The following is a 57671-nucleotide window of genomic DNA, read 5'->3' as shown; positions in this document are numbered from 1 at the left end:
TAGGCTCGCCGCGGCGTGCCTCGGCCCCGTACGTCGCTCCCCAGGATCCGGCTCTCGATGTCGCGGCTCGTCCGCCTCGTCGCGGGGCGCAGGCGCTCGATCGACGAGCTTGCGCGGTGCGCGCTGTCGGGCATCGCGGTCGGGCTCGGCGCCGTGGCGGCCGACACCGCCGCGCGACATGACGTCGCCGGCCTCGCGCTGGCGGGGCACCTCAGGGCCGCGGTGGGCCTCTATGTCGCCGTCGGCGCGGGCGTCGGGCTGGCCGCCTTCGCGCTCGTCGCGCTCGTGCGCCTCCTGGCGAGGCCCCTCGCGCGGCGGTCCCCTCGCGCCGCCGAGGCCGCGCAGGCCGCGACCTACGGGTTGCTCGCGGTCGCGGCGCTCTCGAGCACCGCCTTCTGGGCGTTCTCCGGGCGGGGCGCGAAGGCCGGCGCGCTGGGCACCCTCGGCCCCTACCTCGCGCTGGCCGCGGCCGGCCTGGCGGCGTCCGCGGTCGCGTTCCTCCACGGCCGCGCCGTGCGGGCGGCGGACGCCGGGCGCGCGGGCGGCCCCGCGATCGCGGCGGCGCTCGCGGTCCTCGGGGTCGCGCTCGTGATCGTGGACCTCACCGTGCTCGTGGCCGTCTACAGGCGGCTGCACACGGCGCTGGAGCTCAGCGGGGCGGCGCTGCTGGGCTGCGCCTGCTTCTCCGCGCTGACGTTCGCCGCGCGGCGCGCGGCCTCGGCGCCGGCCGCGATCCGGGCGCTCGCCGCGGCGGCCGCGGCGTGGGCGCTGTGCCTCGCGGCGTCGCCCGGGTTGCGCGACTGGCACGAGGAGGCGCTCGCGCACACGGGCCGGGACCCCGTCTACATCGGCAGGCTGCTGCGCCGCATCGAGCTGGCGCAGGCCGTCGTGCGCGGCGAGGACGCCGTCGAGATGCGCTCCAGCCGCCTCGACGACCTCCGCGAGCGGTACGACGTCGAGCAGACGACGCGCGATCCCCGCTGGGACGCGGGCTTTCGCGCGCCGCCGGCCGCGGGCGCGGCCGGCCCGGGGGAGCGCGGCTTCGCGGCCGATCTCAACGTCCTCGTCTATTACGTGGACAGCCTCCGTCGCGACGTCGCCTACGACGACGAGGTGATGCCGAACGCCGCCGCGCTCTCGCGGCAGGCGATCCGGTTCGATCGCGCGTATTCCACGGGCTCCGACACGCTGCGCGCGCTGCCCGGGCTGCTCGGCGGCAGCTACGACGGCCTCTCGCGCAGCCCGGGCAGCCTCCTCGACCTGGCCAGGCGCCGCGGGATCCCGACCACCCTGTTCATCCCCGAGTCGGCGGCGAGCTTCCTCTCCCAGCTCCTGCCGGCGTTCGCGTTCGACGAGACGCACCGGCTGCCCGACCACGCCCGCGGGGGCGTCTGGGGCTACGGCGCCGACCAGCCGACGGCGGGGCCGATGGTGGACCACGCGCTGTCGTGGCTCGCCCAGCGCGGCTCGCAGCGGTTCTTCGCGTGGCTCTTCAACTTCGACGTCCACAACTGGCACGAGCTCGATCGCACGTACGTCGACGGCGCCGCCGAGCGCTACCACGTGCCCGACGAGGGCCGCTGGAACTGGCGCTACCGGGTGGTGGCGCGGAGCCTGGACGAGCACTTCGGGCGGCTGCTCCGCGGCCTTGAGGAGCTCGATCTCGCCGATCGCACCGTCGTGCTCTTCGTGTCGGATCACGGCGAGGCGCTCGGTTACCGCGGGTTCTGGCCGCACTCGACGTTCCTGTGGGAGTCGCTCGTGCGGGTGCCGCTCGTCCTGCGCGTCCCCGGCGTCCCGCCGATGGTCGTGGAGGAGAACGTCTCGCTCATCGACGTGGCGCCGACGATGGCCCGCCTGCTCGACCCCGATCCGCCCATGAACGGCTACCACGGCGAGGATCTGCTCGGCTACCTCGATCCCGAGCCGCCCCCGCGCCGGCTGCCCCTGCTCGCGGCGGCGGTCTCCGACCAGCAGATCGCGCGCGTGGGCATCCTCGACGGGCGCTACAAGCTGGTCTTGCCGCTCGAGTGGGGCGCCCCCGAGCTGTACGATCTGACCGCGCCGGATCCGGACGAGGCGGACCTCTCCGCGGCGCGCGCGAGGGAGACGCTGCGGCTGATGAGCGCGCTGCTGCGATCCCCCGTGTTCCTGGCCGCGGAGGCCGAGCTGGAGCGGAAGAGGCGATGAGCGGCCGGCCGGCGAGCGCCGGCTCCCGCCCTGTCCACGCATCGAGGGGGCCGCATTCCCTCACGAGCTCGTATCGTCCATCGACGCGTCTCAGCCGAGCCCCGTGCTGAATCGTTCGGTCGTGAGAGCGACGAACCCGGCGTAGCTCGGAGTTGCTGGCCGGTGCCCGCGCGTGATGCCGGCGTTTCACGCTGCGCATGACGTGCTTCGCGCTTGACGATCGATCGCCGGACCAGCGATCTTCATGCGATCTTCGCTACAGGAGCCATCATGCGCAACCGCTTTTCCATCATCGCCACGTTGACGGCTGTTTCGCTCTTGGTCTGCGCGAGCGCCCGCGCCGACGACGGCGAGGACGAGGTCACGCTCAAGAACGGCGGCACGATCCGGGGCACCGTCGTCTCGTCCGAGCCTGGCGTGAGCGTGAAGATCATCGAGCTGGGCGAGAAGCAGGTGCGCGTCATCCCGTGGGCCCAGGTGTCGGACGTGGAGCGCGGGAAGTTCGCGCCCAGGAGCGACACGCAGCCCGGGCCCGCGGGGCCGGGGTACGGCGGCGCGCCGCCGCCGCAGCCGATCCCGGCCCCGGAGCCGGCGCTCGGCAAGCCCGGCGTGGTGCGGCTGCATGTCGAGAGCCCGAAGCCCGTGCGGGTGGTCGAGGAAGGCTCCACGACATACGGCGCCGTCGGGCGCTACGGCTTTGCCATCCAGGAGGTCCGGCACGTCTGCGCCTCGCCGTGCGACAAGGTGATCGACGGCAGCGACGGGCGCCGGTTCTCGCTCTCGCCGGAGGACATGCCGCCGCCGGATCCGTTCACGTTCACGCAGATGACGGGCGACGTCACGCTCCAGGTCGAGCCCGGCAGTTACGGGCGACGCACCGGCGGGTTCTGGCTGACCACCCTGGGCGGCGCCGCGGTGCTCCTGGGAGGCACCTTCCTGCTGGTGGATGCCGCGGTCTCCAGCGACGCGATCTCGGGTGACCCTCTGGACGAGGGCGGCGGGGGCCAGGACAAGGACACCGGGGGCATGGGGACCGTGGGCCTCGTCTCGCTCATCGGCGGCGGCGCGGCGCTCGTCGGCGGCATCGTGCTGCTCGCGACGTCGGGCACGTCGGTCACGCTCGAGCAGCGCGACGCAAAGGCGGCTGGCAAGGTGGCAGAGGTCAAGCCGCGCTACTGGCTGGGCGAGTTCTGATGCTCCCGCGCCGGCCTCGCGGGCTGCTCGCGCTCGCGCTCTGCGCGGGCTGCGGCCACGGCGCGACCCCCGCTGGCCCCCCGCGCGGCCCCGAGCAGCCCGCGGCGCCGGCGCCGCAGGAGACGCTCACGCTCGGCGATGACGCCATCGAAGAGGTCGTGCGCGCGGTGAGCGTCGCGCGGCAGCTGTCGCCGAAGAGGCCGGTCGGCGTCGTGCGGCTCGATCACGAGCGCTTCGTGGAGCGCCTGCTCGCCCGCCGGGACGCGGAGCCTTCGCCGCGCGGCGCGCTCAGCGCCGAGGCCGCGTTCCTGCTCGGGTTCAATTTCCTCCCGCAGCCCGGGCAGCGCGGCGGGATCTCCACCGTCGACGACGTGCTGAAGGAGCAGGTCGTCGGCTTCTACAGCCGCACGGCCGACAAAGTCTTCCTCCCCGACGTGGCCCTCGCGTCCGAGGACGAGCTGCTCGAGCAGCGCGCGGTGCTCGCGCACGAGGTGCAGCACGCGCTGCAGGCACAGCATTTCCCTGACATGCCCGAGGCGAAGAGCTCGGACGAGGCCATCGCGCAGCTCGCGCTCATCGAGGGCGACGCGATGGTGGCCATGGGCGCGTGGCTCGGCGCCGAGGCCGGCGCGCCGGTGGGGCGCACGCTGCGGCGGATCGTGGAGGTGACGAGGCGCATCCCGCTCGCGAGCGTCACGCGCGGCGAGGCGAGCACCAAGCTCGACAGGGCGCTCGATCTGACGAAGAAGCGCCTCGAGTTCCCCTACCGCGACGGGATGCTGCTGGTCGCCGACGTGTACCGCGCCGGCGGCTTCCCGCTCGTCGACAGGATGTACACGCACCTCCCGCGCAGCACCGAGCAGGTGCTGCACCCCGAGAAGTACCTCGCGGGCGAGCTCCCGCGACCTTTCGCCGATCCTCGGCCGCCTCCGGGCTACGCGCTGTCCGCCGCCGGCACGCTCGGCGAGCTCGACACGCGCATCCTCCTCGAGCGCTGCGTCGACGCGGAGGTCGCCGAGCGCGCGGCCGCCGGCTGGGCGGGCGATCGCTTCGGCGTCTTCGCCGGGCCCGATCGGCGCCTCGCGGCGGCGTGGATCAGCGCGTGGGACACCGAGGACGACGCGGAGGAGCTCGAGGCGACGCTCGGCCGGAGCGCGGCGTGCTGGCACAGGAACGCGCTCGGGCTCGAGCGAGGCGACTACACGATCGGCGCCAACATCGCCGTCCGCCGGGAGGGCAAGCTCGTCGCGTTCGTGCGCGGCTTTCCCGAGGGCGCCGAGGCTGCGCTCGCGTCGCACCTCTTCACGCTCGCCGGACCGGAGCCGAAGCCCGCGCCGCTCACGGATCTCCCGATCCCACCGCGCGTCCGCCTCCCCGAGCCGACCCCGGGTCGCCTCGAGGGCGACGTGTACCGCAACGACTGGCTCGACCTCGTCGGCCGCGTGCCGCAGGGCATGCTCGGCCACGTGGGCGGCAACGTCGAGCTCGTGGTCGAGCGGCCCGGCACGCTCGTGCGCGGCGGCCTGTCCGTGTCCACGCGCATCACCAGCGACGCCGAGAACGAGAAGACGTTCGGCGAGGTGCAGGCGGCGTTCGTCCGCGATGCCGCCGCGCTCTCCATGCGCGTCGAGGCGCTCGGCGGCGGCCCGGTGACGACGGCGCTCGGCGCGGGCGTCGAGCGGAGGTGGCGGGTCATCGGCACCCCGGTGGAGCTCCGGCTCGTGCTCGTCCCGATCTGCGCCGGTACGGGCTCGATCGTGTTCGTCCTGGCCCATGGCGACCCCTATGCGCGCGGCGTGCTCGAAGGATGGATGGGCAGCTTCCGCTGGACGCACGGGCGCAACCTCACCGCATGCGATTTTCTCGATCCGAAGTAGGCGATCGAGACCCGAGCTTCGCCTCGCCGATGCCCGCGCTCAGCCGCGCGCCATCGCGAACGCGATGCCGCTCTGCAGGGTGCCGCGCACGACGAGCCGCTCGAAGGCCACGCCCAGACCGACGAGGGTCCGCGCCACGTCGGGCCGGATGCCGGTGAGCACCGCCTGCGCGCCGAGGAGGCTGACCGCCTGCGCTGCCTGGACGAGCGCGTTGCCCACCGCGGTGTCGACGACCGTGACCCCGGTCACGTCGAGGATGGCGAACTGGGCTCTCCGCTGCGTGATGCCGTCGAGGAGGGTCTCCAGGACCCGCTTCGATCCCGATGAAGTCGGAGCTGCAATCGACCAGGCGGAGCAACGCCTGCCACGGGACGGCGCTGTTGCCGCTCCACGCGCTCGCCTGGCGCAAGGCGTCGATCGTGTGTTGCTGCTCGGCGACGCGCTGCTCGAGCGCCTCGATGGGCTGTCGCAGCGGGGCACTCCCGGACTCGCGTGCGCCATCAGAGCGGCTGTCGGACGTTGCCACATATCCCAGGTACCTGAAGCCCCGTCCGGGGGCAACGTCATCATGGCCGGGGATCTCCGTGATGCGCGGTGGTCCTCGAGCGCGCACGAGAGTCTGCGAGATCGTGTAGCCCATCTCCGCATTTCGGTCGACGCCCGCGCCGAGTCATTCGGTCGTGAGGGCGGAGAGCCTGGCGCAACCTGGACTCCTGTGGTGCGGCGCCCTCCCCGGCGAGCGACACACGCGCTCGTGGGGTCACGCCGCGGGGCCGGCCGGCGCAGGCTCCGGAGCGACGACTCGCGGCCGCACAGCAGCCCGCGGAGGGTGAAGCGGAGGAACCGGCGCTCGCCGCTCACGCGCCCGGAGTACGCGGAGTACGCGGCGCGCCGGGGCGTGCCGGACGCGCAGCGGGGCCAGGTGAGGACGCGGGGCGGGGACGTCGACCTCGAGGTCGATCGCCTCTGCTCCAACGCTACTGCGGGAAATCGGGCCGAGAGGCGGACCGCCATGACGCCAAGGGTGCCAAGGAAGTAGCAGGGGAAAATGGAGGGACAGCCCTCCCCCTCTCCTTGGCGTCGTCGGCGCCATGGCGGTTCTTCTGCTGATCCGGGGCAACTTCCCGCAGCAGTGCTGGCTCTCGGTTGATGAAACGAGAGGTGTCACGCTACCAGGAGAGAGGTTATGGTCAAAGTGCAAGTCAGGCTCAGGGTCGATTCGGTGAGAGATGCGGAGCGGTATTATTGTGATGAGCTGGGGCTGTTCGACTCTTGTTACGACTATGGAATGGGGACGGTGTCCCTGGTCTCCAGGGACAACCCCACCTTCTTCTTGGTCCTCTCGACTGGGTCTGGCGCCGCGTCTGATGATTATCTGTTCGGCCTCGAGACGAAAGACTGCGATCTGCTCTTCGAGCGGTTGAGATCGGTGAGGTTCGAGACGGGCGGGCGGCTGCTGAGCAGCGAGGTGTTTGAGTATCCTCTGGGTAAGAACATCCTGCTGAAGGATCCTTCGGGGAATAAGTTTTTGATCTTTGAAGAGCGTATTTGAAGAGCGCCCCCTCGCCGCGGGCTCGGGCGCGCCGGCGGGTGGTGGCCTCGTTTGGGGGCTCACCTCCGGGGCTTGCGTTCCGGCGGGCCTATCTTGTGGCCCGCCTGCACGGAAGCCCCGGAGGTGAGCCCCCAAACGAGGCCACCACCCAGCAGCTCGTCGTCGCGGCCGGCGCCGGCTTCGTCCGCACCGCGGACGGCCTCGCGCCGGATCGCCTCGCGTCGCGCCGGACAGAGGAATCCTGGGGCGGCGCGGCGGAGATCGTGGGCACCGCGGTCGCGTACGCGCGCGGCGGCGGCGCTGCGGTCACCGTTGCGGGGCCGGGCCGGAGCTGAATAGAGTGGCCGCGTGAACCCCGCTCGGCAGAAGGCTGTTTCGCTCCACCGTGGCCGCGCCCGCACGCTCGCTGTGCGTCGCGCTATCCTCTCATCCTCCCTGTCTGCGCTCCTCGCCTGCGTGGCGGCCTGCGGCCCTGCCGCGCCGGCCAAGGAGCCGGCCCCGCCGTCCGCAGATCCCACCTCCGCCGCGCCCCGCGCGCCGGCGGCGCCCGCCATCGACACCGCGCTCGGCGGCCGGCTCTTCGACAAGTTTTACGGGAAAGAACCCCCATTCTCGGCCTTCGTCCCCGACAGCTCGAAGACCCAAGGGGTCCTGGATGGTCAAGGCGGTCCCTCGGGCAACGGGACGCTGAGGCTCGGATCCGGGGAGGCGATGAGCAACGACGCCGGGCATGACTACCGGCTCAAGAGCTTCTTCGGCTGGGATCTCAAGGGGCGCGAGGGCATCTATGGGCCGAGCGCGATGGCGAAGGGGTACGCCGTCTCAAGGAACCTCCTCGGGGGGCGCGAGACACGCGAGGAGCTCGTCCTCCTGTTCACGAAGGGAGATCACGAGATCCCCGCGTACGGCGACGTGCTCACGCCCCCTCAGATCGAGGCCATGGCCGCGTACGTGATCGGCGTCCGCGACGGCGCGCTCCCGCACCCCGACCAGATCTTCACGATCAAGCCGCCGGCGCAAGGGTATTACGCGCTCCTGCCGGGCGGCGACGCGGCCCGGGGGAAGGCGTACATCGAGGAGCGCTGCTCGTCGTGCCACGGCGACGACGGGACCGAGGTGCTCTTCGACGACGGCGCCTACTCGCTCGGCGCGCACGCGCGGCAGAAGGCGTACGAGGACTGGCACAAGATCCTGAACGGGCAGCCGGGATCTCCCATGGGCCGTCAGGTCCGTGGGAGCACCGGCAAGGAGATGGCGCAGGAGATCCTCGATATCCTGGCGGCCCTCTGCGATCGCGCGGCGTTCCCTCCAGGGAAGGCGACGGCGAAAGACGTCGAGGACGGCGACGGGCGCTGCGGTCCTTATCTGAAATAAGCGCACCGAGCAGAACCGGACCGGGCCAGGCGGCCGAGGGGGGGCAGTGCTAGCCTTTCACCCGCGCTGCTAACCTTTCACGCTCGCAAGGACACCACCGTGGAACGAACGCTCGTCCTCATGGATCACGACGGCGGCGTCGACGACTACCTCGCGGCGATCCTCCTGATGACGATGGACCACGTCGACGTCCTCGGCGTCGTCGTCACGCCGGCCGATTGCTACATCCGGCCCGCCGTCAGCGCCACGCGGAAGATCCTCGACCTCGCGGGCCGCCACGACGTGCCCGTCGCCGAGAGCACGGTCCGCGGGCTCAACCCCTTTCCGCCCATGTTCCGGCGCGACGCCTTCTGCGTCGACAACCTCCCCATCCTGAACGAGCGCGACGAGATCCTCACCCGGCGCGTGCCCGAGGCCGGGCAGGCGTTCATGGCCAGCGCCCTGCGCGCCGCCCCGGCGCCCGTGACGCTCCTCGTGACCGGGCCGCTCACCACCGTCGCCGCGGCGCTCGACATCGATCCTCGCGTCGAGGGGAAGATCCGCGAGATCCTCTGGATGGGCGGCGCGCTCCACGTGCGCGGCAACGTGGAGCGGGTCATCGAGAGCGGACAGGACGGCTCCGCCGAGTGGAACGTCTACTGGGACCCGATCGCCGCCGACCGCATCTGGCAGACCACGATCCCGATCACCCTCTGCCCGCTGGACATCACGAACCTCGTCCCCATCACCCAGGCGTTCCTCCGCCGCCTGTGCCGCCAGCGCCGCCATCCGCTCTCCGACCTCGCGGGCACCTGCTACGCGCTCGTGGCCCAGCAGGACTACTTCGCCTGGGACGTGCTGACGACCTCGTACCTCGGCAAACCCGAGATGTTCACCCTGCGCGCCTGGGAGACCGAGATCGTCACCGAGGGCCCCTCGCAGGGCCGCACCCGGGTCGTCCCCGGCGGGCGCCCGATCCAGGCGCTCGACCAGGTGGATCTCGAGCGCTTCTATGCCTATCTCCTCGCCCAGTGGTCGAGGTGATCGCCGCTCGCCGAGATCGGCTGTCGGGGGGCACCGGATCTCCCCCGTATCCCGTGGACCCGCGCCGCCGTGCGCTCGAGGCGATCTGCGGGCTCGTCGGCGCCCACGTGGGCACGTGTGCGAGATCGCAGGGGTTCGTGCGCGTCAAGGCTCACGCCCCTGGGGGCGAGCAGGTTTGAGTCATTTGACTTATTGAGTCGTTTGCCTTAAACCCCCCCGCGGAGGTCTTGATGAGCACCGACACGAGCGAGCAGGTCCTGGAATATCCGTTCCGTGCCCCCTCAGCCGTGGAGCCGCCGGAGGAGTGGGCGAAGCTCCGCCAGGGTTGCCCGGTCGCCCACATCCGGCTGCCGAGCGGGGACAAGGCGATGCTGGTCACGCGTTACGACGACGTGCGCCAGGTGCTCTCGGATCCGCGGTTCACCCGCAACCTCGCGCAGGACGGCGCGGCGAGGATCACGGCCAACGAGGGCGGCAGCGCCTTCGAGAACAAGGACGCGGCCGATCTCGCGGGCGGCGAGGCGCACGAGCGATGGCGGAGGCTCATCAGCCGGTGGTTCACGGTCAAGCGGATCTCCGCCATGCAGCAGCGCATCGAGGCGATGACGCACCAGCTCGTCGACAAGATGGTCGCGAAGGGCCCGCCCGCCGACCTCGTGAGCGAGCTCGCCTTCCCCTTGCCCGTCTGGGTGATCGCCGAGATCCTGGGCATCTCCGTGGACGATCGCGACCGGCTCGCCCACTGGTCCAACGCGATGCTCACCATGACGCAGTTCACCCAGGAGGAGGTCGACGAGGCCCAGGCGGAGTTCGTCCAGTACCTCACGGGCCACATCGCGAAGAAGCGCGCGGAGCTCGGGGACGATCTGCTCAGCGATCTGATCCGGGCCGCCGACGAGGGAGAGCACATCAACGAGAGGCTCCTCCTGATGACGGCGCAGGGCATCCTGGTGGCCGGGCACGAGACCACCTCGAACATGATCGGCAAGATGATCGCCATGCTGCTCTCGGATCGGAGGCGCTGGGAGCAGCTCCTGGCGGAGCCCTCCCTCGTCCGCAGCGCGGTGGAAGAGGCGTTGCGCTTCGACGCCAACGCGGGCTTCGGGCTGCCGCGCTTCGTCACCGAGGAGATCGAGCTCTCGGGCACGAGGGTGCCCGGCCGCACGACGCTCGTCTGCAACATGGCCGCGGCGAACCGGGACGAGGGGGCCTTCGAGCGGGCCGATGAGATGGTGCTGAACCGCTCGCCGAACCCGCACCTCACGTTCGGCGCGGGGGCCCACTCCTGCGTGGGTCAGGCGCTGGCGCGCACCGAGCTCCAGACCGTGCTGTCGGTGCTCCTGCGCCGGCTGCCCACGCTCGAGCTCGCCGTCTCGCCCGCGGAGCTCCCCCGCCGCGAGGGGCTGCTCGTCGGCGGGATCGAGCGCGTCCTCCTGCGCTGGTGACGAGGGGCATCATGGCGAGCCCGAGGGGCAGGCAAGCGCACGGCAACGAGACGCGGGAGGTCATCCTCGCGGCGGCGGAGCGGCTCTTCGCCGAGCACGGGGTGGCGGCGGTCTCGAACCGTCAGGTGAGCGAGGCGGCAGGGCAGGCGAACAACTTCGCCGTCGGCTACCACTTCGGCACCAAGGCCGATCTCGTGCTCGCCATCGTGCGCCGGCACGCCCCATCCATCGAGCGGCGGCGGGCCGAGATGCTCGCGGCCATCAAGGGCTCGTCCGACCTGCGCGACTGGATCGGCTGCCTGGTGCGGCCGAGCACCGAGCACCTCGCCTCGCTGGGCAGCCCGAGCTGGTATGCGCGCTTCATCGCCCAGGCGACGACCGACCCCGCGCTGCGGCAGATCGTGACCGACGAGGCGGTCGCCTCGGCGTCGATGCGAGGGGTCATCGAGGGGCTGAACCGGCTCATGCCGATCCTCCCGGAGGAGGTGCGCGAGGAGCGGAGCGACATGAGCCGGCAGCTCATCGTGCACACGTGCGCCGAGCGCGAGCGCGCGCTGCACGCGGGCACGCCCACGCCGCGCGCGACGTGGGAGGCCGCCGCGGTCGGGCTGGTGGACGCCCTGGTCGGGCTGTGGCGGGCCCCCTTCACCCCCACGAAGTGACTGCTGGACGAGCAAGAAGAGAGAGAGGTCATTCATGCGCGTGATCGTGGATTTCGAGAAGTGCTGCGGAGCAGGCCAGTGCGTGATGCTCGCGCCCAGGGTGTTCGACCAGCGGGACGACGGCATCGTGATCCTGCTCGACGAGGCGCCGCCGGAGGAGCAACACGCCGCGGTCCGAGAGGCCGCCACCGTCTGTCCGGGCGCGGCGATAAGGCTCGACGAGAGCGCATGAAGGCCCCGTCGAGCGTGCTCGTCGTCGGCGCCTCCGCGGGCGGCCTCGCCGTCGCGGAGGCGCTGCGGCGCGAAGGGGACGCGGCGAACGGGATGACCTGCTGTCCGCGGTGATCGATGACGAGGGGAACCTCACGACCGGCGCGGCGTGCGCGCGAACCGAGCAGAGGGTGAGCGTCAGCGGAGCAGCCAGGCGATCTCGAGGAGCCACTGGGCCACCTCGGCCGACTGGTCGAGGCGATTGACCAGGGGGGCGTCCGGGAGCCAGCCGCCGTCTGCGGCCTGCGCGGCGAGGAGGTTCGTCGCGACGGCCGCGGCGAGGCGGCGGGCGCCCGGGCTGCCGCTCGCGCGCGCGAAGAGCGCGGAGCCCCAGCCGACCTTGTGGCCGAAATGCTCGGACGGCAGCGCGCCGCACCGGCGGGCGAACTTCACGTAGCGGCGCGCCCCCCGGAGGTATCGCCTGCGCCCGGTGGCTCTGTAGAGCTGGGTGAGGAAGGCGATCGGATACCCCACGAAGAACCATGCCTGCCCCGGCCGCCTGGCCTCGACCACGTGCAGCGCGGCCTGCTCCGGCGGGTAGGAGGTGACGAGATCGCCGCCCTTGCTCCGGCGGAGGTACAGGCGCTCCTCCACGTCCGGCTGGAGGTCGTGAAAATCGAGCAGCGCCTTGCCGGCCGCCCTGGCCGCGCGCAGATCGCCGAGGTGAAGGGCGGCGAGCCCGAGGTGGGCCGTCATCAACATCTCGACTTGCCCCTGCTTGCCGCCGGATCCGGGGCCATCGAGCAGGGCGGCGCCGAGGCGCGGGTGCTGGAAGCCGCGCAGGTACTTCCAGGCCCGGAGGCTCACGTCGAAGCGCCCGGCGCGGTGCGCCCCGAGGAGGATCCACCCGTTCAGATAGCCCGGGTACTGGGAGAGCACCGGGTCGGCCGTCTTCACGCCTGGGGCGGTGTTGAAATCGCCGCTCGGGTCGCCGAACGCGGCCGCGATGTGGTCGAGCAAACGATGCGCCGCGCGGGGCCTGCCGATGAGGTGCATCAGCGAAGGGGCCTTGTAATAGGCAGCGAGATCCGTGATGTCCGGCCCGAAGCTGCCGTCGGGCTGGAGCTGCCCCTCGATCCAGTCGGCCGCCCGGAGGGCCGCCGCGTGGCACCTGTCGGCGAGCTGGGCGACGTCGTCGGCCCCGGGCGCAGAGGAAGTGGACGGGCGCGGCTCGCTCGCCGGCGCCGCGGGATCGCGGGCAGGGGGTGCATCCACGGCCCCGGTGCCATTGCCTGAGGGGAGAGGGGGATGGGAGATGTCGGACATGACGTTCCTCCTTCGGGCTTTCGAGCTCACCGCGATGATCCGGTCAGCGTCCGGCGGGCGCGCGGGCGGTCCGGATGCCGCTGCGGGGGCACTGCGAGCCACGGCACATTAGAGAGGGGTTTGCCGGGAGGGGCAAGGGCCCGTGATGCGCGATGGCGTGGGCCGCCGCGAGGTCGCGCGCGTCCCTCATGGTCAATCGACCGACGCGCGGGCACCCTCGATCCCGGGGCGTGCTGGCCTGATCATGCCCGCCCGGGCGAGGAGAGGGCGCGTGCTACACACCCGGGGTGCCAGCGCTCCTGATTCTGACGTACGTGGGGTTCGTGAGCCTCGGCCTCCCCGACGCGGTGCTCGGCGTCGCGTGGCCGTCGCTCCGCGACGCGTTCGGGCTGCCGCAGAGCGCGCTCGGCGCGATCCTGGTCGGGACGGGGGTGGGGTACTTCTCGTCCGGGCTCGCGGCGGGGAGGCTGGTGCAGCGGCTCGGGGTGGGCAAGCTGCTCACGCTCAGCAGCGGCCTCATCACGGTCGCCATGGTCGGCTATGCGACGGCGCCGGTCTGGCCGCTGCTGATCCTGTGCGCGCTGGTCGCCGGGCTGGGCTCGGGCGCGATCGACGCGGGGCTCAACGCCTATGCGGCGAGCAACTTCTCCGCGCGCCACGTGAACTGGCTGCACGCGTGCTACTGCCTCGGCGCGGCGCTGGGGCCGCTCATCGCGACGGCGGCGCTCGCGGCCAGCGGCTCGTTCCGCTGGGGGTACGCCGCCATCGGCGCGATCATGCTGCTGCTCACCACGTCGTTCGCCCTGACCAAGGCGTCGTTTCGCGCGCCGGTGGCGGGCGGCGCGGGCGCGCCGGAGGCGCCGGGGGCCTCGGCCGTCGCGGCGCTGCGGCGCGGGCGCGTGTGGCTCCAGATCGCGGTGTTCTTCGTTTACTCGGGGCTCGAGGTGACGCTCGGGCAGTGGTGCTTCACGATCAACACCGAGGCGCGCGGCGTCGCGGAGGAGGCGGCCGGGCTCTGGGCGGGCGCCTACTGGGGCAGCCTCGGCGTCGGCCGCGTGCTGCTCGGCGTGGCGGTGGAGCGCGTGGGCGCGGACCGGCTCCTCCGGATGGCCACGCTGGCGGCGCTGCTCGGCAGCGTGCTGTTCGCGGTCGGCCCGGCGTGGCCGGGCGCCGTGGGGCTCCTGGTGGCGGGGCTCGGGCTCGCGCCGATCTACCCCACGCTGATGTCCCGCACGCCGGCCCGTCTCGGCGCGTCCACGGCGCACGCGATCGGGTTCCAGGTGAGCGCGGCCATGCTCGGCGGCGTGATCTTGCCGAGCGTCGGCGGGGTGCTCGCCGCGCGGCTGGGGCTCCCTTCGATCGGGACGCTCGCGGTGATCGCGGCGGCGGGCCTGTGGCTCCTGCACGAGGCGCTGATCCGGGTGACGCGCGAGCCGCAGCCGGAGGCGGCGTCGGCCGCTGGCTAGAGCGGGATTCGGTCGCGAGACACCTTCCGTCTCCCGTCTCCCGTCTCCCGTCTTCCGTCTCCCGTCTCCCGTCTCCCGTCTCCCGTCTTCCGTCTCCCGTCTCCCGTCTTCCGTCTCCCGTCCTCGTCTGGCCTCTTCGTGCGCGTGCGCGCTCATTCCCTCCTCGTCTCTCATCATCCGCTTCTGGCTCCATCCGCGAATTCGTGGTCGTGCGGGTGCTCAACACGCACGATCGTGCAGGAGGACGAGCACGGGATGAGCGCGCACGCGCACGAAGAGGGAGAGGGAAGACGGGAGAGGGAAGACGGAAGACGGGAGAGGGCAGAGGGCAGTGGCCCCCTCAGCCGATCGCCTCGGCCGTGAGCAGGCGCGTCCTCCGGCCCGACGCGAGCGTGAGGTGCTGCCCCCAGCTCGTCTGGTGCGGAATATCCCCCTCCACGAGCGCGCTCTCCCGGATCGCGAACCCCGCCGCGCGGTACGCCGGCCGCAGCACCTCCTCGACCCGCGCTTCCGTCAGCTCGGGGAGCCCGAGCCGCGCCGCGTACGGCCGGTCGTCGAAGACGCTCTGGTTGAGCAGCGCGATGAGCTCGCCGCCCGGCCGCACGAGCCGCCGCAGCGCCTCGAGCACCGGCGCCTCCGGCAGTACGAGCGCCGAGAGCAGCGACGCCCAGGGGAAGTTCACCGTGAGCGTGTGGGCGAGCCCGGTCAGCTCCTCGGGCAGCGCCTGCACGGACGCCACCACGAAGAGCGCGTTCGGCCGGCCTCCCCGCGCGACCTTGCGGCTGGCGCGCCACGACACCTCGCGCATCCGCTCGCCCGCAGGGTCGACGCCGATGCAGTACGTGTCGGCGTGCGCGCCGGCCGAGCGGTACACGAACCGGCCGTCGCCCGTGCCGACGTCGATGAGGACGCGCGCGTACCCGGCGAGCTTCGCCTCGAGGTCCGCGCGCGTCCACGCGTGGGACTCCTTGCCGACCTGCACGATCATCGTCGCCTCGATCGCCTCGATCGCCTCGAGCGCCGCCGCGCCCCCCGGCCGGCGCCGGCCGGGGCGCGGCCTGCGCGTCAGCCGCCCCCGCGCCCGCCCTCGGCCTCGACGAGCTCCCGGCAGGCGATGGCCCGCACGAGATCGTCGCTCGCCTCGCGCAGCATCCGGACCAGCATCGGCAGCCGCGGCGCCGCCGCCGGCGCGCCCTCCGGCGCCGCCTGGAGCGCCGCGATCCGCGACTCGGCGCGGCCGAGGACCTCCCGGTCGACGCGGTACGACGGGAACAGGTGGGTGAAGTACGCGGACGCGAGCTCGTGCGTCCGCGCCTCGAACACCCTCTGCACCTGCTCGAAGAACGCCGCCACGTACGGCTCCAGCAGCGCGCGCTGGAACGACCAGTTGAAGCCCGACATCGCCGCGCCCGTGAGGTGCAGCGAGCCGTACCCGTCCCCGTGGAAGCGCTCCCACGCCGCCGCCTTCGCCGCCGGATCCGGGCGCGCCGTCTCCGCGCGCAGCGCGGCGCGCTGGCCGCGATCGGACGGATCGCGCCGCTTCTCGGCCTCGAGCCGCTCGGCCGCGCCCTCCATGCCCCGCGCCACCCACTTCACGGCGACCGTCCAGCGCATCTCCTGGTCGATCTCGAGCCCGTCCACCCCCAGCTCGCCGTCGACGAGGCGCGCGGCCAGGGCCAGATCGGGCGCGGAGTAGGCCACGCTGAGCAGCGTCCGCGCCCACACGATCTGCGCGTCGCCGCGCGCCGCCCGGAGCGCCGAGAGCGCCAGGCCCGTGAACGCGCTCGCCTCCGCGTCGCGCAGGGCGTCCGGTACGTAGCGCGCGAGCGCCATCACCGCGTTGCCCAGCACCGGCTCGACGATCGTGAGGTCCGGCTCGGCGGGCAGCTTGTCGCGGACGAGCGCGAGGTACGCCGGGGAGGCGAGCTTCTGGTCGCGCACCATGTTCCAGAGCGACGCCCAGAGGAGCTGGCGCAGGAGCGGATCCTCCACGCGGCCGAGGTGCTCGCGCACGAACGCGAGCGAGCCCGGGTCGAGCGCGATCTTCGCGAACGTGAGGTCGTTGTGGTTCGGGAACACGAGGCGCGGCGCCCTCCGCCCCCGCGCCGCCGCGACCTCGGTCACGGCGCCGTCGATCTCGGCGGCCACCGCGTCGATCACGAGCGCGCCGCCCTCCTCGCGCGCGAGCGCCACGTCGATGCGGTGCGGCCGCAGGGTCGGGTAGTCGACCGGCGCCGTCTGCAGCACGCGGAGCCGGCCGATGCGGTCGCCCTCGGCCTCCCACTCCGCCGTCAGCGTGTTGAGCGACGCCTGCTCCAGCCAGGCGCGCGACCAGGCGCCGAGGTCGCGGCCCGAGCCCTCCTCCAGGGCGGACAGGAACTCGCGCAGCGTCGCGTTGCCGTACTGGTAGCGCTTGAAGTACCGGCGCATCCCGTCGCGGAAGGCGGGCAGGCCGATCGCCGCCACGAGCTGCTTCATCGCGGCCGCCCCCTTGCCGTACGTGATGCCGTCGAAGTTCAGGAAGGTGTGCTCCGTGTCCGCGAGCTCGCCGGCGATGGGGTGGGTCGTCACGAGCTGGTCCTGGCGGTAGGCCCAGCTCTTGATGACGTTGAACGCCTGCCACGCGGCCGGCCGGAACCGGGTCGCCCGCTCCATGGCGAGGAAGGCCATGTACGTGGCGAAGCTCTCGTTCAGCCAGAGATCGTTCCACCACCGCATGGTCACGAGGTTGCCGAACCACATGTGCGCCATCTCGTGGAGGAGCACCTCGGCGCGCGTGAGGCGCTGGTGGTCCGTCGGCGGGTCGCGGAAGATCATCCGCTCGCTGTGGGTCACGGCGCCGACGTTCTCCATGGCGCCGGCGTTGAACTCCGGGACGAAGATCTGGTCGTACTTGGTGAACGGGTAGGGGTAGTCGAAGAAGTCGGGGTAGAAGTCGAAGCCCTGCTTCGTGATCGTGAAGAGCTCCTCGGCGTCGAGGTGCTTGGCGAGCGATCTCCGGCAGTAGAGCCCGAGCGGGATGCCGCGGTGCTCGTCGCGCACCCCGCTGTACGGGCCGGCGACCAGGGCGAAGATGTAGGTGCTGAACCGGGTCGTCTCCTCGAAGATCCGGGTCGAGCGCCCCGCGCCCGCGGCCATCGTGCGGGTGATGCGGGCGTTGCCGATGACCTCCCAGTCGTCGGGCGCGGTCACGGAGAGGCGGTAGCTCGCCTTGATGTCGGGCTGGTCGAAGCAGGGGAAGAGCCGGTGCGCGCTGAACGGCTCGAAGTCCGAGTAGAGGTACTCCTCGCCGTCCTCCGGGTCGCGGAAGTGGTGGAAGCCGTCGCCGGTATGGTCGTAGTCGTTCTCGTAGACGACGCGCACGCGCGTCTCCGGGTCGAGCAGCTTGCCCGGGAGCAGGATGCGGCAGTCGGCCCACGCGGGGTCGACCGCGACGCCGTTGATCTCGAGCCGCTCGATGCGCCGGCCGCGGAAGTCGATGAAGGTGTCGCCGCGGCCGCGGACGTCGAAGTAGGCGATCGCCTCGCCGCGGTAGCCGCTCCTGCCGCGCGAGAGGTCGAGCGAGAGCTCGTAACGCACGTTGCCGATGCGCGCGGCGCGCTCCTCGGCCTCCTTCTGGGTGAGCACGTCCCGTCCGGGGCCGCCGGTCTTCTCCGTCATGGCCTGCACCCTAGGACGAACCCCCGGAGGGGAGCCAGCGCATCTGGCACGGCCGCGATCGCCCTGCCGCCCGCGGGCCTGGGGGGTGGGGGGCCTGGGGGCCTCCCCCCGGGGCTTGCGTTCCGGCGAGCCCCTGTCGTGGCTCGCCTGCACGAAAGCCCTCCGGTGAGCCCCCAGGCCCCCCACCCCCCCAGGCCCACGGGCGGCCGGCCTGGAGAAAAGGGACCGGGTTGTGCCAGGGCGGCGCTGATATGTGCAGTGGAGGGGGGTCTGGCACTGGCTCAAACGCAATGCATTGCGACACACCGCGTGCCAGACCCCTCGAGAACGCTCGGGGGAGCGATCTTCTGGGCAAGATTGTGCCAAAAATGCGGTTTCTGGCGAAATTTTGTACAAACGACCCCGCGCACACCCTCCTCGTTGTGCCAGAAGGGGGGGCCGGACCCCTCCGGACCGCAATGCAGGGCGCTCGCGGGGGTGCCGGACCCGTCCCGGGGCGCAGCGCAGAGCGCTTGCCGGGGAGGCGGACCCCTCCGGACCGCAGCGCCGGGGGCGTGCCGTCGGGCGCGCGCCGTGGTCGCGCCCGCGCGGGCCGGCTATGCTCGGACCATGCAGCGCGCGCCGGTAACCTGGGTGATCGATCCCGACGATCCGCGGGCCCCACCGCAGGAGATCTGGGACCGGATGACGCCGGAGGAGCGGCAGCGCGTCCTCGATGCGCTCCCGTCGGAGCTCGAGATCTCCGAGCCGCGCCCGCCCGAGGGCGACTTCCACTTCAACGCCAAGGTGGCGGCCCGGGACACGCTGGGCGGGTACTTCCAGAGCATCGGCAAGCGCGTGTACGTCGCGTGCGAGCTGCCGATCTACACCCCGGACGGGCGCATGGTCGCGCCGGACCTCATCGCGGTGCGCGACGTCGAGGTGAAGGAACGCGCCTGCTGGTCCGTGAGCGCGGAGGGCAAGGGGGTCGATCTGGCGCTGGACATCCTCTGGAACGAGAGGAGCCAGGAGGAGCTCGAGGTCGACATCGCCCGCTGCGCGTCGCTCGGGATCCCCGAGTACTTCGTCTTCGACCGGCGCAACCGCCGGCTTCGTGGCTACCGGCTCGCCCAGGACGGCGCGGGCTACCAGCCGATCGCCCGGCACGCGGGCCGGCTCACGAGCGCGGTGCTCGACCTGGACCTGGGCGTGGAGGGGGACCGGCTGTGCTTCTACTATGCGCTGGCCCGGCTGCCGGAGCCGCGCGAGGTGCTCGCCAGGTTCCGCGCGATGGTGAACGACCTCATGGCGCTCCGTGAAGAGGCCGAGCAGCGCCTCGACGAGGCCGAGGAGCGCCTGGAGGAAGCGCAGCAGCGCGCCGACGAGGCCGAGCGAAGGCTGGCCGAGGCCCTGGCCGAGCTGGAGTGCCTCAGGCGCGAGCGCGGCTGAGGGCGCGCGGAGCGCCTGGAGCGCCTGGAGCGCGGCGCGGCCGGGCGCCTGGCTGGTCGTGTCTGCGCGGGCCCGCTATGCTCGCATCATGCAGCGCGCGCCGACGTACTGGGTGATCGACCCCGACGATCCGCGGGCACCGCCGCAGGAGCTCTGGGATCGCATGACGCCGGAAGAGCGGCAGCGCGTCCTCGACACGCTCCCATCGGAGTTCGAGGTGTCGGAGGCGAGCCCTCCCGAGGGCGATTTCCACTTCAACCCGAAGATGGCGGCCCGGGACGCGCTGGGTGGGTTCTTCGAGCGCATCGGGCGGCGCGTGTACCTCGCGTGCGAGCTGCCGGTCTACTACCCGGCAGAGCGGATGTTCGCGCCCGATCTCATCGCGGTGCTCGACGTGGAGGTGAAGGAGCGGGCCCACTGGTCCGTGAGCGCCGAGGGCAAGGGGGTGGACCTGGCGCTGGAGATCCTCTGGAGCGGGAGGACCAAGAAGGATCTCGAAGACAACGTCACCCGCCACGCGTCGCTCGGCATCTCCGAGTACTTCGTCTTCGACCGGCGCCGTCGCCGGCTTCGTGGCTACCGGCTCGCCCAGGACGGCGCGCGCTACCTGCCGATCGTCCCGCAGGAGGGTCGGCTCACGAGCGCGGTGCTCGACCTGGACCTGGCCCTGGAGGAGGACCGGCTGCGCTTCTTCCACGGGCAGACCGCGGTGCTGGAGACGCGCGAGCTGCTCGCCAGGCTCGGCACGATGATGGGGGACCTCGAGGCGCGCATCGAGCGGACCGAGCTGCGCCTCAATGAGGAGAGGCAGCGCGCCGACGAGGAGCGGCGCCGCGTCGACGAGGCCGAGCGGCGCGCCGACGAGGAGCGGCGCCGCGTCGACGAGGCCGAGCGGCGCGCCGACGAGGAGCGGCGCCGCGTCGACGAGGCCGAGCGGCGCGCCGACGAGGAGCGGCGCCGCCTCGACAGGGAGAGGCAGCGCGCCGACGAGGCCGAGCGGCGGCTGGCCGAGGCCCTCGCGGAGCTCGCGCGCCTCAAGCGCGAGCGCGGCTGAGCGCGCGCCGGAGGTCGGCTCAGGTCGCGGGAGCGGCGCGTCGCCACGCGAGCGTGATCGCGATCCCCGTGAGCGCGCCGACGGCCTGGAGGAGGTGGGCGAGCACCGAGACGGCGATGGCCGAGCTCACGGTGAGCCCGAGCAGCGGGGCGGCGAGCGTGAAGGCGCCGTCCGTGGCGCCGATCTGCGCGGGGATGAGGTCGCCGGCGGCTGTGCCGATCGCGCCCACGCCGTACGCGGCGAGCGCGCGGAGCGGGCCGCTGTCGGCGCCGACGGCGGCGAGGAGCACGGCGTACTGCACGGCCTGGAGCGCGCGACCCGCGCAGAAGGCGGCGAACGGCCGGCCCGGGACGGGCGGGTGCGCGCGGACGGCCTCCTGGAAGGCGGCGGTGGCGTGGCCGGCGCGGGCGAAGCGCCGGGTGATCCACGCGAAGGCGGCGCGCTGCCGCGCCGCGAAGGCGACGCAGAGGCCGCTCGCGACCGAGAGGGCGACGTGCACGAGCAGGCCGGCGGCGAGCGGCGAGGCGCCGTTCGTCCACCCGACGGCGAGGGCCGCGAGGAGCGACAGCGGGGCCGCGGACAGCAGCGCGAGCGACTGGTTCGCCGTGCCGATGGCGGCCGCGCGCGGGGCGCCGACGTGGGGGGAGAGCATCGCGGCCTTGACCGCCTCGGCCGTGGCGCGGCCGGCCGGCATGAGCGACGCGACGGGGTAGGCGACGACGTGGATGCGGGCGAGCTCCGCGAGCGGGACGCTCCCCGGCGGGCAGAGCGCGCGGGTCGCGAGCAGCTCGCAGCCGAGGCGCGCCGCCTCCAGCGCCACGAGGAGGGGCAGGAGCGGCGCGGCGCGGCTCACCGTGGCGAGCAGCGCCGCGGCGCCGACGTGCCGGATGAGCGCGATCAGGGCGACGAGGCCGAAGGCGCCGAGGGCCGCGTGGAGCAGCGCCCGGCGCCGCGCGCGGCGGGCGGCGGACGCGCTCCTGAGGGCGCGCGGGGCAGGCGGGGCGGCGGAGCGCGGCGCGTCGGCGCCGGCCCGAGCGCGCTCGTCGGCGCCGGCCCGAGCGCGCTCGTCGGCCGACGCGCGCTCCTCGCGCCGCGCGTCCTCGTCGCGCCGCGTGCCCACATCGCCCCGCGCCGCCCCGGCGTGGCTGCCAGGGCATTCCTCTGCCGCTCGGGCCGGAGTCGTCATGAGAACGGATTGCGCTGCGAGGCGCGTGCCGGCGCCGCGTGCGCACGCCCTGCGCATGCGGCGTCCGGCCACGCTGCGGGGCGTCGACGCCCCGGGCGCGCCGCGCGGCGTGCTCGACGCAATCGATCGAGGCCGGGCGAAGCCCTCGGCGCGATTTCCCGCGGTGCCGTGGTCCAGAAGGACCCCGCGAGACCGGAAGTCCGCCAGGGGCACGGAATTTACAGTGTAATGAATGTTGCATATGAAAGTGTGCTCTCCCCGCCGCTGCGGTGGCGCGCAGTCGGCCGGCGCGACTCCAGCGCTTGCCGAGCACCGTCAGGACGCCGAACGGGTCGAGACGCGTCCCGACTCAACGGGTCGTCCAGCCGATGAATTCGCCGGTGAGCGGGCCGAGGGCGCGCGGATCTCACCCGCGGCGCGCGCGCAGGGCGGCGTCCGCGCTGAAGACCGCGAGCGCGGCCCAGATGCACGCGAAGCTCACGGCCTGCGTGGTCGTGAACGGCTCGCCATAGACCAGGACCGCCAGCAGGAACTGGCCGCTCGGCGCGAGGTACTGCAGGAAGCCCAGGGTGGTCAGCGACAGGCGCCTTGCCGCGTTCGTGAACCAGATGAGCGGAAGGGCCGTGACGATGCCCGTGGCGGCGAGGAGGACATGGGTCCTCACGTCGGCGTGACCCAGGGCGCCGTCGCCCTGGACATGGAGGCTCACGAGGTAGGCGACGCCGATGGGCGCGATGAACGAGGTCTCCAGGGTGGAGCCAGGCAGCGAGTCGACCCGCGCGACCTTGCGCAGCAGGCCGTACACACCGAACGTCCCGGCCAGGGCGAGCGCGATCCAGGGGACCGTGCCCGCGCGCACGGCGAGGTGCACCACGCCCGCGGACGCGAGGCCGAGCGCGAGCCACTGGGCCGGGCGCAGCCGCTCGCGCAGAAAGAGCATGCCGAGCAGCACGCTGAGCAGCGGGTTGATGAAATACCCGAGGCTCGCGTCGAGCAGGCGGTCCACCGCGACGGCGTAGATGAAGAGCACCCAGTTCGCCGAGACGAGCGCCCCGGTCGCCGCCATCGCCAGGAGGACCCGGCGGTCGCGGAGCGCCGCGGCGAGCGCGCGGCGCTGCCCCGTGGCCAGCGTGAGCGCCGCGAACGCCAGGAGGCTCCACACGGTGCGGTGGGCCAGGATCTCGACCGCGCCCACGTGCCGGAGCTGCTTCCAGAAGACGGGCACGATCCCCCAGGCGCTGTAGGCCGCGACGCCGTACAGCACCCCCCACGAGCCCTGCCGGCGGCCGTCGCGGGCCTCGTCGGGCGCGCGCATCGGCGATCGGGCCTGTTCTGGTGCGGTGCTCGCCATTCAACGCTCGACGCCACGAGGCGCCGCTCGCTCGACCGGAGCGGCACGATGTCGAAGCTCCTCCTGAATTTCAAGCAACTTCTGGCGCCGCCCCGCGCCTCACGTGCCGCGCACGCCGAGCGACCCCGCGCGCGCCCCGCGCCTCCCGTGCCGCGAACGCCGAGCGACCCCGCGCGCCGCCGCGGCCTCTGCGGCGCGCTCCGCGGGGCCGGCGACCTCGACGGTCTGGTCGCGTCCGCGCCCCGGGTCGCAGGCCCCGCGGAGCCCGCCTGTCGCGGATGAGCCGACTCGCGCGCTCGAGAGCGCGCCACCGTGCTCGCTCCCGCCACCGCGCAGCGCGTGCGCGTCGCCCGTAACCCGCGCTCGCCGGCCCGGCGGTCCCCGGAACACCGGGCGCCGATGCGCCAGATCGTCAAAAATATCGGACACTTCGCGCCCATGTCGCGCCCTCGCGGAGCGCGCGCCGAGCGCGCTTTCACGTCGCGGGGACACCGTGGCACCCGGGTTGCTGCGCGCGGAGCGCGGCGCCGGACAATGCGCCGAGCACAGCGAGGTAGGAATGCGAAGCATCTATTATCTGGCAGGAGCGTGCGCGGTGATGGCCGTCGCGTGCATGGGCAAGGGGGACGAGCCGGAAGAGCCTGGAGAACCAGCGCCCGAAGAGATGGGCTTCGTCACGGTCCAGTGGGCGATCGAGGACGAGACCAGCGCCGAGCGATGCAGGGCGTACGGCGCGAGCGCGGTCGAGCTGCTCCTCATCAGCACGGACGACAACAAGGTCACGAAGCAGGTGGTCCCGTGCGAGCGGTTCGACACGAGCGTGCACGTCATGGCCGACGACTACGTCGGTACGATCACGCTCGTGGACGAGGACGGGAAGTCGGTCAGCGAGCCCCTCCCGGTGGGGCCCTTCGAGGTCTCCGGCGAGGAGCAGACGACGCGCAGGGTCAGCTTCCCCGCGGCCGGCGCGGCGGGCGACAGGCAGGGGGAGCGCACGCAGGGGGAGCGCGACGGGCGAGAGCGGCGGCGGGACACGCACCGGAACTAGGGCCCGCGCACCGGAGGTCCTGACGGATCTCTGCCCCTCGCTTCGCGATCGGACGCGCATGCCTGCCGCCGCGTCCGCGCGTCCCCATCCGAGCTCCCGGGCCTGGCGCGTCGTCGCCCGGCGAACCCCCTCTCCCTGGGCCGGACAGCCCGGAAGACCCCCCGCGCAACCAGGGACCCGCCCGAGCGACGCGCGCGCCGTCGCGCCCCCTCACGGCGCCGGCGGTGTCTCCTGGCGCGCGCCCCCGCGGACCTCCCGCCCCTCGACCAGCTTGAGGAGCTTCTCCTTCGTGGTCAGCCCCACGTGGCGCGCCACCTCCTTGCCCCCGGCGAACGCGATCACCGTCGGGAACGCGCGGATGCCGAAGCGGCGGGCCAGCGAGGGGTACCGGTCGCCGTCGACCGTCATCACCTCCAGGTGCCCCGCGCTCTCCGCCGCCAGCCGGTGCAGGATGGGCGTGAGGGCGCGGCACGGCGGGCACCACTGCGCGGTGAAATCGACCAGCACGGGCACCTGGGCTTCCAGCACCTCGGCGTCGAAGCGGAGATCGTCGATCTCGTGGACGGGGTTCATGGTCATGGCCTCCATGTCCGGCCAGGTCTCGAGATCGGCATCCATTACACCGCTCGCTCGCTGTAATGTCGCGGCGGCTCGAGACCTGACCCCGTAGACCATGGAATCCACCAACGACCCGGACGACATCCTGGGCCGGGTGTCGCACCTCGTGCGCGCGGAGCGCGCGGCGCTCGCGTCGCTGGCGCGGGCGGAGGGGGTGACGCCCGAGGACGCGGTCGACTGCGTGCAGGAGGGGCTCTGCACGCTGCTCACCCTCGCGCAGGGCGGGGCGCTCCCGGAGGACGTCGGCGCGTGGGGGGGCGTGCTCGCCGGGATCGTGCGCAACGCCGCGCGCAACCGGCGTCGCCGTCACTTCCGTGCCCGGCCGCACGTGGACCTCGACGCGCACCCGGAGGCCGCGACGGACACCCCGGCGACCGACGACGCGATCGCGCGCGCCGAGGAGCACGTCCGCCTGCGCGCGTGCGTCGAGGAGCTCTGCGAGATCCAGAAGGCGGTGGTGACGCTGCGGATGCTCGAGGAGCAGCCGGGCGAGGACGTCGCGCGCGCGCTCGGCATCTCCGCCGGGCACGTCGCGGTCCTCCTGCACCGCGCCAAGGCCGCGCTGCGCGCCTGCATGACGACGCCCCCCTGAGCGCGCGGCCGGGGCGGCGCGGGCAGCCGGGGCGCCCGCGGGGCGGCCGGCGGGGCGGCGCCTGGCGGGCGGCCGGGGCGCCCGCGGGGCGGCCGGCGGAGCGACGCCTGGCGGACGGGCGGCGCCTGGTTCTGCTATGTCTGCGCGGCACGCCATGAGCTCCCTTCCGCCTGCCGTGAGCCTCCTTGAGCCCGACGAGCCGCCTGCGTTCGAGGTCGTGAACCCCGAGGGGCGCTCCAGCGCGGTCCTGCTCTGCGACCACGCGTCGAACCTGGTCCCGCGGCGCCTCGCCCGGCTGGGCCTGTACGGCGAGGAGCTCTCCGAGCACATCGGCTGGGACCTCGGCGCGGCGCGCCTCTCGCGTCGCCTGTCCGCGCTGCTCGACGCCCCGCTCGTGCTCTCGGGCTACTCCCGCCTGGTCATCGACTGCAACCGGCCGCTCGGCTCGCCGACGTCCATCCCGCAGATCAGCGGCGGCGTGCCCATCCCCGGCAACGCCATCGACGCCGCCGAGGCCGAGGCGCGGGCCGAGGCCTGCTTCTGGCCCTACCACCGCGCCATCCGCGCGCTGCTCGACGCGCGGCGGGACGCCGGCGAGCGCACCGCGGTGCTCTGCGTCCACAGCTTCACGCCCTCGCTGCTCGGCGAGGACCGGCCCTGGCACGCGGCCGTCCTCTACGGGCGCGACCGGCGGCTCGCCGCGCGGTTCCTCGAGGCGCTGCGGCGCGATCCCGCGCTCTGCGTCGGGGACAACGAGCCCTACCGCGTCACCGAGGGCGGGGATTACTCGATCCCCGCGCACGGCGAGGCCCGTGGCCTCCCGCACCTGCTCCTGGAGATCCGCCAGGACGGCCTGGCCAGCGACGAGCAGGTCGAGGCCTGGGCGCAGCGCCTGGCCGCGATCTACCGGGAGATCGACCTCTCGCAGCTCGAAGCGCAGGCGTGACGGCCCGGGCGGGCGGCGCCGCCCCGCGTGGGCACGCGCTCGTCGCACGTCAGGATGTGATACGGAGTCTCCATGTCCCGAGACGTCGAGCTCCAGTGTCGTTGCGGAGAGGTCCACGGATGGCTGCGCGACGCGTCGCCGAGCGCGGTGAACCGCGTCGTCTGCTACTGTGACGACTGTCAGGCATTCTTGCACCACCTCGGCCGCGCGGACCTGCTCGACGCGCACGGCGGCTCCGACATCGTGCAGGTCGCGCCCTCGACGCTCTCGTTCGACCGCGGCGGCGAGCTCATCGCCGCCGTGCGCCTCACGCCCGGGGGCGCCTATCGGTGGTACGCGAGCTGCTGCAAGACGCCGCTCGGCAACACGGCGACGCCGCGGCTGCCGTTCGTCGGCATCTCCACCGAGCTGTTCCAGCAAGCGCCGGGCGCGCGCCCGTGCGACGAGGTCTTCGGCGCGCCGCGCGCCCGGATCCTGGGCAAGTTCGCGATCGGCGAGCCGCCGCCCGGGTCGGTGAGGCCGGACGTGCGCTTCCTCGCGCGCACGGTCCGGAAGCTGCTCGGCTGGAAGCTGCGCGGCAAGGCGTGGCCCAATCCGTTCTTCGACCGCGCGAGCGGCACTCCGAGCTACCCGGTCACGGTGCTGTCCAGGGCCGAGCGCGACGCGCTACGCCCGCTGTGCGGCCCGCGCTGAGTCGAGCGACACCAGGGCATCGAGGTCCGTGAGCCCCTGCGCCGTGGGCGGGGAGCACGGCGGGCTCCTCGAGCTGGCGGAGCGCGCCGGGAGCGCTTCGGTGGCCGCGGCGGGGGTTGCGCGGTCCTACATGGGGTGCGCAATCGGAGATTGAAGGTCCATTTCATACATCATCGATGCCGCATGCCGCCTCGGGGACCTCGGCCCCGCGCATGCCGCATGCTGCGGGGCCTCGCCGGCGCGCGAGCACATCGAATGGATCGGCCGGCCTCCGTGATGAAATCCGGGTCACGTTGCGCTCGACATCGATTCCGCCCATTGGTATGTTCGGGACGAATGCATTGCTTTGGTCATTCCCGCGCGGGGATCCCGCGGGAATAGAAAAGAACAGGCCACGCGGGCGCTGCGCCGGCGACGCTGCGCCCGCTCGGAGTACCCATGGGCTTCGACTTGCTCTTGCTTCACGCGCCGAGCGTCTACGACTTTCGCGAGCGTGACGACATCCTGTTCGCCTACCTGAGCAACTCGGACAGCGTCCATGTGAGCCCCATCTTCGAGATGCCGCCGGTCGGCATGCTCGCCATCAAGCAGCACATGAATCGCTGCGGGCTCACCTCCGAGTTCTTCAACGTGGCCTCGCAGATGCGGAGAGACCCTTCCTTCGACGTGGAGGAGTTCTTCCGTCGCGCGCCCCCCGCGCGCTGCGTCGGCATCGATCTCCACTGGCTCGCGCACGCGCACGGCGCGCTCGAGCTCGCCAGGATCTACAAGGAAATACACCCCTCCGCGAAGGTCGTCCTCGGCGGCATCGCGTCCACGTACTACCACGAGCAGCTCATCCAGTACCCTCAGGTCGACCTCGTGATGCGCGGCTATGACACGCTCGCGCCGCTCGAGGCGATGCTGAGGGCCGGCGACGACGAGGACGCGCTCTCCCGCGTGCCGAACCTGACCTGGAAGCGCCGAGGCGAGGCGCGCGTGAACGAGATGACGCACGTGCCCGCGACCTACTCGGCCGCGGTGGACTGGAGGGACGTCTTCGCGGGGCGGCGCGACGGGATCGTGCCCTATAACCTCGTCATCCCCCAGGCAGGATGCGAGTACAGCTGCACGTGGTGCGGCGGGAGCCGCTACTTCTTCCGGAAGTACATGGGGCTCAAGCGGCGCGTCCAGAAGACCCCGGAGCTCCTCAAGCTCGAGCTCGAGAGCATCGCCGCGTCGCGGACGCGCGCGCACACTCCTGATCGGCCTCCCCCGGCAGACCGTCGCGAGCGTGTGGGGGACCGTCGACTACTGCGAGCACCTCCTCAGGAAGTACCAGGGTCGAAGGGTGACGCCCTACATCTGCCCGATGCTGCCCTTCCTCGATCCCGGCAGCGAGATCTACGACGACCCGGAGAGGTTCGGTTATCGCATCTTCCACCGGACCATCGAGGAGCACCGCCGCGCGCTCCTCAGCATCAACTGGAAGCACCGGCTCAACGTCGAGACGGAGCACATGAGCCGGGACGACCTCGTGGACGTCTCGTACGGGGCCGTCCGGGCGCTCACGCTGCTGAAGAAGAAATACAAGGCGCTGCCGGGCGGCGTCGCGCGGTGGATCGTCGAGCGCATCGATCACACGCGGGAGCTGCTCGGGGCGATCGACGCCTTTCAGGCCATGGCCGAGGGCGCGCCGAAGGAGGCGATGGGGCGCGAGGTCAGGCGGAGGGTGCTGCAGTACAACCGGGAGCAGCTCCGCAGCGTGAGCAGCCAGCAGCGCCCGGTCGATTTCGGCTTCGCGGACCGCCAGTGGTTCGACACGGACGAGGCCTTCGAGCGCGTGATGCGCAGGGGACGGTGACATGAGCACACCCGAGATCAAGCAGGCACGGAGCGCAGGGATCACCGCCCTCGTGGCCGTTCTGCCGAAGTGGATCAGGACCAACGAGTACTGGCGCAAGAGGTATCCGGAGCGCTACGCCCGGGCGCCGGGGGCGAGGCCGCGGGCGGCGGCGCCGGTGCCGGGCGTCGCGCGGAGCGCGTACGACATCGAGATGGATCGCTACCTCGACGATCCGTTCCTCGGCGCGGTGGAGCGGCGCGTGGTCGGGCCGGGCGAGTCGTCCGTGACGCTCGCCGTGGCCGCGGCGCGGCAGGCGCTCGAGACGGCCGGCCTCACGCCCGGCGACATCGACCAGCTCGTCTCGAGCTCGATCTTCCCGGACCGCGTCGGGATCGGCGACGCGGGCTTCATCTCGAAGCAGCTGAAGCAGCGGGGCGGCTGCTTCCACGTCGAGGCGACGTGCAACGGCTCGCTGGTCTCCCTGCTGATCGCGAGCGCCTTCGTGCGCGCGGGCATGAAGCGCCGCGTGCTGGTCACGGCCGCCTGCAACTTCTCGAGGGCGATCGACGAGTCCTACCCGACCTCGCCGCTCACGGGCGACGGCGCCGGCGCGTTCGTGATCAGCGAGGTGGAGCCCGGCTACGGCCTGCTCGGGACCTACAGCCTCCAGACGGGGGAGTCCTGCGGCACGTGGATCCTCGACACCGCGCCTGACGAGACGGGGACCACGGAGGGCGGGCGCAAGATCCGGCTGCGCTCGGAGCCGACCATCCTGCACGTCTTCCGCAAAATTTACGAGCCCAGCCTCCATCAGGCCGTCAATGGAGCGCTCGAGGCCGCGAACGTGAGGCTCGAGGACATCGACTTCTTCATCTTCAGCGCCTCCGTCGCCTGGTTCTCCCCGTTCTGCGTCCGCGCGCTGGGGATCGATCCGGCGCGCACGCTCGACACCTATCCGCTCTACGCGAACATGGCGAACGCCATGCTGCCGGTGGGCCTGCACCGCGCCGCGCTGACCGGCCGCCTCCGCCGCGATGATCTCGTGTTGATCTACGGCTTCGGCGGCCAGTCGGAGAGCACCGCGGCGGTCCTCCGGTGGGGGGATGTCGCGCTCGGGCCCGAGCCGCCCGCGGGCGAGATCGTGCCGTGAACGCTGCGCGCCAGGAGGAGCTCATGGAAGACATCAAGGGCAAGGTGAAGGACTTCATTCTCACGCACGTTCTCCCGGGCGAGTCCCCCGCGAACCTCCGGGACGACACCCCGCTCCGGAGCAACGGCATCCTCGACTCCATCAGCACGTTGAGGTTGATCCAGTTCGTCGAGGCCCAGTTCGAGATCGAGGTCTCGATCGGCGACGCGAACTCGTCGAGCTTCAACAGCATCGACAGCATCGCCGCCTACGTCGCCGCGAAGAAGGCGGCCGGGTGAGCCGCGTGGAGCCCCCCCGTCGCCCGGACCACCTGGCCGCCTACCTCGAGGCCAGCGCCGCGCGCGTCCCCGACCGCGTCGCGGTGGTCGACGTCGACGGCGCGCCCCTCACGTTCGCGACGCTGGACGACCGCGCGGAGCGCGTCGCGGCCTTCCTGCGGTCGCGGGGCGTCGGGCCGGGCGATCGGGTCGGCTTCATCCTCTCGAAGGGCGCCGCGGCGCTCGCGGTCCTGTTCGGCGCCCTGAAGGCCGGCGCCGCCTACGTGCCGATCGACGCCGGCGCCCCCGCGGAGCGCAACCGCGCGATCCTCGCCGGCTGCGGCGTCCGGGCGCTGTTCGCGCTCCCGCGCAACCTCGAGGCGCTCGTGGCCATCGCGCCGCCGGCGCTGCCGGAGACGGTGGTCGTGGTTCCGCCCCCCGGCGGCGGCGCGGCCGACGACGGGGGCGCGCCCCGAGCGCTCGCCGGCGCGGCGATCCCCTTCTGCGACGTGCTCGCGCACGCGCGCGCCCCCCTGGAGGGGAGGGCGCGCCGCGCGTCCGATCTCGCCTGTATCCTGTACACCTCGGGCTCCACCGGCGTCCCCAAGGGGGTCATGATCACGCACGAGAGCGCCGTGAGCTTCGTGGAGTGGTGCTCCGAGGTCTTCGCGCTCACGCCGGAAGATCGCTTCTCCAGCCACGCCCCTCTTCATTTCGATCTCTCGGTCTTCGACATTCACGTCAGCCTGAAGCACGGCGCGCAGGTCCACCTGATCCCCGAGGACGTCGGCCAGGACCCGCGCGCGCTCGCGCGCTTCATCGCCGACCGGCGGCTCACCGTGTGGTACTCGGCGCCGTCCGTCCTCGCGCTCATGGCCCAGCTCGGCGGCCTCGAGCGCGTCGACGCGAGCGCGCTGCGCCTCGTGCTCTTCGCCGGCGAGGTGTTCCCCGTCAGGCACCTGCGGCGCCTCGTCGAGCTCTGGCCTGGCCCCGAGTACTACAACCTCTACGGTCCGACGGAGACCAACGTCTGCACGTTCGCGCGCGTCCCGACGCCCATACCCCAGGATCGGATCGAGCCTTATCCCATCGGCGACCCGTGCTCGCACTGCGCCGCCCTCGTGCTCGACCAGGAGGGGCGGCCGGTGGAGGCCGGCGGGTGCGGGCTCCTGTACATCAGCGGCCCCTCGGTCTTCGCGGGGTACTGGGGGGCGCCCGACGAGACCGCGGCGCGCTTCATCGAGCGGGACGGGCGGCGCTGGTTCAACACGGGCGACGTCGTCCGCGTCGAGCCCGGCGCCGGGTACGTCTATGTCGGGCGCCTCGATCGCATGGTGAAGCGCCGCGGTCACCGCATCGAGCTCGGCGAGGTGGAGAGCGGCCTGTACCGGCACGAGCAGACGCGCGAGGCCGCGGTCGTCGCCGTGAACGAGCCCGAGGGCGTGAGGATCGTGGCCTTCCTCGTCAGCCGGACCGGCGCGCGCCCGACCCTCGTCGAGCTCAAGCGGCACTGCGCCGCGGTGCTCCCCTCGACCATGAGCCCAGACGCCTTCCTCTTCCTCGACGCCCTGCCGCGGACGTCGACCGGGAAGGTGGACTATCAAGCGCTCGCCCGGCTCGTCCCCGCGGGCGCCGGCGAGCCTAACCCCCGGAGTCGATGAGCGCGCCATGGACTGGCTGCTTTCCGAAGAGCAGATGAACCTCCAGCGCGAGGCGATCAAGTTCGCCCGCTCGGCCCTCTCGGGCGACATGATCGAGCGCGATCGGCGCGACGGCTTCGACCGGGAAGGGTGGCAGAGGTGCGCCGAGTTCGGCCTGCTCAGGGCGCCGATCCCGAAGGAGCACGGGGGCATGGGGCTCGGCCTCTCCGGCACCATCGCGCTCATGGAGGGGCTCGGCTACGGCGCGCGGGACCTGGGGCTGCTGTTCTCGCTGAACGCGCACCTCTGGACCAACTCGATCCCCATCGTGCTCCACGGCACGGAGGAGCAGCGCCGCAAGTACCTGGAGCCGCTCTCGGACGGTACGCTGATCGGCGCGAACGGCGCCAGCGAGCCGGACGCCGGCTCCGACGTCTTCGCCATGAGGACCCGCGCGGAGCGCCGCGGGGACCACTATGTGCTGAACGGCGCGAAGACGTTCGTCACCAACGCCCCTGTCGCGGGCCTGTTCGTGGTCTATGCCACGCTCGACCCCTCGCTCGGCCCGATGGGGGTGACCGCCTTCCTCGTGGAGCGCGGCACGCCGGGGCTCCACGTCGGGAAGGAGCTCAAGAAGATGGGTCTCCGCACCTCGCCGATGGCGGAGGTCCACTTCGACGAGTGCAGGGTCCCGGCGGCGAACCGGCTCGGGCGAGAGGGCAGGGGGGTCGAGGTCTTCGAGTGCTCGATGGAGTGGGAGCGCGGGGCCATCCTCGCGAGCTGCCTCGGCGTCCTCCGCCGCCAGCTCGAGGCGTGCGTCGCGCACGCGCGCCAGCGCAAGCAGTTCGGTCAATCCATCGGCAAGTTCCAGTCCGTCGCCAACCTGATCGTGGACATGAAGGTCCGCATCGAGGCGTGCCGGCCGCTGGTGTACCGGATCGGCCAGCTCAAGGATCGGAATCAGCCGTCGTTCATGGAGTCGGCGATCGCCAAGCTGCACGTCTCCGAGAGCTACGTGCAGTCGAGCATCGACGCGGTCCGCGTCTTCGGCGGCTACGGATACATGGTCGAGCAGGAGGTCGAGCGGGATCTGCGCGACGCGATGGGCAGCCTCCTCTACTCGGGGACCTCCGAGATCCAGCGCGCGATCATCGCCCGGTGCCTGGGGCTCTGAGGGACGCGGGGCCTCGCAGCGCGTGAGAGCGCCTTGCAGGATCCGAACTTACCGAGCCCCGCGCGGTCGCGGTCACCCGCCCTGCGCGCGCCGGTGTCGCCCGCGGGGAGCTGTCCGCCCGAGCTTACGAAGGGCCGCAGCGGATCGTGCGCCATGCCTGAGGTGGGCGACCGGGAAGGCATCGGCGTCCTCTCGCCGGGGATGCTCGGGCGCGCGCTCCTCGGTGCCGCGGGGACGGCTCCAGTGCTAGATTCTTGGGTATGGTTCTACCTGCCCCCGGGACACCGCGACCGCCGGGATCCTCCCTGATCGCTCCGACCACGGAAGAATGGCGTGCGATGAGCCCGGCAGAGCGCGAGCGCCTGCTGGTCAGGGTCCTCGACGCCCTGTCGGACCCGCGGAGCGCGATGGCGGAAGGGCGGCCCCATCACAGGGCCAAGGGGCGGGCGATCGACATGCTCACCCTGCACTTCGGATCCACCGGGCGCGTCATCTACCTCGCCGAGGAGCTGGCGGTCCTCTACCCGGGTGAAGAGGTGTTCGTCCCGGATATCCTCGCGGTGCTGGACGTGCCCCAGCCCGAGGACGATCCGCGGATGGCGTGGGTGGTGGCCGAGGAGGGCAAGGGGCTGAGCCTGGTCCTGGAGGTCGTCCATCAGGGCGACCGGACCAAGGATCTCGTCGCCAACGTCGAGCGTTACGCGCGCCTGGGCATCCCGGAGTACTTCGTCTACGACCGGCTCCGGCAGCAGGTCCACGGCTACCGCCTGCCCGCGCCCGATGCCACGCGCTACCAGCGCATCGTGCCGCAGATGGGGCGCCACGCTTCGGCCGTGCTGGACCTCGACCTGGCGGTCGTCGGCGATCGGCTCCAATTATTCCATGGTATGGCCGAGCTGTTCGGCTCCGCGGACCTGATCGGTCGGCTGAAAGGGATGATGGAGAGCCTCGAAGCAAGGGCCGAGCAGGCCCAGGCCCAGGCCGAGCAGGCCATGAGGGGCTTGCGAGAGGCGATCCTGGCCGCGCTGGAGATGCGCCGGATGCCGTGTCCGGACGAAGCGCGCGCCCGCCTGCTGTCCTGTCAGGAACCAGCGACGCTGCAGCGCTGGCTCCTGCGGGCGATGAACGCTGGCACCCTCGATGACGTCTTCGCCGAATGAGACGTCGTGCGGTTCGCTCAGCGTCCACGCGCTCCGGTGCGCGTAACGCGCTGACGCGTGGAGTCTGGTGAGCGACCACGAGGACGCCGCGCCACCACGGCGTCCAGGCTCAGCAGCGCTCCGCTTCCCGGAGGCGACGCCGGTGGGCTCAGGCCCCGGCCCCGCCGCGAGCCGGCCTGGCACAGCGTTCGCCTGTGCTCCGCTCCCGGATGGGCCCATCCGCTCCCGGACGGGCGCACGGGGGGGCACCAAGGGAGAGCGCGCGATGAAGGTTCTGGTCACCGGCGGCACAGGCGTGGTGGGCCCGGAGGTGGTGTGGCGGCTGCTCCGGCGAGGGCACGGCGTGCGGCTCCTGTCGCGCCACGCGAGCGGGCATCGCAGGTCGTTCGAGGGCGACGTCGAGGCGTTCGACGCCGACATCGGCGACGCCTCGTCGGTGCGCGGCGCCGCCGAGGGGTGCGATGCGGTGATCCACCTCGCGGCGGTGGTCGCCGAGCGGCCGCCGGCGGTCACGTTCGAGCGCGTCAACGTCGAGGGTACCCGCAACGTCGTCGCCGAGGCCGAGCGGGCGCGCGTCCAGCGCCTCGTCCACGTCTCGTCGCTCGGCGCCGACCGGGGCGCGTCGGCCTACCGCCGAGCGGCTCATCGCGCTGGTGCGCGACCGGTTCCCGGCGCTCACGCCGCGCGCGACGCTCGTGGTCGGCGCCGAGCCCGAGGGCGCGACGCGCATCGAGTCCGGCGCGACCCTGACCATGGCCCTGCCGCTGCGCGGGCACGTCCAGGTGCGCGTCGAGGAGGTCGCGCCGCGCGCCATCACGCTCGCCACGCTCGAGGGCCACCCGCTCGCCGGCGCGGTGCGCTTCCTGGCCGAGCCCGCCGGCGACGGGGCGGTCGGCTTCGAGGTGCAGACAGGACCCCGACGAGCGCGAGGGCAACGCCTTCGAGCGCTGGCTGGAGGAGCTCATCCTCCGCCGCGTGCGGCGCGAAGGCGCCGCCGCGACGGCGGCCGGCTGAGGGCAGGGGAGGGCGGTGTCGCGTCATGCCCCGGCCGGGGGCGCGGCGCGGTGCAGCCCGCCATAGCCGCCGCGGCGCGGCGCGGTGCAGCCCGCCACAGCCGCCGCGGCGCAGCGCGGGGCAGCCCACCACAGCCGCCGCGGCCCTGCTGCGGCGAGCCCTCAGCGCCTGCGGCGAGGCCCCGCTACGACCTCGGCCGCGGTGGCGGCGGTGGCCGCGCGCTTGAGCCATCGCCGCAGCTTGCTCAGCTCGTGGCAGTCGGCGATCGCGCGCGCCACCTCGGCCGGCACCTGGACCCTGCGCGACCGCAGCACGGTGGTGATGGCCTCCTGGGCCATCCTGATCTCGCCGGTCGCCTCGCCGCGCGCCTCGCCGCGCGCCTCGCCGCGCGCCTCGCCGCGCGCCTCGCCCTCGGCGAGCGCCGCCTCGAGCGCGGGCACGCGCTTCTCGAGCAGCGCGCAGGCCGCGGCGTCGTCCGAGGCCGCGGCGTCGAGCAGCGCCTGGATGGGCAGCGGGCGCACGAAGCACGGATCCTCGATGGTCGCATCGTTCGGCAGCGGCCGCCACCCGTCGGTCTCGCGCGACCACTCCAGCACCCGGCGGTGCTTCACCAGGATGCAGAACACCCGCCGCACGCCCCGCTCGATGAGCCGGCGCGCCTTGATGGTCGGCACGGCGAGGGCCTGCTTGTCGCTGACCTCGAAGGCGAGCTCCTCCAGGCGCCGGCGGCCACCGCGGTCGGGCTTGAGCGCGAACACGCTGGCGTCCGGCGCGTAGTCGCTGCCCTCGTCGACCCGGGTGAGCATGTCGACCGCACCCCGGTAGCCCCTGGCGACGTGGGCGCCGAGGACGTAGGTCAGATCGAAGTGCTGGGTCGCATGGGGCGCGTCGGCCGGGGCGGCGAACATCTCGGCGCCGTCGAGGTACTCCACCCGCGTCTCCGGCGGGGCCAGCCGGTCATCGACGTGCGGGCGCGCCCGGGACGCGGGGGCATGGAGCCTGCGGCCGGGCGCGTCCACGCCGGGCGCGAGCAACCCGTGATCGCGCTTGCTCATCATGAGCGCAGCATAGCGCGGCCAGCGCTCGGCAGGGACCGGAACGCCGGCGGCGCTCGCCCTCAGACCCCCGGGCCCAGACAGCCGAGCTGGTACAGCCCCATCCATCCGACCTCCGGATCCGTGCACGCACCCTCCCTGAGCTGCGCGATGAAGTCCTCGATCGGCTTCTCGATCACGTCGATGAACTCGGTCTCGTCCAGCGATTGCGCCGCCCTTCGCGCGCAGTCCAGGGCCAGGAACGCGTGTCGCTCGATCGTCGAGTACGCGCACTCGAGCGGGCGCCCGAGCGGCACGAGCGCCCCGGCGACATACCCCGTCTCCTCGAGCAGCTCGCGCGCCGCCGCCTCCTCCGGGGTCTCGCCCGGCTCGACGCCGCCCCCGGGGAGCTCGTCGAGGATCCGGTCAGGCCCCGGCCTGTACTGGCGCGCCAGGATCACCTTTCCTTCCTGGGACATGGCGAGGACGCAGACGACGGGCCCCTCTTTCTTGAGCGAGAACGTCTGGACCGTCCCGTCCGGGAGCTCGAACCGGACGTCCTCGATCCGCCGCCACGGCGAGTGCTCGTGTACGCGTCGCTCCAGTGCCTTCCACCGCGTGACCGTCATGGGAGCCCTCTATAGGGGCGTCCGACCGCGCAGGGTACCGCGAACCGGACCGCCGCCGCGGCTCACCCGCCGAAGCCGCCGGCCGCCGTCCTGGAGAACGACGCGCCCCCCTGGCTGGCGCGCACCGCCGACCGGGAGAACAGCGCGAACGCCTTGCGGACGTCGGCCGCGTCGCTCTTCGGCGTCAGGATCCAGCGATCCTCGATCCCCATGTCGCGGAAGACGGCGCGGAAATCGGTGCTCCCGTCGTCGATGCCGATCGCCGCCACGATGTGGGCCTCGGAGCGGCGCATGTCGCGGACGAGCGCGCACACGTCCCTGGCCCTGGCCCACGTCGAGCCCGCGTCGGCGCCGTCGGAGATGATGAGCGTGACCGTGCGCGCCGGGACCCCGCTCTGCGCGAACTCCTGCGCCTTCGCGATCACCGTCCCGAGCAGCACCACCGCCTGGTCGTAGAGCGGCGTGCCGAGCGCGGGATTGTAGTTCTTCGCATCCATCTTCACCGCCTGAGCGATCGGGCAATACGGATAGAGCACCGAGCCGTTCAGATACCGGTTGTGGGCCAGGATGGAGTCGCGCTGCCCGGAGTCGGCGAGGGCGTCGATCACCAGGTTGTGCCCGTCCCGCACCGCCCCCGCGTTGCCGGCGAACTTGATGGAGCCCGAGTCGTCGGGCATCACCGTGACCAGCACGACCTCCGACGACGCCACGTCGTCCACGTGCACCCCGAACCCGGCCTGGATCTGGGCGCCGAGATCCGTGATGTGCAGCGCCTGCATCGCCTCGGGCGAGAGCGCCCCCTCGTCCCGCGCCGCCTCGAACAGCCGCTCGACGTCGAGCGAGCCACCGCGATTCATCGTGTTGCCGTCGTCCTTGCTCATGTTCATCGGAACCTCCACGGTGATACGTTCAAGGGCGCTGGCGCCGTTCCTCAACGCGCCAGGCCTCGCGGCGCTACGCGAGCCAGCGCGAGATCGGGTCGGTGCTCTTCACGAGGTTCATCCCGGCGGCGGCGAAGCGGCCGAGCGCCCTGTCCGCCTCGGCGGTGAAGTCGGCGAGGAAGCCGCCCTTCCCGTCAGGCACGGTGACCGACGACATGCAGTCGGTCATCACGTGGATCTTCTTCGCGAGCGCGCGATCGGTGAGCGCGATCTCGGTCAGGATGTCCTCGATCGAGCTGCGCACGCAGTGGCTCGCGGCCTGGCCGGCGATGATCACCGCGTCCGCGTGGAGCAGGGTCCTCAGGAACTGGGTGCTCCGCTGCGCGAGCGGCTGGCCGTCGTGCCGCGTGAGCACCTCGGGCTGCATCACCGAGTAGTTCTCGGTGAGCGGGTTGCCGCCCTTGACCTCCACCCACGACTGCGCCCCTCGCGCGAACGCGTGGAACATCCGCGCCTCGTGCACCACGCCCGCGAGCGCGTGCCCGTCGCTCCCGAGGATGCAGTGGGGCGGCCAGAGGTACAGCCTGTACTTGCCCGCCTTCTCGAGCTCCTCGCAGTAATACCGGACCTGCTTCATCAGCCACGGGTAGCTCCCGCCGCAGAGCCACCGCGCCACCGCCGGGTTGGGCCGCACCTCGCCCGCGTCGATCTGCGACGTCGTGATCTCGCGGTGCGCGGCGAGCGGCCGGTCGTCGCGGTCCACCCAGAAGGCCGGGAAGAAGATCTGGTAGGCGAAGTGGGTGTCCATCGTGGCGGTGATGTTCGTGATCGACGCGAGGTTCCTGTAGACGAACTCGGCGATGCGCCGGCTGTCGTCGACGGCGCCCGCGCCGCTCCTGCCGGCGACGTAGAGCGAGCCCTGCGGGAAGCAGAAGTCCTTCTGCACGTCGATGAGCAGGAGGTGGACGTTCCGCGCGTCGCTGGCCGACGGCTTGACGTCGTGCGCCTTGCGCCAGTCGGCGGCGGCGGCGTGGAGCGCCCCCTCGTCGGGGTGGTACCCCCACCGCGCGGCGTTCTTCGGATCATAGAAGGCGGGAAGCGGGAGCTCTGTCGATTGCATGATCTCTTCTCCTCTCGACTCGATCGGCCCGCGCGCGCGGGCCGGGACCCACGATGAACTCACGAGATGCGAAGCAAGGTGATCGCCCGCGCGTCGACGACGAACAGCCCCTCGGGCCCGACGAGGAGCCGCGAGGCCTGGGTCACGAACGGCTCCGTGCCGGGGAAGCGCCGGGCCTCGACGAGGGCTCCGCCCCGGACCTCGACGCGGACGACGCCGGCGTCGGTCGCGGAGAGCAGGAACCCCGAGGCCGCGCACTTGCCGGTGAGCGCGCCGAGCCATGAGCCGCCCTCGGCCTCGCCGTCGGCCGTGGCCTCCACCGCGCCGTCCTCGCGCACGACCACGCAGCGGTGCACGACGCGCCCGGCCTGCTCCGCCGCGAGGAACAGCCACGCGCGCCCGCGGCCGCCCCGCGGCGGAGAGCCCGGGTCGGCGTCGAACACGCACGTGGCCGCGGTGAGCTTGCCGCCGGGGAAGGGCAGCTTGACCGTGTCCTTGAGCCCTGGCCGCTCGGCGTCGAAGACGAACGCGATCGACACGTCCCCGGCGCGGTAGAAGCCGAGCCCGAAGCGGGGCCCTGCCCAGAAGACCGTCTGTCCGGCGAGGACATCGCCGATCGGCACCTCGCCCGCCTCGCCCGACAGCACCCCGGCGCCCGGCGCGCCGCTGCGCAAGAGCTGCCCTCCGCGCGCGACGTAGCGGTGTCGCGCGTTGACATCGAACATCGGCCTCGCGCCCACGCAGTCCACCGGGAGCCGCTCCGGCGCCGCGCCCGGCGAGAGCACCACGAGCTCGCCGCCCCGGCCGATCAAGGTCGCGTCCCCCTGGACCGCGAACCGCATCGCGGGGTGAGGCGCGCCGGACATCACCACGGCGCCGTCTTCCCGCCGGAATCGCCCGTCCTCGTGCACCAGGTAGCGGAGCCCCGAGGCCCCGACCGACGCCGCCAGGACGGCGCCGCGCGTGCGGAGGACCTGCGTGACGAGGAGCTCGCCGTGGACGGCGACGGTCTCCCGCACGGCGGCGGGCGCCGCGCCCGCGCAGGTCGGGCACGCGGGCCGCGCGTGCTCCACGCCGCACGACGGGCACCGCGTGAAGGCGAGCTCCTGGAGAAGCCGGCGCGGGAACACGCCGCGCTGGTCCTCGACGAAGATCCGGTAGAGCGCCTGGAGCAGATCGTCCGGCAGGACACGGTAGGGGATCGCCGGCCTCGGATACCGCACCTCGGGATCGAACACCGTGATGCGGCGGAGCGGCCTCGCGCACTGCGGTACGCGCGCCGCCGCGGATCGCGGCCGGTGGACCCCGCCGTGGGGCCCCACGCAGAGCAGGCTCTGCATCACCATCACGGCGAACGCGTACCAGTCCGAGTCCTGCGAATACGGCCTCACGAGCGCCGGCCGGGGGAGGGAAGGATCGCAGAGCAGCGGATCGACGAAGCGCTCGGTGAACATCTGACAGAGGAACGGGCCGAACTGGAAGCTGTCGGCGTCGATGACGAACGCCTCCCCGGCGGCGACGAGCACGTTGAGATCGTTGAAGTCGCCGATCACCACGCCTCGCCGGTGGATCGCCTCCACGGTCCGGTGCAGCCCCGCGAGCACCGGGGCGATCGCGGCCGCCGAGAGCCCGCCGTGGCGCATCGCCGGCTCGCCGTACCGGAGCAGCGGCTCCGCGCCGCGCACGAGGCGCATGGCATACCCCACGACGCGCCGCCGCCGCCGGTCGGTGGCGAGCTCGAGCGGCGCGATCACGGCGTCGGGCAGCCCTCCCGGGAACGCGCGCAGCTTGTCCTGGTGCTGCTCGATGCGGCCCTCCGCGGCGCGCTGCTCGGCGTCCTGCCCCGCGTAATCCGGGTGATCGGGCGTCTTCCAGACCTTGAGCGCCCTGCCGTCGCCGAGGTCGAAGACGTCCGCCTCCCCGCCCTTGCCGAGCGAGGCGCGAGGGTCGAGCCGGATCCGCTTTCCACCGAGATAGACGTCCACCTTCGCCTCCTCCGGGCGTGAATCGAGCCCCGTTGTCCCCCCGCGCTCCCGTGTCAGGCGCGCTCTGGCCGCGCCCTGCGCACGACGACGAGCGTCGTGTCGTCGCGCAAGAGCCCGCTCTCCCGCACGAGCCGCTCTTCCTTCCACTCAGGCCGTGCTGTCGACCTGTTGATGAGCGCGAGTCGCCTCCTCACCGCGTCCGGATTCCGGAACATGCGATCGTCGTCCCAGAACCTGGAGAGCGGGCCAACCTCGCCGCCGCCCCCCGGCAGCGCGCGTGAGGACGACTCCAGGAGATCGTGCGCGCCATCGGTCGCGAGCAGCGCAGTCCGGATCGCGCTCGCCGGAACGGTGCGGTGCACGGTGAAGCGTGGCGCCTCGCCGCCCGGGGGCCGGTCGAGCAATCCGTAGGCGAGGTACGGGGGCTCGTTGCCCGGGAATGGCCCGAGCTGCAGGAGCTCGTCGCCGAGCGCGATGAGGCCATCGCCGAGGGAGAACGCGCACGCCGCCTCCCCGGCGACGGCGAGGCCGACCACGGTGAAGAGGAGATAGGTCGAGACGACCTCGGCGAGGCTCCCGCCCATGCCGCGCGCGAGCTCGCGGAGCGGCGCGAGCGCCCCGCGCCGCACCGCTTCCCAGGTGTCCGGCGACGCGAGCTCTCCGCCTCGCCGGAGCGCGGCGAGGACCTGCTCGGTCACGATCCGCGCGCCGAGCGCCGCGCCCACCTCGCTGCGCGCGCCGCTGCCGCAGCCGTCGCACACCACGGCGGCCAGACACCCGCCCTCGGCCCGGAAGGCATAGGCATCCTGGTTCGGTCGCCCCACCGCGAGGTGGTCGGTCCCGGCCACGGTGCCTCCGGCGATCTCGAAGCGCGATCCCCCTCCCAGATCCGCATGGAACGCGGCCTCGCGAGACATGCACATCCCTCCTGCGCCCGGCGAGGGCGCGCGGTGAGCCCGAGCGCGAGCCGCGCTTCCGGGCGCGCGGCCGGGAAGAGCTCCTCGCGAATGACGATGAGCGCCGGCGTGCCGCCCGCGGAGCCGCACGCGGCGCCGCCGGCAACGGCCGGGACGTCCGGTCCTCCGTGGGACCAGCACCTGAATCTTGGTGTACGTTCGACACTAAGTCAACCCCGCTCGTGCGCCAGGACGGCGTGGCGCGCGCTCGCTCGGGGGTTCGTGAGAGGAGGAACCACAGCGCCGGCGCCGAGGCCGGCGCGGTCACGGGATGAGCTTCACGACGATCATCGACTCCTCCGCCGCGGGGCTCGTGATCGGTCCGGCGCCGAAATCGATCGTGCCCTTGAGGATCCCGACGACGACCGGGGCTCCGGCGGGGTCGAGGGCGATCAGGGACAGGTCTCCGTACTCCGACGACTCGAAGGAGGCGCTGCAGAGGCCGCCTCCGCGCGGATCGAGCCCGGCGACGAAGAGCCTCTGGTAGCTCGTGGTCAGCGGACCGCAGCCGAAGTCCGTCCTCTCGACGATGAAGCCGGTCAGCCAGGTGTTGCCGGCGGCGTCGGCGGCGAGCGCTCGTGCACTCGAGAAGCTCCTGGCGAACGCCGGCGCGCCGCCGGCGGAGCGCTTGGCGACGAACACATCGTCCCCATCGCTCGTCAGCGTGTCGCCGCCGGACTGCAGCGTGCCCGCGAAGTGGCCGAGCGTGATCACGCTGCCCGCCCCGTCCACGACCGTGGCGAGGTGACTGTCTCCCAGGGGGCCGCCGAGCCGCAGGCTCCATCGATGCTCGCCGTCCGGATCGAGCGAGGCGACGAAGACGTCGGACGCATCGGAGATCCCCGAGCGCCCTCCGGCCCTGATCGGGCCGCCGCCGAGATCGATGACGTCGTGGAAGTCGCCTCCGAGCACGATGCTCCCCGTCGCGTCCAGGGCGAGCGTGGGCGCCTGCGCGCTGCCCGTCCGGCCGAAGCTCCTGCTCCAGACGTGATCGCCAGACGCACCGAGCCTGGCGACGAAGACGTTGAAACCATCCCCGCCGCTCGTGAGCGTCCCCCCGCCGAGATCCACGGTCCCCGTGTAGTCGCCGGTGACGACGACGCCGCCCGCCGGATGGAAGCCGACGCCGCGGACCGCCGCGGCGCTCGTTCCGAAGTGCTTGCTCCAGACGTGCTGTCCCGAGGCGTCGAGCAGGACGATGAAGCCGCTCAGGCCCTGCCCCGTCACCGGGCCGCCGCCGAAATCCGTCGTTCCATCGAAGAGGCCGCCGACGAGGATGTTCCCCGACGCATCAGCCGCGATGGCGACGCCGGACTGAAGACCGGGCACGGCGGAGACGTCACCGAACCGCCGGCTCCAGAGGTGGTTGCCGAGCGGATCGAGCTTGAGGACGAACGCGTCCTTGTAGCCCGTGCTCACGAGAGGACCACCCCCGAAATCGACGGTGCCATCGAAGACTCCCGTCACGAGGATGTTGCCGTGAGCGTCGACGGCGAGGGCGTAGGGCTCGGCGCGGTCGAACTGACGGGCGAAGCCGAGCTCCAGGCAACCCGCCTCGCACGCAGGAGCGCTGCCGCCGACGCCGACGCTGGCACTACTATCGACGCTGGCGCTCGCGCTGACGCCGCCGGCGCCGCCTTCCCCCGCCTCCGGGGCGCTCGTCGGGGCCCATGCCGTGTCGTCCAGGCTGCTCCTCGCGCCGCATCCGAGCGTGACCAGCGCGGCTACCAGAGAGAGACGCCTCAGCCCGGACCCTCTTCTACCCATCCCTGCCTCCCGCGCCGCCACGGTACCATCGCTCGAGACGACGCAGGGAGAGGACCTCCGGAAAGCCGGAACTCGACGCCGGTCCACCGAGCGCGCCCTGGCCTGGGCACCCCGGCGCACCGGCGCTCCGCAGGGGGCGCAAAGACTCCATGCGCCCGGACAGGCCGACACCCCGGCGGGGGGCGATCGCGGAGCGCCGCGCGAGCGCCCGGCGTCAGATCTCGAAGTTGAACCCGTCCTTCTCGAGCCGCTCGTACTTCCGCCGGTCGAACCGGTAGAGCCGCGCCGCGCGGTGGGCCACGTCCTGCTCGACCTCGTCGAGCTCGACGAGCAGCCCGGTGCCGAGGACCTTCTTGCGGAAGTTGCGCTTGTCGAGCGGGCGGTCGAGGATCTTCTCGTAGAGCCGCTGGAGCTGCGACAGCGTGAACTTCGGCGGCAACAGCTCGAACCCGATCGGCCGATACCGCACCTTGCCCTTGAGCCGCTCCAGCGCGACCGAGAAGATCTCCTCGTGATCGAACGCGAGCGCCGGCGTGTCGTCCACGGCGAACCACGCCGCCTCGCGGGCGTCGGTCGCCGCCTTGACCCTATGGCTCGAGAGCTTGACCAGCGCGTAGTACGCCACCGACACGACCCGCTCGCGCGGGTCGCGCCCGAGCGCGCCGAAGGTGTAGAGCTGCTCCAGGAACACCCCCGAGAGCCCCGTCTCCTCCGCGAGCTCCCGCCGCGCGGCGTCGTCGAGCGCCTCGTCGACGCGCACGAAGCCGCCCGGCAGCGCCCACCGGCCGCGGAACGGCTCCAGCTCCCGCCGGATGAGGAGGACCTTGAGATCCTCCTCGTCGAGGCCGAAGACCACGCAGTCCACGGTCAGCGCCGGCCTTGGGTGCTCGTACGAGACGGACATTCGACTCTCCGTGTTGGTTCCACACGAACCCATGCCGTCGGCGGCGCACCCCGTCAACCCCGCGCGCTGCGCCGCGCCGCGCGCGCTCGCCCCGGAGCGCGCCGCCCGTCGGTCGTCGAGCGTCCTTTGGCCCGGCCGCGGCGACCCCGCGGGCCCTCAGCGCCCGAAGATTCGCGCGAGCTCGTGGTAGGCGGGCCGGGGGGCGCGGTCGATATCGACGATCCCCCACCACTCCTCGTTGAACGTCTGATCCGGGTGCGGCCCGCCCCCCGGCGCGATGCCGCCCACGTCGTGCGCGTCGGGGGAGCCGCCGCCGTCCTTCCACCACTCGTCGGCCCACTCGAACACGGTGCCTCCCGCGCACGCGCCGCGCTCCGACCGCGCCGAGCCGTTGTCGCGGATGAGCTCGGTCAGCGTGGCGACGGCCAGCGCCTGGCTCTCGAGGTCCTCGGCGCCCCGGGTCGCGTTCCACGCGTCGGCGCCGTACTCCGAGACGTAGAACGGCTTGCTCGACCGCGCCGCCCAGTCCTCGAAGAGGCTGCCGAAGCCGAGGCCGCGGTAGACGTTCACGCCCCAGACGTCGATGTCCGGCATCGCCGCGAGCGTCTCGGCCGACGGCAGCTCGCCGTAGATGGTGGAGATCGGGTGCGTCGTGTCGACCACCCGGATCGCCGCGGCGACCTCGTTCAGCCGGGCCAGGGCCTCGGCGTGCGGCAGGTCGACGTAGAGGCCGTTGTAGTTCCACTCGTTGCCGATCACCCACATCAGGATGGCCGGGTGATCCTTCAAGGCCGCGACGTGCTCGGCGGCGCTCTCCACGGAGTTGCCCCCGTAGGGATACACGGTGTTGAGCACGCGGATGCCGGCCGCGTGCAGGGCGTCGAGCACGCCGCGATCGGTCAACGGCTCGTACGTGCGAACCGCGTTGATCCCGGCCGCGGCCATCAGGGGGATATCCCGGCTCGCCGCCCCGGCATAGTCGAGCCCCGCGGGGTGCGTGGCGCCGCGCGGCACCGGATTCCAGCACACCCCCTGGATGTGAAAGGGCGCCCCGTCGACGCGGATCTGCCGCCCGGCGATCGCCACGCCCGGGGCGCCGGGGCCCTCGCCGCCTTGCCCGTCGTCGGGCGCGCCGCCCGCGCCGCCCGCGCCGCCGGAGCCGCCGGTCGCGCCGCCCGCGCCGCCGGAGCCGCCGGTCGCGCTCGCGGTCGATGCGCCGCCGGAGCCGCCGGTCGCGCCGCCCGCGGAGCCCTCGCCGCCGCCCGCGCTCGCGGTCGATGCGCCGCCCGCGCCGCCAGGGCCCGCCGACGCGGCGGCGCCGCCGGCCCCGGCGCCGGAGGCGTCCGGCGAGGCGCTCCCGCAGCCCGGGAGCGCCGCGCACAGGACCGCGCTCACCGCGAGCGCGCCCAGCGCGCGGGCCAGGCGCAGCCGGGGGTTGACCACGTGCGCCGGAGCGGGTGAGATCCCGGCGCCCGACGCGCGGGAGGCAGGCCCGCCCGCGGTGTTCTCGACGTTATCCATCTCTCTCCTCCGCGGCGCGCGATCGGCGAGCACGTCGGCTCACCATAGCGCACCTGTCCCGCGCGCCGTCAACTCGTCATGAGCGGCTGCCGTCCTCCGGAACCCGCGTGATCGCCGCGCAATCGAGGCCTGATCGGCGATTGTCGCTGGCATCCATCGCCAGGCCTCCGTAAGCTTCGCGCCGTTCCAGCGCAGAGGGAGGTTTGCACCTGGTGAAGAAGATCGACATCGCACAGGCACCGACCCGCTTTGGCACCGGATACCCGTCGCCGTACGACGCCCCGTGCGACAAGCGGAGGCGCTTTCGGCTCGGCGCGGCGGCGGGCTTGACGCAGTTCGGCGTCAACCTGCTGCGCCTGCCCCCCGGCCAGTGGTCGAGCCAGCGGCACTGGCATCACGCGAACGACGAGTTCGTCATGGTGCTGGAGGGCGAGGTGGTGCTGGTCACGGACGCGGGCGAAGAGGTGCTGCGCGCCGGCGACTGCGCCGGGTTTCGCGCGGGAGATCCCGACGGTCACCACCTGCAGAATCGCTCGGAGCGCGAGGCCGTGCTGCTCGAGGTCGGCTCGAGCTCCCCGGACGATGTGGCCGAGTACCCCGACATCGACATGCGCGGACTGCCGGACGGCTACGTCCACAAGGACGGGACGCCGTATGGCGCCCGGCGGCTGCGCTGACGGAGGCCCCGCGCGCAGGCGAGCGCTCACCGCGAGCGCGCCCAGCGCGCGCGGGGGCGGACCACGCGATCCGGCGCGGGCGAGATCCGGGCGTCCGGCGCGCGGGAGGCAGGTCCGCTCGCGGTCGTCTCGACGATATCCATAGCTCTCCTCCGTGGCGCCCAGCCGGCGAGTAACATCGGCTCACCATAGCGCACCTGTCCCGCGCGCCGTCGACTCGTCCCGTGCGCCCGCCGTCCTCTGGAGTCCGCGCGATCGCGGCGCGGAGGAGGCCTGAACGTCGATTGCTGCTGGCGTCGATCGCGCGGCCTCCGTAAGCTTCGCGCCGCTCCCGCGCTCATGGAGGTTTGCACAGGATGAAGAAGATCGACATCGCCCAGGCCCCCACCCGGGTCGGCAGCATCTATCCGCCGCCGTTCGACGTCCCGTGCCGCGAGCGGACGCGCGCGCAGCTCGGCGCCGCGGCGGGGTTGACGCAGTTCGGCGTCAACCTGATGCGCCTGGTCCCGGGCCAGTGGTCGAGCCAGCGGCACTGGCATCACACCGAAGACGAGTTCGTCATGGTGCTCGAGGGCGAGGTGGTGCTGGTCACGAACGCGGGCGAAGAGGTGTTGCGCGCCGGCGACTGCGCCGGGTTTCGCGCGGGGGATCCCGACGGCCACCACCTGCAGAACCGCGCGGATCGCGAGGCCGTGGTGCTCGAGGTGGGATCGAGGCGCCCGGGCGAGGTGGTGGAGTACTCCGACGTCGACCTGCGCGTGGTGGCCGAGGGCTTCGTCCACAGGGACGGGACGCCTTACGGCCCTGGCCGATGAGCTGACGCGAGGCCTCTCGCGCAGGGCGATCGGGCCGCCTCCCTCGCTCGCGCAGGAGGCCTTTGCCTCTCGTCGTGCCGGAGCCCACGTTGCGCCCCCACGCCGGGGCGTCACCATGCCTGAAAAACATCGCGCTCGGGGGGAGCGTTTCTGTCACCTGAGGCAATCGCCATGTCGATTCGAGAGTTCGCGCCACGCCGCCCCCCCACCCGCATGCGACGCAGGCCCGGCCGGGTCGCGGTGCCCTGGCCACCCCTCATCGCCCTCCTGGCCCTGCTCCAGGGCGCCGGGTGCAACAGCGGGTCGGCGGCGCCTCGGCCCGAGGGCGCGAGGGCGGAGCAGCCCGCGTCGGGCGCCAGGGAGGTGGAGCTCGTCCCGGTCACGGAGGCCGCGGTCGAGCAGCTCGTGGCCATCTCGGGGACGCTGGACGCCGACGAGCAGGTGACGGTCGGAGCCAAGGTGCCCGGGCGCCTCGCCTCGCTGTCGGTCGACCTCGCGAGCCCTGTCACGAAGGGGCAGGTGATCGGGCAGATCGAGGCGAGGGATTACGCGCTGCGGGTCGAGCAGGCCGCGGCCGCGCTGGCGCAGAGCCGCGCGCAGCTCGGCTTGCCGCCCGGCGGCCCGGACGAGCCGCTCGACGTCGAGGGCACGGCCATCGTCCGGCAGGCCGGCGCCACGCTGAAGGAGGCGGAGGCCAACCGCGACCGGGCGCACAAGCTCGCCAAGGACGGGCTCATCACGGGCGTGGATCTCGACGCCGCCGAGGCCGCGGCGGTCCGCGCCGAGACGGCCTTGCAGTCCGCGCGCGAGGAGGTGCGCATCCGCCAGGCGGCGGTGCGGCAGCGGCGCTCCGAGCTCAGCCTGGCCCGGCAGCAGCTCGCCGACGCGGCGGTGCGGTCGCCGATCGACGGCGTGGTCCAGGCGCGCCGCGCGAGCGTCGGCCAGTACCTCACCGCGGGCGCGCCGATCGCGGACCTCGTCCGGATCGACCCGCTCCGGCTGCGCGTGGCCGTCCCGGAGCTCGAGGCGGCCAGCGTGCGGCAGGGCCAGCCGGTCCGCGTCACGGTCCAGGGGGACGGCGCCGTCTACGCGGGCACGGTCGCGCGCGTCGCGCCCGCGCTCGACCCCCAGAGTCGGACCCTGCTCGTGGAGAGCGACATCAAGAACCCCGGCCACCTCAGGCCGGGCAGCCTCGTGAGCGCCCAGATCGTCGTGAGCTCGAAGCCGGCCCCGACCGTGCCCGCGAGCGCGGTGATCCGGTTCGCCGGCCTCTCGAAGGTCGTCACGGTCGAGGACGGCAAGGCGCGGGAGAAGCAGGTGACCACCGGGCGGACGGTGGGGGATCGCGTCGAGATCGTCTCCGGGCTCTCGGTGGGCGAGTCGGTCGTGGCCCGGCCCGGGTCGCTCCAGCAGGGGCAGCCGGTGCGCGTCGTGGAGGGGAGCCAGGGTGCAGACGCTCGCTAGGATCTGCATCCAGCGGCCCGTGTTCGCCGCGATGCTCTCGCTCGCGCTGGTCGTCGTCGGGGCCGTGGCGTACTTCAGGCTGGGCGTCGATCGCTTCCCCGCGGTCGACCTCCCGACGATCCTGGTGCGCACCACGCTGCCCGGCGGCGCGCCCGAGGACGTCGAGTCCGAGATCTCCGAGGAGATCGAGGCGGCGGTCAACACCGTCGAGGGGATCACCGAGCTTCGCTCCATCTCGTCGAGCGGCAGCTCCCTCGTGATCGCCACCTTCGGCCTCGACCGGGACGTCGACTCCGCGGCTCAGGACGTGCGCGATCGCGTGCAGGCCGTGCTGCGCAACCTGCCTGTCGGCACCGATCCGCCCGTCATCCGGAAGCAGGACAACGACTCGACCCCGGTGATGTCGCTCGCGCTCTCCGCGGATCGACCGATCCGGGAGCTCACCGAGGTGGCCGACAAGATCGTGCGCGTGCAGCTCGAGCGCTCGTCGGGGGTCGGCGAGGTGCGCGTCGTGGGCGGGCAGGAGCGCGCCATCAAGATCTGGCTCAGCGCCGACCGGCTCGCCGCGTACGGCCTGCCGATCACCGCGGTCCGCGACGCCATCGCCGAGCAGAACGCGAACATCCCGGCGGGGAACATCACCGGCCGGCAGGAGGAGCGGACGCTCCGCACGATGGGGCGCCTCGAGGACGCCGGGGCCTTCAACGACCTGGTCGTGGCCACCGTCGACGGCAAGCCCGTCCGGGTGCGCGACGTCGGCCGCGCCGAGGACGGCACCTACGAGCAGCGCTCGCTCGCCCGCCTGGACGGCAGGCCCACGGTCGTCCTCGACGTCGTGCGGCAGTCGGGCGCGAACACGGTGGCGGTGATCGAGGCCGTGAAGGCCAACCTGGCGAAGATCTCGGAGCAGCTCCCGGAGGACGTGAAGATCGAGGTCATCCGCGATCAGTCGGGCTACATCTACACGGCGCTGCGCGAGATCAACGTGCACCTCGTGCTCGGCAGCATCCTGGCGTGCGCGGTGGTGCTGCTGTTCATGCGGTCGTGGCGGTCCACGATCATCGCGGCGGTCGCCATCCCGACGTCGGTGGTCGCGACGTTCGGCATGATGTGGGCGCTCGACTTCACGCTGAACAGCGTGACGATGCTCGCGCTCGTGCTGATGGTCGGCATCGTCATCGACGACGCCATCGTCGTCCTCGAGAACATCTTCCGCTTCGTCGAGGAGAAGGGGCTCGACCCGTTCGAGGCGGCGCGGGCCGCCACGCAGGAGATCGGGCTCGCCGTGCTCGCGACGACGCTGTCGCTCGTCGTCATCTTCGTCCCGGTGTCGTTCATGTCGTCGATCTCGGGGCGGTTTTTGTTCCAGTTCGGGATCACGGCCACGGTCGCGATCCTGGTGAGCCTCCTCGTCAGCTTCTCGCTGACGCCGATGATGAGCGCGCGCCTGCTCCGGGGCGAGGGCGGCCACGCCCACGGGGGGGCGAGCGGCGACGGGGGGGCGCGCCGCGGCTTCTACGGCAGGATCGAGGCCTGGTACATGCGGGCCCTCTCGTTCGCGATGCGCCGCCGCGCGATCGTCGCCGCCTCCGGGCTCCTGGTGGTGGCGTCCGCGGCGCCGCTCTACGGGCTCGTGAAGCAGGAGTACATCCCCTCCGGGGCGGACGACGCGGAGTTCGAGATCCGCGTCTCGGCGCCGCTCAGCGCGAGCATCGGCGCGATGGACGACGTGATGCGGCGGATCAGCGACGATGTCAGCGAGGTGCGCGGGGTGCGGAGCGTGCTCGTCACGGCCGGCGGCAGCTTCGTGAGCGGCGTCAGCTCGGGAGAGGCGTTCGTCCGCCTCGCGCCGCACGACGAGCGCACCTTCTCCCTGACGCGCCTGCTCCGGGAGACGCTCGCCGGCAACCCGCTCCGCGCCTTCCAGGGGAACTACGCGCAGCGCGACGTGATGCAGGAGGTGCGGCGCACGCTGCGCAAGTACACCGATCTCCGGATCTCGGTCCGCAACGTGCCTTCGTTCAACATCGGCGGCGGGAACTTCGAGATCGATTTCGCCATCCAGGGCCCCGAGATCAGGGCGCTCGAGCGCTACGCGAACGAGCTCCGGGAGCGCTCCGCGGAGCTCGGCGGCATCGTCGACGCGGACGTGACGCTGAAGATCGACAGGCCCGAGCTCCGGGTGGTCATCGATCGCGCGCGGGCCGCGGATCTCGGGGTCCGGACGGAGGACATCGCGACCGCGCTGCGCCTCATGGTGGGCGGAGATCCGTCGGTCTCGCGCTTCCGGGACGAGTCCGCGAACGAGAACTACGACGTTCAGCTAAGGCTCATCGAGGAGGATCGCGACGGCCTGGAGGCGGTGCGCCGCCTGTACGTGCCCCGGACGACGCGGGCGGCGGCGGCGGCTCCGGGCGGTGGCGGCGGCGCGGCGGCGCCCGTCTCCGCGTCGCCGCTGCTCCGGGGGGACCTCGTGCGCCTCGACAACCTGGTGCGCATCGAGCGGGCGGAGAGCCCGTCCCGGATCGACAGGCTCGATCGCCAGCGCGTCTCGAGCCTGCGGGCCGGCGTGGGGCCCGGCTTCGCGCTGGCGGACAGGCTCGAGGCGCTGCGCGGCGCCGCGCGGGAGATGGACATGCCCTCCTCCTACTCGTTCAGCGTGCGGGGGCGCGGGGCCGAGCTCGAGCGCACGTTCAACGAGTTCATCTGGGCGTTCCTCCTGTCGATCGTGCTCATGTACATGATCCTGGCGTCGCAGTTCGAGAGCCTGGTTCACCCGGTCACGATCCTGCTCGCCCTGCCGCTGTCGGTGCCGTTCGCGCTGCTCAGCCTGTGGGCGACCGGGAACACGCTGAACCTGTACTCGGCGCTCGGGTTCCTCGTGCTGTTCGGCGTGGTGAAGAAGAACTCGATTCTTCAGGTCGACCACATGAACAAGCTCCGCGCGGCGGGCATGCCGCGCGCGGAGGCGATCCTCCAGGCGAACCGCGATCGGCTGCGGCCCATCCTGATGACCACGCTGGCGCTCGTGGCGGGCATGCTCCCGCTCTGGCTGGGCACGGGGCCCGGCGCCGAGGAGCGCCACGCGATCGCCGTGGTGGTCATCGGCGGTCAGTCGCTGAGCCTCTTTCTCACGTTGATCGTCACGCCGGTCTCGTACTCGCTGCTCGACGATCTCGTGCGGAGCGAGCGCTGGTCGCGGGTCCAGGCCCGCGCTTCCGCGCTCCGCGCCGCGGTGTCCGGGCAGATGAGCCGGCTGCGCTCGCGCGGGACGACGTAGGCGCGCCTCGCCGGGCTGCCCGCGGGGAGGCCTCTCCGGGGGCCTGCGCCAGTCGATGGCTCGACCCTTCGCCCTCCATTCATCCCTCCGACACGGCCCGCCCTGACGCTGCTGCGCGAAGTCGAGCCGAGAGGTGAACCGCCATGACGCCAAGGGCGCCAAGAAACCAGGGAAGTAGAAGGGGAAAATGGAGAGGTAATCCTTCCTCTCTTCTTGGCGCCCTTGGCGCCATGGCGGTTCTTCTGCCGATCCGGGGCAACCCCCCGCAGTAGCGCGAACCTCTCTCAGGGCCTTTCGCGGGGCCAGGGACGGGCGTGCACAGCACGGTGCTGGACGGGCCGAGCGGCAGCGCCTGTCCCCAGGACGCCCGAGCGGGCGAGGCGGTGAGATCCCGCAAGGCGAGGTCAGGGGCGCAGATTGCATGAGGATTGCATGGCGGGGACGGGCACTGGACGGGGGCGCGATCCGGGACGAAGCGCAACAGAGGCTCGATTCAGATCGGGCAGCCGCGATCGCGCGGCTGGGCAGGCCGAGCGGCCTGCATCGGCGGCTCCACGTCACGATGCAATGCCCGGAAGATCCCGGGATGGGGGTAGATCATGGTGAAGCAAGCAGAGATCGCGCAGGGAATGGTCGTCCGGAGCTCGGACGGAGAGAAGCTGGGCAAGGTCACGCGGATCGACGCGGGCACGTTCGAGATCGAAAAGGGCTTCTTCTTTCCGAAAGAGTACATCGTGCATTACGACGAGGTGGCAGGCGTCCGGAACGGGGAGATCATCCTCACGCAGGACCGCGACCGCCTCGTCACGGCCCGCGACCAGGGGCGCGCGGCCGAGGGGACGATGGGCGACGGCGGCGAGATCCGCGTGCCGCTCGTGGAGGAGGAGATCGCGGCCGGGAAGGCGGTGCGGGACGTCGGTCAGGTCCAGGTCAAGAAAGAGGTCGTGACCGAGGAGAAGCAGGTCACCGTGCCCGTGTCGCGCGAGGTCGTGAACGTCGAGCGCGTCCCCGCGAGCGGCGAGCGCCCGATCGCGGCCGGCACGATGTTCGAGGAGGAGTCGATCAGCGTGCCTGTCCGCGAGGAGGAGGTGGAGATCTCGAAGCGGCCCGTGGTGAAGGAAGAGGTCCGGATCAGCAAGGATGTGGTCCAGGAGCAGCAGCAGGCACGGGCGACCGCGCGCCGCGAGAGGGCCGAGGTCCGGACCGAAGGCCAGGTGCAGCGCGACGACGAAATGCCGGCAGCCGCGCCCGAGCAGATGCCGATGGAGCGGGCGACCGGCACGGGAGGCAGGAGAGGCTGAGCGCCAGCGCGCCCCTCGACGGGCCCTCGCCGTGCACGCCGGTGACATCCTCGCGCGCTGCGAGAGGCAGGAGGTCGCCGCTGCGCCCTGACCGGCTACCCGGCTCGTGGACGCCCGCGCGGTCGGTGCAGGACGCGCGGTTGGCGCAGGACGTGGCATGGACGTCAGGGCCGCTTGACAGGATCCGGGGTCGGCCCGAAGGCCCGCCCACGCCACCGCGCGCCCCCAAGCGCGCGCCCTCACGAGAGCACGAGGTGTCGACCGCCATGTCCTCGCCCGATGCGCCCGACCCCTCCCAGAGCCCGCCGCCTCGAGACCCCGCGCCGCGGCGCGAGCGCAAGCCAGCTCGCGGCGGGCGGACCGGGCACCGGCCCCGCGCCGAGCAGATGCCCTACGAGCACAAGGGGAGCCTCTACCTCGGCGGGTTCGGCCGGTACCCGATCCTCACGCGCGAGGCCGAGATCGAGCTCGCGCGGAGCGTCGAGGAGGGCGAGCGAGCCATCTTGCGCGCGCTCCTCGGATCGCCGCGCGCGCTGCGCGAGCTCGGCGCCGTCGGCGAGGAGCTCGCGGCGCGACAGCTCCGCCTGCGCGACGTGCTCCGCGCGGCCGACGAGGAGAACCTGACCGACGACGAGATCGCGCGGCGCCTCGTGTCCGTGCTCCGGCGCGCAGGCGCGCTGGCCCGGGCGCGCGCGGCGGGGGAGCCGGTCGAGCCGGGAGAGCGCGCGGCGATCCTGGCGGAGCTCGAGCGCGTCCGCCTCCACCGCCGGCTGCTCGATCGCATCGTCGGCGCGCTCCGCGCGAGCGCCTCGAAGGACGAGGCGACGCGCGCGACGCTCGAGGCCATCGAGGAGGGCCGCCGCGCCGCGGACGACGCCAAGGCCCGCCTCGTCGAGTCCAACCTCCGTCTCGTCGTCTGGTTTGCCAGGCGTCACCTGAAGCGCGGCCTGTCGCTCCACGATCTCATCCAGGAGGGGACCATCGGCCTGATGCGCGCGGCGGACAAGTTCGATCATCGGCGCGGCCATCGCTTCACCACCTACGCCTCGTGGTGGGTCGAGCAGCAGATGACGCGCGCCGTCGCCGAGCAGGTGAGGACCATCCGCGTGCCGCTCCATTTCCAGGAGCGCCGCCGGAGGGTGTGGCGAGCGCGAAGAGAGCTGGCGCCCGAGCTCGGCCGCGAGCCCACCGAGGACGAGCTCGCCGAGGAGAGCGGTCTGTCGCCCGAGGACGTGCGCGCGGCCCTCGAGCTCGCGCCCGAGCCGCTGAGCCTCCAGACCCCCGTCGGCGAGCAGCAGGACGCCGTGCTGGGCGATCTCATCCCCAGCCGGACCGCCCCGGCGCCGGACGAGGAGGTCGCCGAGGCGCAGATGCGGCGGCAGGCGGCGGAGCTGCTGGACACGCTGCCCCCGCGCGAGCGGGAGGTCCTGCGCCAGCGCTTCGGCCTCGGCGAGGCGCCCGAGCGCACGCTCGAGGAGATCGGTAATTCGCTCTCGCTGTCACGCGAGCGTATCCGTCAGATCGAGGCCGCGGCCCTGGAGCGGCTGCGAGCCGCCTCGAGGAGCAAAGGGCTGAGCGCCCACCTGGGAAACCGCGCCTCCCGGGACCGCCGCGCGAACAAGGGCCCGACACGGCGACGGAGTCCGGCGGCGACGCCGCATCAGCGATGAATCACGATGCGCGTCGACGGGTCTCCCCGCGCGACCTGCACGGCGTGCCACCCCTCGGGCACGGGCGGCTCGGTCCAGTGGAAGAGCCATTTCGCGTCGACCGGCGACAGGTTCACGCAACCGCCGCTCTGCCCGTCTCCCCAGTTGTTGTGCCAGTACGCCGCGTGCAAGAGGTACTTGCTGAAGAAGTGCTGGGTCCAGGGCACCTCGGCCTCGATGAAGTCGTCCGCGTTGACGTGGGGCGTGATGAGCGTCTTCGTCACCCACTTGCGGTTGACGCGGTACCGGCCGAGCGGCGTGGTCGAGGGCGGCATGAACGGCTCCTCGGACGCCGGCTTCTCGGCCCCGTTGCGCCCGGCCGAGATGAGCGTCGCGAACACGGGCCGGTCGTCCTCGTAGGCGATGAGCCACCCCTCGAGCGCCGCGATCTCGATCCACGTGTTCCTCGGCTCACCGGCGGCCGGCCGCGCCGCCTCGGCCTCGCCGCCTCGCTGGATGGGGCGCCCCCACGGGGTCTTCGACCTCCGCGGCTTGACCACGACGGCGTCCCGCGCGAGCACCCAGTGCCCCTCCTCGCGGGTCTCCAGGTACACCGACTTGCCGACCTTCTTCGACGCGCCGGTCAGCCCGACCCAGTCGAGGCGCTCCCACACGGCGTCCGTCTTCGAGAGCTGGTCGTCCTCCGTCAGGCGGTACTTGGGGCGCGGCTTGCGGCGAAAGAACGCGAGGGGGAGGCGGAGCTCGGAGGTGAGGTGGACCCCCTGGAAGGTGGCCGGCTCGTAAGGCTTGACCTTGTCCTTCGGCGCGAACGTCAGATCGGCTGTCCAGAGCCACGTGGACCCGCCGACGTCGACCTCCTCCGTCCACGCGACGGACGACCGCGGGCGGACGGTCATGTGACGCCGATCGTGCAGCCACTTGGGCCACGCCGGCGCGTCGAAGCCCTTCACGTCGAGGAGCCGCTTGAGCCCCAGCGACTCGCCGTAGCGGTACGGCAGCGGCTGATCGACGAGCGGCGCGTGAGGGCGCAGCGCCTCCAGCATGGGATCGCTCGCGTCCAGCGTGGCGCGCTCGCCGTCGACGCAGACGTACCCGCGCGGCTCCACCGCGTAGAACGCCGGGCAGCCCGCGGCGTCGAGGACGGGCTCTTCGCTCTTCAGGCGGACCGAGCCGCCGATCGAGAGGTAGCCGATCCACGGGGCCTTCGCGCGCGGCGCCGACCGGATCCACACGCGGCGACCCTTCGAGTACACGCGCGGGTCCGGCGCTCGCTCCACCGTCACGACCTCCCTGGCGACCGGCACCGTCGGGCCCGCGGCCGAGGGGGCCTTCGCCGGCGGGGCCGGGACGACGGCCGGCGCGCCGGGGGCCGGCAGGCCCGCCGGGCGCTCGCCCGAGGGCTCGGCGACCACCACGCCTTCGCGCGCCGCCGCGTCGGCGCGTGAGCCGGCGTCACGCCGCGACGGTGTGCATGAGAGCCACAACACACAGGCGGCTGCGATGCGAAGGCGGCCAGGCATACAGACGCCCTTTTAACACATCCACGCAGGCCGGCGGAAATCCCCGCCCGACGTGACATCGGCGCAGACGGCTCATCGCGCCGCCCAGACGGCGAGCAGCGCGTACGCGATCGCCACGGCCTGGATCACCGAGAAGCTCAGGACGCCGATCGGCAGGAAATCGAAGAAGCCGAATCGGATGCGCCGCCCGTCGACGTCGCGCAGGTCGGCCCGCTCCGTGAGCGCCTGCGCGAGCGGGCCCGAGGTCGCCGCGGTCAAGAAGAGCGAGCTGCCCGCGCAGACCGACAGCGCCAGGCCGACGTAGACCGCGGGCCCGGGCAGCCGCCCGGCCAGCGACTCCGCCACCTCGAGCAGCGCCGCCATGCTCGGCCCCGCCGAGAACAGCCCCGTGAGCACGCCGGCGAGGAGCAGGAACGCCACGAGCTGCACGGACGGCGCGACCGGCAGCCGCTCCAGCGCGCGCGCGATCTCGTCGAACAGGCCGGTGCGCCGCACCGCCCCGACCATCACGAAGAGCGAGAGGAGGAAGAGCACCGCCTCGATGTCGAGCCCCGTCCTCGCGAGCTTCTCGCCGAGCTTGCGCGCCATGAGGAGCGCCGCGCCGGCGCCGAGCCAGCACACGAGCTCCGGGCCGACGCCGAGCTCGGCCGGCAGGAACAGCCACGCGGCCACCATCGCGGAGAGCGACGCCGTCGCCGGCACGAGCAGGCGCCGGTCGACGCGCACCCGCCGGTGCAGCGCCTCCATCGCCGCGCGCGTGAGCCGCGCCGACACCGGATCGCGCGGCACGCCCGCGGCCGGGCGCGCCGCGAGGCGCACCACGAGGAGCAGCGCGCAGAGCGCGCAGAGGGTCGCCGGGGCGGCGCGCGCGAGGTAGGCGCCGAACGTCATGCTGCCCCGGCCGAGCAGCAGGATGGCCGGGAAGTCGCCGATCGGCGTGGCGGCGCCGCCGAGGTTGCACGCGACGAGGAACAGGCCGAGCACCCAGGACACGTACCGCTGCCGCGTGCCCATGAGCTTGAGCAGCGCGAG

Annotated in this window: 48 protein-coding genes and 2 pseudogenes (1 of these 50 only partly in view); 32 read left to right on the top strand and 18 right to left on the bottom strand. The window is 72.7% G+C overall.

The window, feature by feature from the left end:
* Positions 1–15 precede the first annotated feature (15 nt).
* From WMF31_RS26705 to WMF31_RS26695, 3 genes are all read left to right on the top strand, one after another.
* The gene (locus WMF31_RS26705) at positions 16–2190 is read left to right on the top strand and encodes a sulfatase (protein ID WP_436604650.1); all 2175 of its coding nucleotides are present in this window, start codon (positions 16–18) and stop codon (positions 2188–2190) included.
* Between the two features lie 270 nt (positions 2191–2460).
* Positions 2461–3384, top strand: a complete 924-nt coding sequence (locus WMF31_RS26700) for a hypothetical protein (RefSeq protein ID WP_436604649.1) — start codon at positions 2461–2463, stop codon at positions 3382–3384.
* The gene (locus WMF31_RS26695; RefSeq protein ID WP_436604648.1) at positions 3384–5261 is read left to right on the top strand and encodes a hypothetical protein; all 1878 of its coding nucleotides are present in this window, start codon (positions 3384–3386) and stop codon (positions 5259–5261) included. The genes WMF31_RS26700 and WMF31_RS26695 overlap by 1 nt, the downstream gene beginning before the upstream one ends.
* A gap of 39 nt (positions 5262–5300) precedes the next feature.
* On the opposite strand, the gene WMF31_RS26690 is transcribed toward WMF31_RS26695, so the two are convergent.
* Positions 5301–5762 carry an STAS domain-containing protein gene (locus WMF31_RS26690; RefSeq protein WP_436604647.1) on the bottom strand — a complete coding sequence of 154 codons (462 nt, stop codon included), beginning with the start codon at positions 5760–5762 and terminating at the stop codon, positions 5301–5303.
* Positions 5763–6447: 685 nt separating this feature from the next.
* Between WMF31_RS26690 and WMF31_RS26685 the strand changes: the two genes are divergently transcribed.
* The 7 genes from WMF31_RS26685 (at position 6448) to WMF31_RS26655 (ending at position 11549) form a co-directional block, all read left to right on the top strand.
* On the top strand, positions 6448–6813 hold the full coding sequence (locus WMF31_RS26685) for a VOC family protein (protein ID WP_436604646.1): 366 nt from the start codon (positions 6448–6450) through the stop codon (positions 6811–6813).
* A 95-nt stretch (positions 6814–6908) separates the two neighbouring features.
* The gene (locus WMF31_RS26680) at positions 6909–7148 is read left to right on the top strand and encodes a hypothetical protein (protein ID WP_436604645.1); all 240 of its coding nucleotides are present in this window, start codon (positions 6909–6911) and stop codon (positions 7146–7148) included.
* Between the two features lie 121 nt (positions 7149–7269).
* Entirely contained in the window at positions 7270–8187 is a 918-nt protein-coding gene (locus WMF31_RS26675) for a c-type cytochrome (RefSeq protein ID WP_436604644.1), read from the top strand.
* A gap of 99 nt (positions 8188–8286) precedes the next feature.
* On the top strand, positions 8287–9210 hold the full coding sequence (locus tag WMF31_RS26670) for a nucleoside hydrolase (protein WP_436604643.1): 924 nt from the start codon (positions 8287–8289) through the stop codon (positions 9208–9210).
* Between the two features lie 230 nt (positions 9211–9440).
* Positions 9441–10655 (top strand): cytochrome P450, encoded by a 1215-nt coding sequence (locus WMF31_RS26665; RefSeq protein ID WP_436604642.1) that lies wholly within the window; start codon positions 9441–9443, stop codon positions 10653–10655.
* 11 nt (positions 10656–10666) lie between these two features.
* Positions 10667–11317, top strand: coding sequence for a TetR family transcriptional regulator (locus WMF31_RS26660; protein WP_436604641.1), 651 nt, complete (start codon positions 10667–10669; stop codon positions 11315–11317).
* Between the two features lie 34 nt (positions 11318–11351).
* Positions 11352–11549, top strand: a complete 198-nt coding sequence (locus tag WMF31_RS26655; protein ID WP_436604640.1) for a ferredoxin — start codon at positions 11352–11354, stop codon at positions 11547–11549.
* A 176-nt stretch (positions 11550–11725) separates the two neighbouring features.
* On the opposite strand, the gene WMF31_RS26650 is transcribed toward WMF31_RS26655, so the two are convergent.
* On the bottom strand, positions 11726–12853 hold the full coding sequence (locus tag WMF31_RS26650; RefSeq protein ID WP_436604639.1) for a hypothetical protein: 1128 nt from the start codon (positions 12851–12853) through the stop codon (positions 11726–11728).
* Between the two features lie 287 nt (positions 12854–13140).
* Between WMF31_RS26650 and WMF31_RS26645 the strand changes: the two genes are divergently transcribed.
* Both WMF31_RS26645 and WMF31_RS26640 read left to right on the top strand, forming a co-directional pair.
* Entirely contained in the window at positions 13141–14319 is a 1179-nt protein-coding gene (locus tag WMF31_RS26645; RefSeq protein ID WP_436604638.1) for an MFS transporter, read from the top strand.
* Between the two features lie 43 nt (positions 14320–14362).
* A pseudogene (locus WMF31_RS26640) lies at positions 14363–14440 on the top strand (hypothetical protein); the annotation flags it as partial.
* A 219-nt stretch (positions 14441–14659) separates the two neighbouring features.
* On the opposite strand, the gene WMF31_RS26635 reads toward WMF31_RS26640, so the two are convergent.
* Both WMF31_RS26635 and pepN read right to left on the bottom strand, forming a co-directional pair.
* On the bottom strand, positions 14660–15307 hold the full coding sequence (locus WMF31_RS26635; protein ID WP_436604637.1) for a class I SAM-dependent methyltransferase: 648 nt from the start codon (positions 15305–15307) through the stop codon (positions 14660–14662).
* 77 nt (positions 15308–15384) lie between these two features.
* Complete coding sequence (gene pepN, locus WMF31_RS26630; RefSeq protein WP_436604636.1) at positions 15385–17979, bottom strand: aminopeptidase N; 2595 nt, start codon at positions 17977–17979, stop codon at positions 15385–15387.
* 609 nt (positions 17980–18588) lie between these two features.
* Between pepN and WMF31_RS26625 the strand changes: the two genes are divergently transcribed.
* Both WMF31_RS26625 and WMF31_RS26620 read left to right on the top strand, forming a co-directional pair.
* Entirely contained in the window at positions 18589–19407 is an 819-nt protein-coding gene (locus WMF31_RS26625; RefSeq protein WP_436604635.1) for a Uma2 family endonuclease, read from the top strand.
* Positions 19408–19495: 88 nt separating this feature from the next.
* A complete protein-coding gene (locus WMF31_RS26620; RefSeq protein ID WP_436604634.1) occupies positions 19496–20461 on the top strand; it encodes a Uma2 family endonuclease in 966 nt (321 codons plus the stop codon).
* A 19-nt stretch (positions 20462–20480) separates the two neighbouring features.
* On the opposite strand, the gene WMF31_RS26615 is transcribed toward WMF31_RS26620, so the two are convergent.
* Positions 20481–21647 carry a lysylphosphatidylglycerol synthase domain-containing protein gene (locus WMF31_RS26615; RefSeq protein ID WP_436604633.1) on the bottom strand — a complete coding sequence of 389 codons (1167 nt, stop codon included), beginning with the start codon at positions 21645–21647 and terminating at the stop codon, positions 20481–20483.
* Positions 21648–22053: 406 nt separating this feature from the next.
* The gene (gene rarD, locus WMF31_RS26610) at positions 22054–22962 is read right to left on the bottom strand and encodes an EamA family transporter RarD (RefSeq protein WP_436604632.1); all 909 of its coding nucleotides are present in this window, start codon (positions 22960–22962) and stop codon (positions 22054–22056) included.
* A 595-nt stretch (positions 22963–23557) separates the two neighbouring features.
* Between rarD and WMF31_RS26605 the strand changes: the two genes are divergently transcribed.
* Complete coding sequence (locus WMF31_RS26605) at positions 23558–24046, top strand: hypothetical protein (RefSeq protein ID WP_436604631.1); 489 nt, start codon at positions 23558–23560, stop codon at positions 24044–24046.
* A gap of 210 nt (positions 24047–24256) precedes the next feature.
* On the opposite strand, the gene WMF31_RS26600 is transcribed toward WMF31_RS26605, so the two are convergent.
* Positions 24257–24664, bottom strand: coding sequence for a thioredoxin family protein (locus tag WMF31_RS26600; RefSeq protein ID WP_436604630.1), 408 nt, complete (start codon positions 24662–24664; stop codon positions 24257–24259).
* Positions 24665–24719: 55 nt separating this feature from the next.
* Here WMF31_RS26600 and WMF31_RS26595 point away from each other — a divergent pair, with 55 nt between their 5' ends.
* From WMF31_RS26595 to WMF31_RS26545, 11 genes and pseudogenes are all read left to right on the top strand, one after another.
* Positions 24720–25256 (top strand): RNA polymerase sigma factor, encoded by a 537-nt coding sequence (locus WMF31_RS26595; protein WP_436604629.1) that lies wholly within the window; start codon positions 24720–24722, stop codon positions 25254–25256.
* Positions 25257–25410: 154 nt separating this feature from the next.
* Positions 25411–26202 (top strand): N-formylglutamate amidohydrolase, encoded by a 792-nt coding sequence (locus WMF31_RS26590; protein WP_436604628.1) that lies wholly within the window; start codon positions 25411–25413, stop codon positions 26200–26202.
* Positions 26203–26274: 72 nt separating this feature from the next.
* Positions 26275–26895, top strand: coding sequence for a DUF6151 family protein (locus WMF31_RS26585; RefSeq protein ID WP_436604627.1), 621 nt, complete (start codon positions 26275–26277; stop codon positions 26893–26895).
* A gap of 438 nt (positions 26896–27333) precedes the next feature.
* Positions 27334–27723, top strand: a pseudogene (locus tag WMF31_RS26580) (cobalamin-dependent protein); the annotation flags it as partial.
* Between the two features lie 445 nt (positions 27724–28168).
* Positions 28169–28738, top strand: coding sequence for a hypothetical protein (locus tag WMF31_RS26575; protein WP_436606651.1), 570 nt, complete (start codon positions 28169–28171; stop codon positions 28736–28738).
* A gap of 1 nt (position 28739) precedes the next feature.
* Positions 28740–29870: a 3-oxoacyl-ACP synthase III family protein gene (locus WMF31_RS26570; RefSeq protein ID WP_436604626.1), complete on the top strand. Its 1131-nt coding sequence runs from the start codon at positions 28740–28742 to the stop codon at positions 29868–29870.
* Positions 29867–30148, top strand: coding sequence for a phosphopantetheine-binding protein (locus WMF31_RS26565; protein WP_436604625.1), 282 nt, complete (start codon positions 29867–29869; stop codon positions 30146–30148). Before WMF31_RS26570 ends, WMF31_RS26565 begins: the two co-directional genes overlap by 4 nt.
* Positions 30145–31788, top strand: a complete 1644-nt coding sequence (locus WMF31_RS26560; protein WP_436604624.1) for an amino acid adenylation domain-containing protein — start codon at positions 30145–30147, stop codon at positions 31786–31788. Before WMF31_RS26565 ends, WMF31_RS26560 begins: the two co-directional genes overlap by 4 nt.
* Positions 31789–31795: 7 nt before the next feature.
* Positions 31796–32941, top strand: a complete 1146-nt coding sequence (locus WMF31_RS26555) for an acyl-CoA dehydrogenase family protein (RefSeq protein ID WP_436604623.1) — start codon at positions 31796–31798, stop codon at positions 32939–32941.
* Positions 32942–33279: 338 nt separating this feature from the next.
* A complete protein-coding gene (locus WMF31_RS26550; protein WP_436604622.1) occupies positions 33280–34101 on the top strand; it encodes a Uma2 family endonuclease in 822 nt (273 codons plus the stop codon).
* Positions 34102–34366: 265 nt separating this feature from the next.
* A complete protein-coding gene (locus WMF31_RS26545; protein ID WP_436604621.1) occupies positions 34367–35341 on the top strand; it encodes an NAD-dependent epimerase/dehydratase family protein in 975 nt (324 codons plus the stop codon).
* Here WMF31_RS26545 and WMF31_RS26540 read toward each other — a convergent pair.
* From WMF31_RS26540 to WMF31_RS26500, 9 genes are all read right to left on the bottom strand, one after another.
* On the bottom strand, positions 35277–36173 hold the full coding sequence (locus tag WMF31_RS26540; RefSeq protein WP_436604620.1) for a Uma2 family endonuclease: 897 nt from the start codon (positions 36171–36173) through the stop codon (positions 35277–35279). The two genes, WMF31_RS26545 and WMF31_RS26540, sit on opposite strands and share 65 nt — an antisense overlap.
* 59 nt (positions 36174–36232) lie before the next feature.
* Positions 36233–36778: an NUDIX hydrolase gene (locus WMF31_RS26535; RefSeq protein WP_436604619.1), complete on the bottom strand. Its 546-nt coding sequence runs from the start codon at positions 36776–36778 to the stop codon at positions 36233–36235.
* 62 nt (positions 36779–36840) lie between these two features.
* Positions 36841–37665 (bottom strand): hypothetical protein, encoded by an 825-nt coding sequence (locus WMF31_RS26530; RefSeq protein WP_436604618.1) that lies wholly within the window; start codon positions 37663–37665, stop codon positions 36841–36843.
* Positions 37666–37732: 67 nt separating this feature from the next.
* Positions 37733–38779, bottom strand: a complete 1047-nt coding sequence (locus tag WMF31_RS26525; protein WP_436604617.1) for a nicotinamidase — start codon at positions 38777–38779, stop codon at positions 37733–37735.
* 59 nt (positions 38780–38838) lie between these two features.
* On the bottom strand, positions 38839–40764 hold the full coding sequence (locus tag WMF31_RS26520; protein ID WP_436604616.1) for a hypothetical protein: 1926 nt from the start codon (positions 40762–40764) through the stop codon (positions 38839–38841).
* A gap of 53 nt (positions 40765–40817) precedes the next feature.
* Positions 40818–41681 carry a protein phosphatase 2C domain-containing protein gene (locus WMF31_RS26515; protein WP_436604615.1) on the bottom strand — a complete coding sequence of 288 codons (864 nt, stop codon included), beginning with the start codon at positions 41679–41681 and terminating at the stop codon, positions 40818–40820.
* Positions 41682–41984: 303 nt separating this feature from the next.
* The gene (locus tag WMF31_RS26510; protein ID WP_436604614.1) at positions 41985–43487 is read right to left on the bottom strand and encodes a hypothetical protein; all 1503 of its coding nucleotides are present in this window, start codon (positions 43485–43487) and stop codon (positions 41985–41987) included.
* Positions 43488–43701: 214 nt separating this feature from the next.
* Positions 43702–44391: an NUDIX hydrolase gene (locus WMF31_RS26505; protein WP_436604613.1), complete on the bottom strand. Its 690-nt coding sequence runs from the start codon at positions 44389–44391 to the stop codon at positions 43702–43704.
* Between the two features lie 156 nt (positions 44392–44547).
* Positions 44548–45912, bottom strand: a complete 1365-nt coding sequence (locus WMF31_RS26500) for a glycoside hydrolase family 2 TIM barrel-domain containing protein (protein ID WP_436604612.1) — start codon at positions 45910–45912, stop codon at positions 44548–44550.
* Positions 45913–46124: 212 nt separating this feature from the next.
* On the opposite strand from WMF31_RS26500, the gene WMF31_RS26495 reads away from it, so the two are divergent.
* The 6 genes from WMF31_RS26495 to WMF31_RS26470 all read left to right on the top strand — a co-directional run bounded on the left by WMF31_RS26495 (position 46125) and on the right by WMF31_RS26470 (position 55119).
* On the top strand, positions 46125–46589 hold the full coding sequence (locus WMF31_RS26495; RefSeq protein WP_436604611.1) for a cupin domain-containing protein: 465 nt from the start codon (positions 46125–46127) through the stop codon (positions 46587–46589).
* A 356-nt stretch (positions 46590–46945) separates the two neighbouring features.
* The gene (locus tag WMF31_RS26490; protein ID WP_436604610.1) at positions 46946–47404 is read left to right on the top strand and encodes a cupin domain-containing protein; all 459 of its coding nucleotides are present in this window, start codon (positions 46946–46948) and stop codon (positions 47402–47404) included.
* 213 nt (positions 47405–47617) lie between these two features.
* Positions 47618–48868 (top strand): efflux RND transporter periplasmic adaptor subunit, encoded by a 1251-nt coding sequence (locus tag WMF31_RS26485; RefSeq protein ID WP_436604609.1) that lies wholly within the window; start codon positions 47618–47620, stop codon positions 48866–48868.
* On the top strand, positions 48852–52148 hold the full coding sequence (locus WMF31_RS26480) for an efflux RND transporter permease subunit (protein ID WP_436604608.1): 3297 nt from the start codon (positions 48852–48854) through the stop codon (positions 52146–52148). The genes WMF31_RS26485 and WMF31_RS26480 overlap by 17 nt, the downstream gene beginning before the upstream one ends.
* 599 nt (positions 52149–52747) lie before the next feature.
* Complete coding sequence (locus WMF31_RS26475; protein WP_436604607.1) at positions 52748–53449, top strand: YsnF/AvaK domain-containing protein; 702 nt, start codon at positions 52748–52750, stop codon at positions 53447–53449.
* A gap of 266 nt (positions 53450–53715) precedes the next feature.
* Positions 53716–55119 (top strand): RNA polymerase sigma factor RpoD/SigA, encoded by a 1404-nt coding sequence (locus tag WMF31_RS26470; RefSeq protein ID WP_436604606.1) that lies wholly within the window; start codon positions 53716–53718, stop codon positions 55117–55119.
* Here WMF31_RS26470 and WMF31_RS26465 read toward each other — a convergent pair.
* Both WMF31_RS26465 and WMF31_RS26460 read right to left on the bottom strand, forming a co-directional pair.
* Positions 55110–56531: a L,D-transpeptidase gene (locus WMF31_RS26465; protein ID WP_436604605.1), complete on the bottom strand. Its 1422-nt coding sequence runs from the start codon at positions 56529–56531 to the stop codon at positions 55110–55112. The two genes, WMF31_RS26470 and WMF31_RS26465, sit on opposite strands and share 10 nt — an antisense overlap.
* 180 nt (positions 56532–56711) lie before the next feature.
* Positions 56712–57671, bottom strand: the 3' portion of a protein-coding gene (locus tag WMF31_RS26460; RefSeq protein ID WP_436604604.1) for an SLC13 family permease. 378 nt of this gene lie beyond the right edge of the window; the window shows 960 of its 1338 coding nt (coding positions 379–1338); the start codon falls outside the window, past its right edge; its stop codon occupies positions 56712–56714.

Source organism: Sorangium sp. So ce1036, from assembly GCF_051369805.1.
GTDB lineage: Bacteria > Myxococcota_A > Polyangia > Polyangiales > Polyangiaceae > Sorangium > Sorangium cellulosum_F.
Note: the sequence above shows the minus strand (reverse complement) of the source record. Positions and strands in the feature narration are given on the sequence as shown.

Bases quoted from the DNA above. Each gene is read 5' to 3' on its own strand.
- WMF31_RS26700 (WP_436604649.1), top strand. From the start codon at position 2,461: ATGCGCAACCGCTTTTCCATCATCGCCACGTTGACGGCTGTTTCGCTC.
- WMF31_RS26695 (WP_436604648.1), top strand. From the start codon at position 3,384: ATGCTCCCGCGCCGGCCTCGCGGGCTGCTCGCGCTCGCGCTCTGCGCG.
- WMF31_RS26690 (WP_436604647.1), bottom strand. From the start codon at position 5,762: ATGGCGCACGCGAGTCCGGGAGTGCCCCGCTGCGACAGCCCATCGAGG.
- WMF31_RS26685 (WP_436604646.1), top strand. From the start codon at position 6,448: ATGGTCAAAGTGCAAGTCAGGCTCAGGGTCGATTCGGTGAGAGATGCG.
- WMF31_RS26665 (WP_436604642.1), top strand. From the start codon at position 9,441: ATGAGCACCGACACGAGCGAGCAGGTCCTGGAATATCCGTTCCGTGCC.
- WMF31_RS26660 (WP_436604641.1), top strand. From the start codon at position 10,667: ATGGCGAGCCCGAGGGGCAGGCAAGCGCACGGCAACGAGACGCGGGAG.
- WMF31_RS26655 (WP_436604640.1), top strand. From the start codon at position 11,352: ATGCGCGTGATCGTGGATTTCGAGAAGTGCTGCGGAGCAGGCCAGTGC.
- WMF31_RS26650 (WP_436604639.1), bottom strand. From the start codon at position 12,853: ATGTCCGACATCTCCCATCCCCCTCTCCCCTCAGGCAATGGCACCGGG.
- WMF31_RS26635 (WP_436604637.1), bottom strand. From the start codon at position 15,307: ATGATCGTGCAGGTCGGCAAGGAGTCCCACGCGTGGACGCGCGCGGAC.
- pepN (WP_436604636.1), bottom strand. From the start codon at position 17,979: ATGACGGAGAAGACCGGCGGCCCCGGACGGGACGTGCTCACCCAGAAG.
- WMF31_RS26625 (WP_436604635.1), top strand. From the start codon at position 18,589: ATGCAGCGCGCGCCGGTAACCTGGGTGATCGATCCCGACGATCCGCGG.
- WMF31_RS26620 (WP_436604634.1), top strand. From the start codon at position 19,496: ATGCAGCGCGCGCCGACGTACTGGGTGATCGACCCCGACGATCCGCGG.
- WMF31_RS26615 (WP_436604633.1), bottom strand. From the start codon at position 21,647: ATGACGACTCCGGCCCGAGCGGCAGAGGAATGCCCTGGCAGCCACGCC.
- rarD (WP_436604632.1), bottom strand. From the start codon at position 22,962: ATGCGCGCGCCCGACGAGGCCCGCGACGGCCGCCGGCAGGGCTCGTGG.
- WMF31_RS26605 (WP_436604631.1), top strand. From the start codon at position 23,558: ATGCGAAGCATCTATTATCTGGCAGGAGCGTGCGCGGTGATGGCCGTC.
- WMF31_RS26600 (WP_436604630.1), bottom strand. From the start codon at position 24,664: ATGGATGCCGATCTCGAGACCTGGCCGGACATGGAGGCCATGACCATG.
- WMF31_RS26595 (WP_436604629.1), top strand. From the start codon at position 24,720: ATGGAATCCACCAACGACCCGGACGACATCCTGGGCCGGGTGTCGCAC.
- WMF31_RS26590 (WP_436604628.1), top strand. From the start codon at position 25,411: ATGAGCTCCCTTCCGCCTGCCGTGAGCCTCCTTGAGCCCGACGAGCCG.
- WMF31_RS26585 (WP_436604627.1), top strand. From the start codon at position 26,275: ATGTCCCGAGACGTCGAGCTCCAGTGTCGTTGCGGAGAGGTCCACGGA.
- WMF31_RS26570 (WP_436604626.1), top strand. From the start codon at position 28,740: ATGAGCACACCCGAGATCAAGCAGGCACGGAGCGCAGGGATCACCGCC.
- WMF31_RS26555 (WP_436604623.1), top strand. From the start codon at position 31,796: ATGGACTGGCTGCTTTCCGAAGAGCAGATGAACCTCCAGCGCGAGGCG.
- WMF31_RS26550 (WP_436604622.1), top strand. From the start codon at position 33,280: ATGAGCCCGGCAGAGCGCGAGCGCCTGCTGGTCAGGGTCCTCGACGCC.
- WMF31_RS26545 (WP_436604621.1), top strand. From the start codon at position 34,367: ATGAAGGTTCTGGTCACCGGCGGCACAGGCGTGGTGGGCCCGGAGGTG.
- WMF31_RS26540 (WP_436604620.1), bottom strand. From the start codon at position 36,173: ATGATGAGCAAGCGCGATCACGGGTTGCTCGCGCCCGGCGTGGACGCG.
- WMF31_RS26535 (WP_436604619.1), bottom strand. From the start codon at position 36,778: ATGACGGTCACGCGGTGGAAGGCACTGGAGCGACGCGTACACGAGCAC.
- WMF31_RS26530 (WP_436604618.1), bottom strand. From the start codon at position 37,665: ATGAACATGAGCAAGGACGACGGCAACACGATGAATCGCGGTGGCTCG.
- WMF31_RS26525 (WP_436604617.1), bottom strand. From the start codon at position 38,779: ATGCAATCGACAGAGCTCCCGCTTCCCGCCTTCTATGATCCGAAGAAC.
- WMF31_RS26515 (WP_436604615.1), bottom strand. From the start codon at position 41,681: ATGTCTCGCGAGGCCGCGTTCCATGCGGATCTGGGAGGGGGATCGCGC.
- WMF31_RS26510 (WP_436604614.1), bottom strand. From the start codon at position 43,487: ATGGGTAGAAGAGGGTCCGGGCTGAGGCGTCTCTCTCTGGTAGCCGCG.
- WMF31_RS26505 (WP_436604613.1), bottom strand. From the start codon at position 44,391: ATGTCCGTCTCGTACGAGCACCCAAGGCCGGCGCTGACCGTGGACTGC.
- WMF31_RS26500 (WP_436604612.1), bottom strand. From the start codon at position 45,912: ATGGATAACGTCGAGAACACCGCGGGCGGGCCTGCCTCCCGCGCGTCG.
- WMF31_RS26490 (WP_436604610.1), top strand. From the start codon at position 46,946: ATGAAGAAGATCGACATCGCCCAGGCCCCCACCCGGGTCGGCAGCATC.
- WMF31_RS26485 (WP_436604609.1), top strand. From the start codon at position 47,618: ATGCGACGCAGGCCCGGCCGGGTCGCGGTGCCCTGGCCACCCCTCATC.
- WMF31_RS26475 (WP_436604607.1), top strand. From the start codon at position 52,748: ATGGTGAAGCAAGCAGAGATCGCGCAGGGAATGGTCGTCCGGAGCTCG.
- WMF31_RS26470 (WP_436604606.1), top strand. From the start codon at position 53,716: ATGTCCTCGCCCGATGCGCCCGACCCCTCCCAGAGCCCGCCGCCTCGA.